Annotated in this window: 47 protein-coding genes (2 of these 47 running past the window's edge); 19 read left to right on the top strand and 28 right to left on the bottom strand. The window is 73.4% G+C overall.

Features of this window, described 5'->3' with window-relative positions:
* On the top strand, nucleotides 1-762 hold the 3' portion of the coding sequence (locus tag ABEB00_RS14460; protein ID WP_345619970.1) for an iron-siderophore ABC transporter substrate-binding protein. It extends 252 nt beyond the left edge of the window; only the last 762 of its 1,014 coding nucleotides appear in the window; its start codon lies beyond the left edge, outside the window; it ends in the stop codon at nucleotides 760-762.
* Between the two features lie 31 nt (nucleotides 763-793).
* On the opposite strand, the gene ABEB00_RS14455 is transcribed toward ABEB00_RS14460, so the two are convergent.
* Entirely contained in the window at nucleotides 794-1,969 is a 1,176-nt protein-coding gene (locus ABEB00_RS14455) for a spore photoproduct lyase family protein (protein WP_345619969.1), read from the bottom strand.
* Between the two features lie 243 nt (nucleotides 1,970-2,212).
* On the opposite strand from ABEB00_RS14455, the gene ABEB00_RS14450 reads away from it, so the two are divergent.
* Nucleotides 2,213-2,389, top strand: coding sequence for a hypothetical protein (locus ABEB00_RS14450; protein ID WP_345619968.1), 177 nt, complete (start codon nucleotides 2,213-2,215; stop codon nucleotides 2,387-2,389).
* A 3-nt stretch (nucleotides 2,390-2,392) separates the two neighbouring features.
* Here the strand turns inward: ABEB00_RS14450 and ABEB00_RS14445 are convergent, their stop codons facing one another.
* The 5 genes from ABEB00_RS14445 to ABEB00_RS14425 form a co-directional block, all read right to left on the bottom strand.
* Complete coding sequence (locus tag ABEB00_RS14445) at nucleotides 2,393-3,184, bottom strand: SAM-dependent methyltransferase (protein WP_345619967.1); 792 nt, start codon at nucleotides 3,182-3,184, stop codon at nucleotides 2,393-2,395.
* 233 nt (nucleotides 3,185-3,417) lie between these two features.
* Nucleotides 3,418-5,472 (bottom strand): beta-galactosidase, encoded by a 2,055-nt coding sequence (locus tag ABEB00_RS14440; RefSeq protein WP_345619966.1) that lies wholly within the window; start codon nucleotides 5,470-5,472, stop codon nucleotides 3,418-3,420.
* A gap of 64 nt (nucleotides 5,473-5,536) precedes the next feature.
* Entirely contained in the window at nucleotides 5,537-6,880 is a 1,344-nt protein-coding gene (locus tag ABEB00_RS14435) for an ABC transporter substrate-binding protein (protein ID WP_345619965.1), read from the bottom strand.
* A 78-nt stretch (nucleotides 6,881-6,958) separates the two neighbouring features.
* Complete coding sequence (locus tag ABEB00_RS14430; RefSeq protein ID WP_345619963.1) at nucleotides 6,959-7,906, bottom strand: carbohydrate ABC transporter permease; 948 nt, start codon at nucleotides 7,904-7,906, stop codon at nucleotides 6,959-6,961.
* Between the two features lie 7 nt (nucleotides 7,907-7,913).
* On the bottom strand, nucleotides 7,914-8,840 hold the full coding sequence (locus ABEB00_RS14425; protein ID WP_345619962.1) for a carbohydrate ABC transporter permease: 927 nt from the start codon (nucleotides 8,838-8,840) through the stop codon (nucleotides 7,914-7,916).
* Nucleotides 8,841-9,247: 407 nt separating this feature from the next.
* Between ABEB00_RS14425 and ABEB00_RS14420 the strand changes: the two genes are divergently transcribed.
* Nucleotides 9,248-10,243: a LacI family DNA-binding transcriptional regulator gene (locus ABEB00_RS14420; protein ID WP_345620053.1), complete on the top strand. Its 996-nt coding sequence runs from the start codon at nucleotides 9,248-9,250 to the stop codon at nucleotides 10,241-10,243.
* Nucleotides 10,244-10,348: 105 nt separating this feature from the next.
* On the opposite strand, the gene ABEB00_RS14415 is transcribed toward ABEB00_RS14420, so the two are convergent.
* The 7 genes from ABEB00_RS14415 to ABEB00_RS14385 form a co-directional block, all read right to left on the bottom strand.
* Nucleotides 10,349-11,176: a ribonuclease BN gene (locus ABEB00_RS14415; RefSeq protein WP_345619961.1), complete on the bottom strand. Its 828-nt coding sequence runs from the start codon at nucleotides 11,174-11,176 to the stop codon at nucleotides 10,349-10,351.
* Nucleotides 11,177-11,361: 185 nt separating this feature from the next.
* On the bottom strand, nucleotides 11,362-12,618 hold the full coding sequence (locus tag ABEB00_RS14410; protein WP_345619960.1) for a cytochrome P450 family protein: 1,257 nt from the start codon (nucleotides 12,616-12,618) through the stop codon (nucleotides 11,362-11,364).
* A complete protein-coding gene (locus ABEB00_RS14405) occupies nucleotides 12,615-13,838 on the bottom strand; it encodes a cytochrome P450 (RefSeq protein WP_345619959.1) in 1,224 nt (407 codons plus the stop codon). The genes ABEB00_RS14410 and ABEB00_RS14405 overlap by 4 nt, the downstream gene beginning before the upstream one ends.
* Nucleotides 13,835-14,452, bottom strand: a complete 618-nt coding sequence (locus tag ABEB00_RS14400) for a GTP-binding protein (RefSeq protein WP_345619958.1) — start codon at nucleotides 14,450-14,452, stop codon at nucleotides 13,835-13,837. The genes ABEB00_RS14405 and ABEB00_RS14400 overlap by 4 nt, the downstream gene beginning before the upstream one ends.
* Nucleotides 14,433-14,780, bottom strand: a complete 348-nt coding sequence (locus ABEB00_RS14395; RefSeq protein ID WP_345619957.1) for a DUF742 domain-containing protein — start codon at nucleotides 14,778-14,780, stop codon at nucleotides 14,433-14,435. The genes ABEB00_RS14400 and ABEB00_RS14395 overlap by 20 nt, the downstream gene beginning before the upstream one ends.
* The gene (locus ABEB00_RS14390) at nucleotides 14,777-15,184 is read right to left on the bottom strand and encodes a roadblock/LC7 domain-containing protein (protein WP_345619956.1); all 408 of its coding nucleotides are present in this window, start codon (nucleotides 15,182-15,184) and stop codon (nucleotides 14,777-14,779) included. Before ABEB00_RS14390 ends, ABEB00_RS14395 begins: the two co-directional genes overlap by 4 nt.
* Nucleotides 15,181-16,992 (bottom strand): sensor histidine kinase, encoded by a 1,812-nt coding sequence (locus ABEB00_RS14385; RefSeq protein ID WP_345619955.1) that lies wholly within the window; start codon nucleotides 16,990-16,992, stop codon nucleotides 15,181-15,183. The genes ABEB00_RS14390 and ABEB00_RS14385 overlap by 4 nt, the downstream gene beginning before the upstream one ends.
* Before the next feature lie 182 nt (nucleotides 16,993-17,174).
* Between ABEB00_RS14385 and ABEB00_RS14380 the strand changes: the two genes are divergently transcribed.
* The gene (locus ABEB00_RS14380; protein ID WP_345619954.1) at nucleotides 17,175-17,552 is read left to right on the top strand and encodes a DUF952 domain-containing protein; all 378 of its coding nucleotides are present in this window, start codon (nucleotides 17,175-17,177) and stop codon (nucleotides 17,550-17,552) included.
* 64 nt (nucleotides 17,553-17,616) lie between these two features.
* Here the strand turns inward: ABEB00_RS14380 and ABEB00_RS14375 are convergent, their stop codons facing one another.
* Together ABEB00_RS14375 and ABEB00_RS14370 are read right to left on the bottom strand one after the other, a co-directional pair.
* Nucleotides 17,617-18,279, bottom strand: coding sequence for a GAF and ANTAR domain-containing protein (locus ABEB00_RS14375; RefSeq protein WP_345620052.1), 663 nt, complete (start codon nucleotides 18,277-18,279; stop codon nucleotides 17,617-17,619).
* Between the two features lie 215 nt (nucleotides 18,280-18,494).
* On the bottom strand, nucleotides 18,495-19,286 hold the full coding sequence (locus ABEB00_RS14370) for a FadR/GntR family transcriptional regulator (protein ID WP_345619953.1): 792 nt from the start codon (nucleotides 19,284-19,286) through the stop codon (nucleotides 18,495-18,497).
* Between the two features lie 234 nt (nucleotides 19,287-19,520).
* Here ABEB00_RS14370 and ABEB00_RS14365 point away from each other — a divergent pair, with 234 nt between their 5' ends.
* The 6 genes from ABEB00_RS14365 to ABEB00_RS14340 are packed head-to-tail and all read left to right on the top strand — an operon-like array spanning nucleotide 19,521 to nucleotide 25,667.
* Nucleotides 19,521-20,888, top strand: a complete 1,368-nt coding sequence (locus tag ABEB00_RS14365; protein ID WP_345619952.1) for an MFS transporter — start codon at nucleotides 19,521-19,523, stop codon at nucleotides 20,886-20,888.
* Nucleotides 20,885-22,639, top strand: a complete 1,755-nt coding sequence (locus ABEB00_RS14360) for a dihydroxyacetone kinase family protein (protein WP_345619951.1) — start codon at nucleotides 20,885-20,887, stop codon at nucleotides 22,637-22,639. Before ABEB00_RS14365 ends, ABEB00_RS14360 begins: the two co-directional genes overlap by 4 nt.
* 13 nt (nucleotides 22,640-22,652) lie before the next feature.
* Nucleotides 22,653-23,207, top strand: coding sequence for a ribose-5-phosphate isomerase (locus tag ABEB00_RS14355; RefSeq protein WP_345619950.1), 555 nt, complete (start codon nucleotides 22,653-22,655; stop codon nucleotides 23,205-23,207).
* Nucleotides 23,207-23,986 (top strand): triose-phosphate isomerase, encoded by a 780-nt coding sequence (locus ABEB00_RS14350; protein WP_345619949.1) that lies wholly within the window; start codon nucleotides 23,207-23,209, stop codon nucleotides 23,984-23,986. The genes ABEB00_RS14355 and ABEB00_RS14350 overlap by 1 nt, the downstream gene beginning before the upstream one ends.
* Entirely contained in the window at nucleotides 23,986-24,792 is an 807-nt protein-coding gene (locus ABEB00_RS14345) for a sugar phosphate isomerase/epimerase family protein (RefSeq protein WP_345619948.1), read from the top strand. Before ABEB00_RS14350 ends, ABEB00_RS14345 begins: the two co-directional genes overlap by 1 nt.
* Complete coding sequence (locus tag ABEB00_RS14340; protein ID WP_345619946.1) at nucleotides 24,792-25,667, top strand: phosphogluconate dehydrogenase C-terminal domain-containing protein; 876 nt, start codon at nucleotides 24,792-24,794, stop codon at nucleotides 25,665-25,667. The genes ABEB00_RS14345 and ABEB00_RS14340 overlap by 1 nt, the downstream gene beginning before the upstream one ends.
* Here ABEB00_RS14340 and ABEB00_RS14335 read toward each other — a convergent pair.
* The 7 genes from ABEB00_RS14335 to ABEB00_RS14305 all read right to left on the bottom strand — a co-directional run bounded on the left by ABEB00_RS14335 (nucleotide 25,657) and on the right by ABEB00_RS14305 (nucleotide 35,562).
* A complete protein-coding gene (locus ABEB00_RS14335) occupies nucleotides 25,657-26,796 on the bottom strand; it encodes an acyltransferase family protein (protein ID WP_345619945.1) in 1,140 nt (379 codons plus the stop codon). The two genes, ABEB00_RS14340 and ABEB00_RS14335, sit on opposite strands and share 11 nt — an antisense overlap.
* Nucleotides 26,797-26,937: 141 nt before the next feature.
* Nucleotides 26,938-29,247 (bottom strand): glycoside hydrolase family 3 N-terminal domain-containing protein, encoded by a 2,310-nt coding sequence (locus ABEB00_RS14330; protein ID WP_345619944.1) that lies wholly within the window; start codon nucleotides 29,245-29,247, stop codon nucleotides 26,938-26,940.
* Complete coding sequence (locus ABEB00_RS14325; RefSeq protein ID WP_345619943.1) at nucleotides 29,244-31,178, bottom strand: cellulase family glycosylhydrolase; 1,935 nt, start codon at nucleotides 31,176-31,178, stop codon at nucleotides 29,244-29,246. Before ABEB00_RS14325 ends, ABEB00_RS14330 begins: the two co-directional genes overlap by 4 nt.
* A 105-nt stretch (nucleotides 31,179-31,283) precedes the next feature.
* Nucleotides 31,284-32,327, bottom strand: coding sequence for a LacI family DNA-binding transcriptional regulator (locus tag ABEB00_RS14320; RefSeq protein WP_345619941.1), 1,044 nt, complete (start codon nucleotides 32,325-32,327; stop codon nucleotides 31,284-31,286).
* A 32-nt stretch (nucleotides 32,328-32,359) separates the two neighbouring features.
* A complete protein-coding gene (locus ABEB00_RS14315; RefSeq protein WP_345619940.1) occupies nucleotides 32,360-33,187 on the bottom strand; it encodes a carbohydrate ABC transporter permease in 828 nt (275 codons plus the stop codon).
* A gap of 52 nt (nucleotides 33,188-33,239) precedes the next feature.
* Entirely contained in the window at nucleotides 33,240-34,181 is a 942-nt protein-coding gene (locus tag ABEB00_RS14310) for a carbohydrate ABC transporter permease (RefSeq protein WP_345619939.1), read from the bottom strand.
* Nucleotides 34,182-34,272: 91 nt separating this feature from the next.
* Nucleotides 34,273-35,562 carry an ABC transporter substrate-binding protein gene (locus ABEB00_RS14305; RefSeq protein WP_345620051.1) on the bottom strand — a complete coding sequence of 430 codons (1,290 nt, stop codon included), beginning with the start codon at nucleotides 35,560-35,562 and terminating at the stop codon, nucleotides 34,273-34,275.
* Nucleotides 35,563-36,050: 488 nt separating this feature from the next.
* On the opposite strand from ABEB00_RS14305, the gene ABEB00_RS14300 reads away from it, so the two are divergent.
* The gene (locus ABEB00_RS14300) at nucleotides 36,051-36,866 is read left to right on the top strand and encodes a hypothetical protein (RefSeq protein WP_345619938.1); all 816 of its coding nucleotides are present in this window, start codon (nucleotides 36,051-36,053) and stop codon (nucleotides 36,864-36,866) included.
* A gap of 61 nt (nucleotides 36,867-36,927) precedes the next feature.
* Here the strand turns inward: ABEB00_RS14300 and ABEB00_RS14295 are convergent, their stop codons facing one another.
* Complete coding sequence (locus ABEB00_RS14295; RefSeq protein ID WP_345619937.1) at nucleotides 36,928-37,782, bottom strand: ABC transporter ATP-binding protein; 855 nt, start codon at nucleotides 37,780-37,782, stop codon at nucleotides 36,928-36,930.
* Nucleotides 37,783-37,986: 204 nt separating this feature from the next.
* On the opposite strand from ABEB00_RS14295, the gene ABEB00_RS14290 reads away from it, so the two are divergent.
* Together ABEB00_RS14290 and ku are read left to right on the top strand one after the other, a co-directional pair.
* The gene (locus tag ABEB00_RS14290) at nucleotides 37,987-38,973 is read left to right on the top strand and encodes a hypothetical protein (protein ID WP_345619935.1); all 987 of its coding nucleotides are present in this window, start codon (nucleotides 37,987-37,989) and stop codon (nucleotides 38,971-38,973) included.
* 150 nt (nucleotides 38,974-39,123) lie between these two features.
* A complete protein-coding gene (ku, locus tag ABEB00_RS14285) occupies nucleotides 39,124-40,260 on the top strand; it encodes a non-homologous end joining protein Ku (protein WP_345619934.1) in 1,137 nt (378 codons plus the stop codon).
* Nucleotides 40,261-40,324: 64 nt separating this feature from the next.
* On the opposite strand, the gene ABEB00_RS14280 is transcribed toward ku, so the two are convergent.
* Complete coding sequence (locus ABEB00_RS14280) at nucleotides 40,325-40,936, bottom strand: hypothetical protein (RefSeq protein WP_345619933.1); 612 nt, start codon at nucleotides 40,934-40,936, stop codon at nucleotides 40,325-40,327.
* Nucleotides 40,937-41,182: 246 nt separating this feature from the next.
* Here ABEB00_RS14280 and ABEB00_RS14275 point away from each other — a divergent pair, with 246 nt between their 5' ends.
* Nucleotides 41,183-41,623, top strand: coding sequence for a hypothetical protein (locus ABEB00_RS14275; protein WP_345619932.1), 441 nt, complete (start codon nucleotides 41,183-41,185; stop codon nucleotides 41,621-41,623).
* A gap of 39 nt (nucleotides 41,624-41,662) precedes the next feature.
* On the opposite strand, the gene ABEB00_RS14270 is transcribed toward ABEB00_RS14275, so the two are convergent.
* Nucleotides 41,663-42,172 carry a molybdenum cofactor biosysynthesis protein gene (locus ABEB00_RS14270; protein ID WP_345619931.1) on the bottom strand — a complete coding sequence of 170 codons (510 nt, stop codon included), beginning with the start codon at nucleotides 42,170-42,172 and terminating at the stop codon, nucleotides 41,663-41,665.
* 122 nt (nucleotides 42,173-42,294) lie between these two features.
* On the opposite strand from ABEB00_RS14270, the gene pgm reads away from it, so the two are divergent.
* The 4 genes from pgm (at nucleotide 42,295) to ABEB00_RS14250 (ending at nucleotide 53,810) form a co-directional block, all read left to right on the top strand.
* Complete coding sequence (gene pgm / locus ABEB00_RS14265; protein WP_345619929.1) at nucleotides 42,295-43,935, top strand: phosphoglucomutase (alpha-D-glucose-1,6-bisphosphate-dependent); 1,641 nt, start codon at nucleotides 42,295-42,297, stop codon at nucleotides 43,933-43,935.
* Nucleotides 43,936-44,214: 279 nt separating this feature from the next.
* Complete coding sequence (locus ABEB00_RS14260; RefSeq protein WP_345619927.1) at nucleotides 44,215-46,806, top strand: glycoside hydrolase family 127 protein; 2,592 nt, start codon at nucleotides 44,215-44,217, stop codon at nucleotides 46,804-46,806.
* 283 nt (nucleotides 46,807-47,089) lie between these two features.
* The gene (locus tag ABEB00_RS14255) at nucleotides 47,090-50,506 is read left to right on the top strand and encodes a glycosyl hydrolase (RefSeq protein WP_345619926.1); all 3,417 of its coding nucleotides are present in this window, start codon (nucleotides 47,090-47,092) and stop codon (nucleotides 50,504-50,506) included.
* Nucleotides 50,507-50,549: 43 nt separating this feature from the next.
* Nucleotides 50,550-53,810, top strand: coding sequence for a family 78 glycoside hydrolase catalytic domain (locus tag ABEB00_RS14250; protein ID WP_345619924.1), 3,261 nt, complete (start codon nucleotides 50,550-50,552; stop codon nucleotides 53,808-53,810).
* A gap of 229 nt (nucleotides 53,811-54,039) precedes the next feature.
* Here the strand turns inward: ABEB00_RS14250 and ABEB00_RS14245 are convergent, their stop codons facing one another.
* Nucleotides 54,040-54,870: a siderophore-interacting protein gene (locus tag ABEB00_RS14245; RefSeq protein ID WP_345619922.1), complete on the bottom strand. Its 831-nt coding sequence runs from the start codon at nucleotides 54,868-54,870 to the stop codon at nucleotides 54,040-54,042.
* A 134-nt stretch (nucleotides 54,871-55,004) separates the two neighbouring features.
* On the opposite strand from ABEB00_RS14245, the gene ABEB00_RS14240 reads away from it, so the two are divergent.
* Entirely contained in the window at nucleotides 55,005-55,946 is a 942-nt protein-coding gene (locus ABEB00_RS14240; RefSeq protein WP_345619920.1) for an AraC family transcriptional regulator, read from the top strand.
* On the opposite strand, the gene ABEB00_RS14235 is transcribed toward ABEB00_RS14240, so the two are convergent.
* The gene (locus tag ABEB00_RS14235; protein ID WP_345619919.1) at nucleotides 55,910-57,097 is read right to left on the bottom strand and encodes a cytochrome P450; all 1,188 of its coding nucleotides are present in this window, start codon (nucleotides 57,095-57,097) and stop codon (nucleotides 55,910-55,912) included. The genes ABEB00_RS14240 and ABEB00_RS14235 overlap by 37 nt on opposite strands.
* An 82-nt stretch (nucleotides 57,098-57,179) precedes the next feature.
* A protein-coding gene (locus ABEB00_RS14230; RefSeq protein WP_425586493.1) for a sulfite exporter TauE/SafE family protein crosses the window boundary here: on the bottom strand, nucleotides 57,180-57,527 show its end. 405 nt of this gene lie beyond the right edge of the window; 348 of the gene's 753 nt are visible here — the last part of the coding sequence; its start codon lies off the right edge, out of view; it ends in the stop codon at nucleotides 57,180-57,182.

Genomic DNA, 57,527 nt, shown 5'->3' with positions numbered 1-57,527 from the left:
GGTGTGCAGCCCGTCGGCCAGAGCGACTGGCTCGCCTTCGGCGGCGACGGCGTCGGCCCCTGGGCCAAGGGCGAGTACGACAAGAGCCCCGAGAAGATCGGCACCCTGGAGCCCGAGTACGAGAAGATCGCCGCGCTCAAGCCGGACCTGATCCTCGACGTCAAGTCCAGCGGCGACCAGACCCGCTACGACACCCTCAGCAAGATCGCCCCGACCGTGGGCGTGCCCAAGGGCGGCGAGCAGTACAAGGTCGGGTGGGAGAAGCAGACCACCATGATCTCCCAGGCGCTCGGCCTCGCCGACGAGGGCAAGGGCCTCATCGACGACACCGACAAGAAGTTCACCGCCGCCGCCGAGGCGCACCCGGAGTTCAAGGGCAAGACGGTCACCGTGGGCTCCCGTACCTCCGAGGGCTGGGGCGCCTATGTCCGGGGCACGGACCGGATCGGCTTCGTCGAGCAGCTCGGCTTCGTCAACAACCCGAAGGTCGAGGCCAAGGCCGGCACCGGCTTCTCCGTGTCGGTCTCGGAGGAGAACCTCCAGATGATCGACGCCGATCTCCTCGTGATGGCACCGATCGGCATCGAGGCGTCGAAGATCTCCTCCGACGCGCTCTACAAGTCGCTCTCCGCGGTGAAGAAGGGCCACGACGTCGTCTTCGAGGACAAGAGCATCAGCTCCGCCTTCGCCACCAACTCGGTGCTCTCCGTGGGCTACGCCCTCGACAAGGTCGTCCCGATGCTGGCCGACGCCCTGAAGTGACGGTCGCGGAAGAGGTGACCGGGGCGCCGGATCAGAAGGCGTAGCGGACGCGCAGCCAGGGCGCGTGGACGCGGACCAGCTCCTGGAGCGCGTCCACCGCCTCCGCCTTGACCCGGTTGCGGTAGCGCACGTTGAGCGCGCCGTTCTCCGAGCGCTTGGCCTGCTGGAGGTCCGGCCGCCACAGCACCTCCTCGGCGCGGGGGTGCCAGCCGAGGTTGACCTCGTGCAGCTCCCGGTTGTGCGTCAGCATGATCACCTCGGCGGCGGCCTGCCTCTTCACCGAAGCGGGCAGGACGTCGTCGAGGTGGGTCAGCAGCTCCGCCCAGGCCTCCTGCCAGCCGGGGCGCACCACCACCGGGGAGAGGTTGAAGTGCACCTCGTAACCGGCGTCCAGGAAGTCCCCGGCGGCGGCGATCCGCTCGGCCACCGGTGAGGTGCGCACGTCCAGCAGCCGGGAGTCGTCCGGCGGCATCACCGAGAACCGGATCCTGGTCCGGCCGCGCGGGTCGAGGGCGAGCAGGTCGGGGTTGACGAACTTGGTCGCGAACGACGCCTTGGCGGTGCGCCACCGCCGGAAGGCGTGCACCAGGTCCGCGGTGTTGTCGCTGATCAGCGCGTCCACCGAGCAGTCGCCGTTCTCGCCGATGTCGTAGACCCAGGCCGTCTCGTCGCACTGGTTCGGCTCGGTCTTGGGACCCTGGCGGGCGATGTGCCGACCGAGGTGCGCGACGATCTTCTCGATGTTGGTGAAGACGGTGATCGGGTTGGCGTACCCCTTGCGGCGCGGTACGTAGCAGTAGGCGCAGGACATCGCGCAGCCGTTGGAGGGGCCCGGGGCGATCCAGTCCGCCGACCGGCCGTTGGGCCGCGTGGTGAGCGTCTTGCGCTCGCCCAGCACCAGGTTCTCGCCCTTCACCCGCACCCAGCGCTCGACATTGCCCTCGTTGCCGTGCAGCCCGGGGATGCGCCAGTGGGAGTCCACCTCGACCACCCGGGCCCCGGGGAAGCGGGCGATGATCTGCCGGCCGCGCGGCGAGGCGGCCGCCGCGGGCTCGGCGTGGATCTCCCGCACCGGCAGCAGCCGCCGGGCCGCCGCCGAGTCCCGGAAGGACGGGCCGTCGGCGGGCGCGGTGGGCGGCGGGTCGAGCGCGTCCAGCCCGAACAGGGTCTCGGAGCCGTCGTCGGAGGCGGCGGACGGGTCGGACATGGTCGCTCCGGGACGCGGGGAAGAGGACACCCCCGGGAACGGACCCCGGGACGCGCGGACGAATCCACACATTCCCACTGTACGCGGACCCGCGCCGCCCGGGACGGTCACTCTCCGTACGCGTCGGATCGCGGTGCCGTTCGAGACCATCCTGACACCCAACAGGCTGTGTCCAGGGATGAGTTGAGGGCATACGCGAGACACCCGCGCCGAACGGCGCGACCCTACGTGAGGAGCCCCACCGTGCTGGCCATCGTTTCGGCGATCTTCTTCTTCATCGCCTTCCTGATCAACGCCGCCGACATCTCGACCAACGATGTCTTCACCTCGACCAACTTCATGCTGCTCGGGCTGACGCTGCTGGCCCTGCACCTGGCGGGCATAGGCAGCGGCTGGTCGGCCCGGGGCCGCCGCAACTGACGCTCAGCGGACGCGCGCCACCGCCGCGTAGATACCGCTCGCCTCGGCCTTGGGCGGCTGCTGCTCCGGGCCGTACCACTCGGTCGCCGTGACCAGCCCCGGCGGGACCAGCTCCAGCCCGTCGAAGAACCGGGTCACCTCCGCCCGGGTGCGGAAGCCCAGCCGGATGCCGCCCTTGGCGTACTGGTCGATGACCTGTCGCGCCAGCTCGGGCATGAGGTCGATCGCGGCGTGCGAGAGCACCAGGTGGCTGCCCGGGGCGAGGGTGGCCACCAGCCGCCGGACGATTCCGTGGGCGTCCTGGTCGTCCGGTACGAAGTGCATCAGCGCGATCAGCGAGAGCGCGATCGGCCGGTCGAAGTCCAGGACGCCCCGGGCGTGCCGCACGATCTCGTCCGGGTCGCGGACATCGGCCTGTATGTAGTCGGTGGCTCCCTCGGGGCGGCTGACGAGCAGCGCCTCGGCGTGCCGCAGCACGATCGGGTCGTTGTCCGCGTAGACGACCCTGGCCGTCGGCACGGTCCGCTGCACGATCTGGTGGAGGTTGGGTTCGGTCGGGATGCCCGTGCCGATGTCGAGGAACTGGTCGATGCCCTGGGCGGCGAGGTGGGCGACGGCGCGGTTCATGAACGCGCGGTTCTGCCGCGCCGCGTCCCGTGCCTCGGGCGGCAGGGTCTCACCCACCGCCTCGTCGACGGGGTAGTTGTCCTTGCCGCCCAGCAGCCAGTCGTAGACCCGCGCCGGGTGGGCCTTGCCGGTGTCGATCTCCAGGGGCCGGGAACCGTCCGTCACCATGGCAGCCTCCGTCGTCCGGGGTACGTCTTCGCCGCACCTCGCGATCATCGTACTGCCCGGCCGCCGGCCCCTGGAGAGCGGGGAGTTGGGAGCGCGCCCGTCGCGGACCCGGCGGTGCCCGCACCTCCGGCCGCGCCGGTCCGCCCGCTCACGTCGGCCACCGTCCGGCGCCGGCCGGCCCCGTGGCCGGCCTGCCACGTCGGGGACGGCCGCACGGTGACCGGGACGGGGTCTCAGCCGGCGGCGGGTCCGGGCTGCCGCAGCACGGCCACCTCCCGGGGGCCGAGGACCAGGCCGCCGTCCTCGCCGGTGGTGCCGGTGAGGATCTCCCCCGTCACGCCGGTGACCGGGACCGTGCCGTCGGTCCGGTTGACCAGGAACAGGAACCGGGCGCCCAGGGAGCGCCGCACGGTCGCCTCGACGCGTCCGCGCAGTTCCCCGGGGAGTTCGCCGGTCACCGCGGCCGGTGCCAGCAGCCGGGGGAGCAGGGCGGTCAGCCCCGTGACCCCGAGCCGGGTGGAGACGTAGGCGGCCGAACCGGCGCCGGCGGGCCGCCGGGTCACGGCCGGGCGGCCCGCGGGGACGCCGGTGCGGTAGCGGGCGAGGACCTCGGTCTCCGGTGCGGTGGCGGTGATCAGGTCGGTCCACAGGCTGCCGGTCGTCGCGTCGTCCAGTTCCACCGTCTCGCCCGCGCGCAGCGGCCCGAACTCCTCGATCCGGATGCCGAGCAGGTCCCGCAGGGCGCCCGGGTGGCCGCCGAGCCAGACGTGGTCGTTCTCGTCGACGACTCCGGAGAAGTACGTCGTCACCAGGTGCCCGCCCTGTTCGGCGAAGCGGGTGAGCCGCCCCGCCAGAGCGGCGGGGACCAGGTGCAGCACGGGTGCGATGAGCACCCGGTGACGGGAGAGGTCGGCGCGGGTGGTGACCACGTCGGCGCGGACACCGAGGGCGAGCAGCGCCGAGTACCAGTCGAGCGCCTCCTGCCGGTAGTCCAGCAGCGAGGTGGGGTGGGAGTCCTGCTCGCAGGCCCACCACGACTCCCAGTCGAAGAGGATGCCGACCTCGGCGGGTTCGCGTTCGCTGCCCGCGAGCGGGGCGAGGCGCTCCAGGGTGCGGCCCAGCGCCGTCACCGCGCGGAACAGCTCACTGTCCGGGCCGGCGTGCGGCACCATCGCCGAGTGGTACTTCTCGGCGCCCGCCGCCGACTGCCGCCACTGGAAGAAGCAGACCGCGTCCGCGCCGTGCGCCACGTGCAGCAGCGAGTCCCGGGCCAGTTCGCCCGGCCGCTTGGCCACGTTGACCGGCTGCCAGTTCACCGCGCCGGTGGAGTGCTCCATCAGGAACCACGGCCGGCCGCCGGCCAGGCCGCTGGTGAGGTTGGCGGAGAAGGACAGCTCGTCGCGGTCCTGTGCGCCCGGGTGGACGTAGTGGTCGTTGGAGACGAAGTCGACCTCCGGCGCCCAGTCCGCGTAGTCCATGCCCTTGGTGCCGCCCATCACCATGAAGTTGGTGGTGACCGGGGTGCCGGGAGTGATCTCCCGCAGGATCTCGCGCTCCGCGCGCAAGTGCTCCTTCAGCGCGTGTGACGAGAACCGCTTGAAGTCGAGCTGCTGGGTCGGGTTGGCATGGGAGGCGGCCAGCCGCGGCGGCAGGATCTCCGCCCAGTCGCCGTAGCGCTGGGACCAGAACGCCGTACCCCAGGCGTGGTTGAGGGCGTCCAGGGTGGTGTACCGGGCGCGCAGCCAGTCCCGGAAGGCACCGGCCGCGTCGTCGGAGAAGTCGTGGATGTTGTGGCAGCCCAGCTCGTTGGAGACGTGCCAGGCGACCAGCGCCGGATGGTCCGCGTACCGGGTCGCCAGCTCGCGCACCAGGCGCAGGGCGTGGCGCCGGAAGACCGGGGAGGTGGGCCGCCAGTGCTGCCGCGCGCCCGGCCACACCGTCTCCCCGCGCTCGGTGACCGGCAGGATCTCCGGGTGGGCGGTGGTCAGCCACGGCGGCGGCGAGGCGGTGGCGGTCGCCAGGTCCGCCCCGATGCCGCCCTGGTGCAGCAGGTCCATGATCTCGTCGAGCCAGCCGAAGTCCCAGGTGTCCGGGCCCGGCTGGAGCCGGGCCCAGGAGAAGATGGCCACGGAGACGACGTTGACGCCGGCCTCGCGCATCAGCCGCACGTCCTCGGCCCACACCTCGCGGGGCCACTGCTCCGGGTTGTAGTCGGCGCCGTAGAGGAGCCGGGGGGCGGGGTCGCCGTCCGGGCCGCGGGCGGGGCGCGGGCGGAGGGTGGAGATCATGGCGTCCTTCCGGTGGGGTTCGCGCGGGGGCGGCGCGGACCGGTGGCCCGCGCCGCCCGGGGTGCTACTTCTCGACGGTGAAACCCTGCTGGGTGCCGTACTTCACCGAGGCGTTCTGCCAGGCCTTCAGGCCGTCCGCCAGTTTGGTGCCGGAGACGTACGCCTTGCCGGCGGTGTCGTTGAAGACCGAGTTGGCGTACACCTGGTAGGGCAGGTACGACCAGTCGTCGGCGACGTTCGCGGCCGACTCGGCGAAGATCTTGTTGGCCTGCTGCCCGCCGAAGTACGGGAACTTCGTCTCCTGGAACTCCGGCGAGTTCAGCTCCTCGGTGGTCGCCGGGAAGGCACCGCCGGCCAGCCGGGTCCTGACGCCCTCGCCGGCGTTGGCGTACTCGGTGAACGCGTAGGCCAGTGCCTCGTTCCCGCCCAGCTCCGGCAGGGCCAGCGAACTGCCGCCGTTCTCGGCGCTCGCCTTGCCGCCCGCGGTCCACTGCGGCAGCGGCGCGACCCGCCAGTCACCCGCCGCGTTCTTCACCCCCGAGGCGAAGTTGGCCGGCATCCACGCCCCGAGCGGCAGGGTCGCGATGGTGCCGTCGCCGAGGCCCTTGTACCACTCGTCGGTCCAGCCGGTGACCGGCGCCAGCAGCTTCTCGTCCAGCAGCTTCTGCCAGGTGTCCGTGTACGTCTTGGCGCCCGCGTCCGAGAAGTCGATCCTCACCTTGGTGCCGTCGACCGTGTACGGGTGCGAACCCGCCTGCCAGAGCAGGCTCGTGGCGAACCCGGCGTCCCCGGTGTCGGCGGCGATGTACGCCTTCGGGTCGGCCTCGTGCAGCTCACGGCCGGCTTCCACGAACTCGTCCCAGGTGGCGGGGACTTCGATGCCGTGCTGGTCGAAGACCTTCTTGTTGTAGAACAGCGCCATCGGGCCGGAGTCCATCGGCAGCGCCCAGACGCTGTCGCCACCGGCCTTGACGGCCGCCCACGGGCCGGGGGAGTAGCGGTCGGCGAGCTTGCCGGCGCCGAAGCCCGTCAGGTCGGTGAGCTGCTTGGTCAGCGCGTACTGGCCCATGGCGTAGTACTCGATCTGGGCGACGTCCGGGACCCCCTTCTTCGCCGATATCGCGTTCTGCAGGGCGGTGTACTGGTCGGTGTTGGTGCCCGCGTTGACCAGGTTCACCTTGACCGCCGGGTGCGCCTTCCGGAAGTCGGCGGCCACCTGCTTCAGCGTGGGCTCCCACGCCCAGACGGTGAGCGTGCCGCCCTTCTTCAGGGCCGCGTCGATGTCCGCCGCGGAGACGGACTTCTGCTCCGGTCCGCCGTCGTCGGAACCGCCGCAGGCGGTCGCTCCCAGGGCGAGGGCACAGACGAGTCCGATACCGCGCAACAGGCGGCGCGAGTGCTTGGGCATGGTCGGGCATCCACTTCTTCGTGGCCGGAACCGGCGGGTACGGGAGGGTGATCGGAGAGGGAAGTGCGGGCGGGGGGACTACTCCTTGACGCTTCCGGCGGCGAGTCCGGACTGCCAGTACCTCTGGAGCAGCAGGAAGGCGGCGATCAGCGGCACGACGGTGAGCAGCGAACCGGTGACGACCAGGTTGAAGACGGCCTCGCCGCCGGCCGTCTGCGCCTGCGAGTTCCAGGCGTTCAGGCCGAGCGTCAGCGGGAACCAGTCCGGGTCCTTGATCATGATCAGCGGCAGGAAGTAGTTGTTCCAGGTCGTGACCATGGAGAAGAGCAGTACGGTGACGATGCCGGGCGCGAGCAGCGGCAGCGCCACGGTGAAGAAGGTGCGCGCCTCGCCCGCCCCGTCGATGCGGGCGGCCTCCATCAGCTCGGCCGGGATCGCCTCGGTGGCGAACACCCACATCAGATACAGGCCGAACGGCGAGATCAGCGACGGGACGATCACCGCCCACGGGGTGTTGGTGAGCCCGATCTCGCTGAACATCAGGAAGGTCGGCACCGCGAGCGCGGTGCCCGGCACGGCGACCGCCCCGATCACCACGGCGAAGACGGCCTTGCGGCCGGGGAACTCGAACTTGGCGAGCGCGTAGCCGCCCAGCACCGCGAGGAAGGTCGCGCCGCCCGCGCCGACGACGACGTAGAGCAGGGTGTTGAGCAGCCAGCGGACGAAGACGCCGTCGTCGTAGGTGAAGGTGTCGGCGATGTTGCCGAACAGGGCGAAGTCGGCGTCGAACCAGAGGCCGAAGGAGTCGGCCAGCCCCTCCTGGGTCTTGGTGGCGCTGAACAGCAGCCACAGCAGCGGCACCAGGCTGTAGAGCAGCACCAGGCCGGTGAGGACGGTCAGCAGGACGCTGCGCCGGGGCTTGCCGGGGGTGTGCCGGCGCCGGGAGGCGCGCAGCTTCGGCGCGGGGCGGGCGGAGCCGTCGGCGGCGGCCGCGGCAGGACCGGCGGTGGTGGCGGGACTGGTCATCGCTGCTTCACGCTCCCTTGCGCATGCCGCGGAGCTGGACGGCATAGGCGATGACCATCGTGATCAGTCCCATGACGATGGCGACCGTCGCGGAGTAGTTGTGCTGCTGTCCGTTGAAGGAGAGCGCGTAGGTGTAGTAGTTCGGCGTGTAGTCGGTGGTGATCGCGTTCGGTGCCAGCGGCTGCATGATGCTCGGCTCGTTGAAGAGCTGGAAGCTGCCGATGACGGAGAAGATCGCCGCGATGACCAGGGCGCCGCGGATCGCCGGGAGCTTGATGGCGGTGATGACGCGGAACTGCCCGGCGCCGTCGATCTCGGCGGCCTCGTACAGCGCGTGCGGGACGACGCGCAGCGCCGAGTAGAAGATCAGCATGTTGTAGCCGACGAACTCCCAGGTGACGATGTTGCCGATGGAGGCCAGCACCAGGTCGGGGGAGAGCGGGTTCGGCAGCGTGACACCGAGCGCGTCGTTGACGTCGCCGACCAGGCCGAAGCGGGAGCCGTACATGAAGGCCCACATCAGGGTGGCGACCACGGCGGGCACGGCGTACGGCAGGAAGATCGAGATGCGGAAGAAGTCCCGGCCGTACAGGCGCCCGCTGTCCAGGGCGAGCGCGACCAGCAGCGCGATGCCGAGCATGACCGGCACCTGCACCGCCAGGAAGAGCGAGACCCGGCCGAGGGCGGCCCAGAACTGCGCGTCCCGCAGGGCCTGCTGGTAGTTGTCCAAGCCGACGAAGGTGGTGCCGCCGATGAGCTGTTCGCGGAAGAGGCTCAGATAGAGCGAGTACGCGATCGGCGCGAGGAAGACCAGGGCGAAGACGGCCACGAACGGGCCGAGGAAGCCCCAGCCGGTCCAGGAGCGGCGGTCCCGCCGTACCGGGGGCGGTGCCGGTCGTGGCCCGGAGGCCGCCGGGGGGTGCAGCGTCGTCATGTCGTTCCTCGCGCTCGTCCGCAGGTCCGCAGGCCGGTGATGTCCGCAGGCCGGAGTTGTCGCAGCGGTGATGTGGTGACAGCGATGATGTGGTGACAGTGGTGGTGTTCGCGCAGACAGCACGCTCCGCGAGCGGGAGACGTGCTGTTATGTTTACGTGAACATTTCGGTGGCGGCATGTCTACACCGCCCCGAGGACGACGGTCAAGGGTCCTGCCGGACCCGGCCCCGGACGGTCAGCGAGAGGCGGCGGACGGCGAGTGGAGACGGCTGAGGGAGCCACGGCGGACCTGCCCGGGCCGGGTGCGGACCGAGGGCAGGAGGACCCGGGGCCGGGCGTGGCGGACACCGAGGTGCCCGGCGCGCCGGTGTCCCGGCGGCGCGGCGGCCGGGCGGCCACCGTGTCCATGGCGGACGTGGCCAAGCTGGCCGGGGTCTCCTCGCAGACCGTCTCCCGCGTCTCCAACGGCCACGCCAGCGTCACCGAGGAGACCCGGCGGCAGGTCCTCGCGGCCATGAAGGAACTGGGCTACCGCCCCAACAGCGCGGCCCGCGCCCTCAGACGGGGAGAGTTCCGCACCATCGGCGTCATCACCTTCACCCTGGCCACCACCGGCAACGTCCGCACCCTGGAGGCGATCGCCACCTCCGCCGCCCGCGAGGGGTACGCGGTGACGCTGCTGCCGGTGGCCGTGCCCACCCAGGACGAGGTGCGGGGCGCCTTCTCCCGGCTGGAGGAGCTGGCCGTCGACGCGGTGATCGTCATCATGGAGGTCCACCTGCTGGACGCGGCGACCGTCACCCTGCCGCCGCACGTCCAGGTGGTGGTCGTGGACTCCGACGCGGGCGACCACTACACGGTCGTCGACACCGACCAGGCGGGCGGCACCCGCGCCGCCGTACGCCACCTGCTCGGCCTCGGGCACGAGACGGTGTGGCACCTGGCCGGGCCGGCCGGCTCCTTCGCCGCCCAGCGCCGCGCCGACGCCTGGCGCGCCACCCTCACCGCGGCCGGCCGGACCGCGCCGCCCCTCGTCCGCGGCGACTGGTCGGCGCAGTCCGGCCACCGGGCCGGCCTGGACCTCGCCGCCCGCGCGGAGTGCACGGCGGTCTTCGTCGCCAACGACCAGATGGCGCTCGGTCTGCTGCGCGCCCTGCACGAGCGCGGCCGGCGCGTCCCCGAGGACGTCAGCGTCATCGGCTTCGACGACATCCCCGAGGCCGGTTCCTTCCTGCCGCCGCTGACCACCGTCCACCAGGACTTCGCCGAGGTGGGCCGGCTGTGCGTGGCGACGGCGCTGCGCAAGATGCGCCAGGAGGGCCCGTCGTGCGGTACGACGCTGGTGCCCACGCGGCTGGTGGAGCGGGCGAGCACGGCGGTGCGGCGCCCGGCGCGGGGGTGATCGCGGTCAGGTGAGCGGGGCGGGAGCGGCCGGGGCGCGGGTGACCGGGGCGCGGGTGACCGGGACGCGGGTGTTCGCAGGCGCCCTGTTCGGCCCCCGGTCGTTTCACCCGGGGGGCGCCGTCCGGTCGAGGTACTCCTCGCCCCGTTCGCCACGCGTCCACCAGTGGTGTTCGAGGAACCAGCGGCCGAACAGGGCGCCCCCGAACACCACGAACCCCACCCCGATGAGCCAGGACTCCACCACCAGCACGATGCCCACCGTGCCGTAGCTGATGGCGTTGTCCAGGATCAGCGGGGTGAAGACGAGGTAGGAGAAGCCGCGCAGCCCGATCAGCCCCACCATCGTGGCCACCGCCCCCGGCAGCAGGTCCCGCCAGCGGATCGAGCTGCCCAGCAGGAAGTGCTGCGCCCACCAGAAGAAGAACACGCCGGTCACCGTGGACAGCACGATGCGGGCCGTGCCGTGCAGCGTGGTCCGGGTCTGCACCTCCAGGTAGAGGTACGTGGACAGCGCCACCACCCAGGTCACCTGGCGCCAGACCCGGTGCCACGGGCCCGAGGGCAGGCTCCAGATCCGTTCGTATCCGTTCTGCACGCTCGCGGCGAAGGACACCCCGAAGACGGCCAGCAGCAGACCACCCCAGACGCTGGTGGTGCCGACGACCTCACGGGGCGGGCTGATGATGTCCGTCAGCACCCGCGCGGACCGCCCGGACAGCCCCATCCCGTCGGCCAGCCACGCCGCGAAGCCACCGCGCCCCAGTGGATCGGCCGCGGCGACCACGATCAGCAGCGGGGCCAGGGTGACCAGCGCCAGGGTGGCGAACCCCATCGACCGGTGCATCAGCTCCAGCTCGCGGCCGTGCCGGACGAGGGCGGTGGCGGCCAGCCGGTCCCACAGGGAGGGGAACGGGAGCAGGAACCGGTGCACGCAGACGCTCCTCGGGGGTTTCCGAAGACGGCTCGTGGTCGCGGCCGTCCCCGACGCGGCCGGGCGCCGACCCAGGGTCTGTCCGACGCATCCCCGCCTGCCGCGCGGATGCCTCAGACCGACCCTAGCCCGGCGCCCGGCAGCGCGCGCCGCGACCGGCGGAGCACCGGGGCGGGTGGCGCCGGTCAGACCTCCGGGGCCGGCGTCAGCCTGACCGGCAGCTCGAAGAGGTCGTTCTGGGTCACCACGGGCTTGTTGCGCAGCTCCGAGAACGGCACCGCGAGGTCCAGGCCGGGGAAGCGCGCGTACAGCGCGGGCAGGGCCACGCCGGCCTCCAGCCGGGACAGGGCCGCGCCGGGGCAGACGTGCGGGCCGTGGCCGAAGGCGAGGTGCCGGTTGGCCGAGGTCCGCAGGACGTCGAACTCGCCCGCCGTCGGGCCGTGCGCCCGCTCGTCCCGGCCCAGCGCGCCGTACGACACGATCAGCGCGTCGCCGGCCGGGATCACCTTGTCGCCCACCGGGACGTCCTCGGTGGCGAAGCGGATCAGTACGTGGGTGGTCGGTGTCGAGTGGCGCAGGGTCTCCTCGATCACCGCCGCCCACTCCGCCTCACCCGCGAGGACCAGGTCGCGCTGGCCGGGGTGGGCGCAGAGGTTGACCACCGCGTTGACGATCAGTGAGATCGTCGTCTCGTGGCCGGCCGCGACCATGAGCTGGAGGGTGGAGACGATCTCCGCGTCGGAGAGGCGGTCCCCGTCCTCGGAGGCCAGGATCAGTGCGCTGGTCAGGTCGTCGCCGGGCGCGGCCCGCTTCGCGGCGACCGTCTCGGCCATGATCCCGGCCAGCTCGGTGAGGGTGGCGACGACCTCCCCGGGCGGCGTCTGCGTCGAGAAGAACTTCTCGAACAGCACCTTCAGCCGCGGCAGCCGCTCCTCCTCGATCCCCATCAGGTCGGCGACGACGTACATCGGCAGCGGGTAGGCGAAGGCGGCCTTGAGGTCGACCGGGCCGGTCGCGGGCAGTTCGTCCAGGAGCCGCTCGGTCAGCTCGCCGATCCGCTCCCGCAGGTGCTCCACCCGGCGCGCGGTGAGCGCCTGCGCCACCAGCGCGCGCAGCCGCCGGTGCTCGGCGCCGTCCACGGTCAGCATGGAGCGGCCCGGGTTGACCAGCCCGATCAGCGGCCAGTCGGCCGCTATCTCGCCGCGCCGCCAGGCGCCCCACACCTCGATGTCCTTGACCAGGCGCGGGTCGGTCAGCAGGGCCTTGGCCTCGGCGTGGTGGGTGACGGCCCAGACGGGTACGCCGCCCGGCAGCTCCACGGCGGCCAGCGGACCCGCGGCCCGTAATCGGGCGCTCTCGCCGTCCAGGTCGGTGACGAACGGGTCCAGCGGGATCCGCGCCTCCCCGGCGGGGACGCGGGCTTCATCGGTGCCGGTCGTCATGCTGACGTGCCTCCCAGGGCAGGGGTCGGGGTGAACCGCACGGGCAACTCGGTCAGCCCTCGCAGCCACGGCGAGGGGCGACGGGCCAGGGACGCGGCGGGCGCCGCCAGGTCGATGTCGGGCAGCCGGTCGAGGACCACCTCGATACCGGTGCGCGCGACCACCTCGGCGATCTCCTGCGCCGGGAAGGGGCAGCGGTGCTCACCGTGCCCGAAGGAGAAGTGCGCGCCGTTGCCGCCGGTCAGTGTGGCGCCGTCGGTGCGCACCTGCGGGTCGGAGTTGGCGCCCTGCAGACAGAGCAGCACCAGGTCGCCGGCGCGGATGCGGTGGCCGCCCAGCCGGGTGTCGCGCGCGGCCCAGCGGCCGGCCACGTTCTGGGTCGGCGTCTGCTCCCACAGCACCTCGTTCATCGCCTCGGCGACGCTGTTGCGCCCGCCGAACAGGGAGGCGGCGAACCGGTCGTCGGTCAGCATCAGGTGCAGCGAGTTGCCGATCCAGTCCGCGGTCGGCTGGTGACCGGCGGCCAGCATCACCATCAGGTCCTGGGTGATCTCCTCGTCCGAGAAACCGCCCGGGTCGGCGAGCATCCGGGAGACGACGTCGTCGGCGGGTTCCCGCCGGCGCTCGGCGAGCAGTTCCGCCACCGACGTCCCCAGGTGGGTCTGGCCCGCCAGCGCCCCCTCCTGGCCGTCGATCATGTCGTTCAACGCGGTGACCAGGGCGGGGCCCTGCTCGTCGGCGAACCCGAACAGCCGGGTCATGACCCGCACCGGCAGCAGCATCGCGTAGTCGCCGACGAGGTCCGCCTCGCCCTTCAGGCAGAACCGGTCGATGAGTTCGTCGGCGAAGCGTTCGGCGTGGCCGCGCAGTCCGGCGGCGTCCACCGCCTCCAGCGCGTCGCTGATCATGGTGGCGCGGGCGCGGTGCTGCTCGCCGACGGTGTAGAGGACCGAGGGCTGGTTGTGGCCGATCATCGGCAGCAGCGGCCAGTCGTCGGGGATCTCCGGCCACCGGTTCCACAGCCCCGAGTCGCGGCTGAACAGCGCCGGGTCCCCGGTGACCTGGTGCAGCTCGCGATAGCCGAGCACCAGCCAGGCCGGTACGTCCCCGTCGAGCAGGACCGGCGTGACGGGACCGTGGTCGCGCCGCATCTCGCGGTACAGCCCGGCGGGGTCGGTCTGGAAGCGCGGGCCGCCGAGCGGCACGGCGTCGGTGGTCACACGTACTCCTGTCGGGGCCGGGCGGCCAGGCCGGCGTAGTGGGCCCGGAGGTGCTCGACCAGCGCGATCAGCACCTCCTTGCTGGACTCGCGCGACCGGGCGTCGCAGTGGACCAGCGGCACGTGCGGGTCGAGGTCGAGGGCGTCGCGGACGTCCTCGGGGGAGTGCCGGGAACCGCCGAAGTCGTTGACGGCGACGATGAACGGCGTGCCGTGGCGCTCCAGGCGGTCGATGGCGTACCAGGAGTCGTCGATCCGGCGGATGTCGACCAGGACCACCGCGCCGAGCGTGCCGTCGAACAACCGGTCCCACAGGAACCAGAACCGCTGCTGGCCGGGGGCGCCGAACAGGTACAGCACGTTGCGGGCGTCGAGGGTGATGCGGCCGAAGTCGAAGGCGACGGTCGTGGCGGTCTTGTCGCTCACGTCACTGGTGTCGTCGACCGTCTCGCCGGCCCGGGTCATCGTCTCCTCGGTGTTGAGGGGACGGATCTCGCTGACCGAGCGGACCATGGTCGTCTTGCCGACGCCGAAACCGCCCACCACGACGATCTTCAGACCGTTGTCGGCGGAGGCACCCAGCGGGGTGCGGGCGTCAGAGATTGCGGAGGCCAACGAGCACCTGCTCCAGGATGTCGGGATCGGGGACGGCCGACCTGCGCGGATGGCGGGCGCTGACGCGGCCGGCGGCGTGCAGATCGGCGAGAAGGATCTTGGTGATGCCGACCGGCAGCCGCAGCTCGGCGGCGATCTCCACCACCGCCGTCGGGTACCGGGTCATCCGCAGGATCGCCGTGTGCTCCGACTGCATGCCCGGCACCGGATCGCACTCGGCGACGACGAGGGTGACCAGGTCGAAGGGGTTGCCCGGGCCCGAGCTGCTGCGTCCCTGGGTGACGGTGTAGAGACGGTCCGGCGCGTCGTCCCTGCCGGGACGGCTCATGACGCGCGCGGCGGCGCGGTCAGATGCTCGCCGAGCTGTTCGACCAGCTCGCTCATGTTGTGCCCGACCAGTCCGGCGTCCGCCTCCTCGGCGGTCACCACGGCGAGGTGCGCGCCCGCGCCGGCCTCCACGATGAACAGGATGCCGCCGTAGAACTCGGCCATCGCCGAGCGGACGCCGCCGCTGCCGTCGCCGAACTCCATGGAGGCGCCGTGGGACAGCGACTGGATGCCCGCGGCGATCGCGGCGAGCTGGTCGGCCTGGTCGACGGTGAGTTCCGGGGTGCGGCAGAGCTTGAGGCCGTCGCGGGAGAGGACGAGCGCGTGCCGCGCACCCGGCGTGCGCTCCAGGAGGCCCTCGATGAGCCAGGTGAGCTTCTCGTCGGCGGTGGTGGTGCCGGTCATGAGGTGGTGTCGCCTTCCGGGTGCGCGTGCGAGGAGGAGGGGGAGGGGTGGTCGGTGGCGGGCGCGGGCACGGCTGCGGGGGCCGGTGCGGGTGCCGCCGCGCCGGTGTCCCGCGGGGTGGCCCGCACGGCCTCGCGGAAACTGCCGAAGCGGGCCGTGCGCGCCCGGGTGTCCTCGGCGGAGGGCGCCGGGCGGTCCCCGGTGTCCCGCTCGGCGCTCCGGGCGTGCTCGGCGGCGGCGAGAGTACGTCCCCGGCGGCGCTTGGGCAGCTCCGCGGGCGGCTCACCGCCGCCGTGCCCCCCGGGGTGCCGGGGCCGGCCGGGGTCCGAGCCGGTGGCCTGCTCGGAGGGGGAACCGGCCGGTGCGTGGGTGTGTTCGGGTGGCGTACCGGTCCCGCCGGTCGGGTTCTGGGGATACGTGCCCGCGGTGCCGGTCCGTTCCCGGGCGGGCCCGGTCGCGGTGGCCGGCGGCTCCTGCGCCGGTCCGCCCGCGGGGACGGCAGGGACCCCGGACGGGACCGGCGGGAAGTCCCCCGGCAGCGCCGCACCGCCGGTGGGGACGGGAGTCTCGGTGCCGGCGCCGGTCAGGAGGTCCTGGGGGATGAGCATCAGCACCCCCGTGCCGCCGCGCGCGGAGGGCCGGAAGGACACCTTCAGGCCGTACTTGCGCGAGAGCCGGCCCACCACGGCGAGCCCCAGCCGGGTGCCGGCCAGCCCGCCGAGCCCCGAGGTCTCGCCGGCGACCGCCTGCTGCGCCCGCCGCAACTGGACGTCGCCCATCACCAGCCCGCTGTCCTCCACGGACACGATGACGCCGGCCGGCACCTGCTCGACGTAGACGTGCACCTCGGCGGTCGGCGGTGAGAAGTTCGCCGCGTTGTCGAGGAGTTCGGCCAGTGCGTGCATCACGCCCTCGGCGGCGTGACCGGCGACGGCGGCCGCACTGGTCGAGTGCACGCGCACCCGCTGGTAGCCGGCGATCCGCCCCATCGCCCCGCGCAGGATCGACTCCATGCCGATGGGCCGCGCCCAGCGCCGCCCGGACCGGGCGCCCGCGAGAACGGCGACGGAGTCGGCGAGCCGGCCCGCCTGCGCGGTGCGGTGGTCGAGGTGGAGCAGGTCGGCGAGGACGTCCTCGCCGCTGTGCCGTTCCTCCATCGCGCGCAGGTCGGCGAGCATGCCGGTGGCCAGCGCCTGCATCCGGCCGGCCGCGTTGCCGGTCGCGGAGAGGGCGGCTTTGCGCTCACCGGCGGCCCTGTCGAGCCGCGCCCGCAGCCGGGCGGTCTCGGCGCCGAGCCGGGTGACCTCCTCGGCCCGCTGCTCCAGCAGCCGCTCCCGCTCCCGCTCCCATGCCGCGACCGATGCGTCCCGTTCGCGCGCCGACTCCTCCAGGAGCAGCGTCCGCTCCCGCTCGAACCCGGCCAGGAGCCGCGCCCGTTCCCGCTCGGACTCCGCGGCGAGCCGGGCCTGTTCGCCGGCGGCCTCGCCGCGCAGCCGCTGCTGTTCCCGGCGCAGCGCCTCGGTCAGCCGTACCTGTTCCTGGCCGAGCCGGCCCGTCTCCGCGGTGGCCGCGTCCAGTCGGCGGCGCAGCAGCCGGGCGGAGCGCAGGCCGTGGACGGCGGCGGTCACCGCCGCGCAGAGCACGAGGGCCGCGGCGCTGGCCCCCAGGCCCAGGGACAGCCGTACCGAGGAAGGGGCCGCCGCCACGGCTCCGCCCACGGCCAGGGCGCACACCACCGAGCACGGCAGGGTCACGGCGGCGAACGTACGCGGGGCGGTCCGGTCGCCGGAGCGGGCGGGGGCGGTCATCAATCGGGTCCTCGCCAGGCCGCCGCGGCGGCCCTCGTGTCGGCTTACGGGGGAGCGGCGAGCGGGCACTTGTCACGCAGCGCTCAACCGGCGATCACTATACGAGACTTGACGATTGGTCTGGGAAGGGTCTCGCCCAAAGATTGTCTTCGTCTTCCGCTGCAAAGCGGTATAACCGGGGCATGATTTACCACGCTGTGACGTCCGTGGAGTGGAACGCCCGCCCCGACCGTCCGTACGCCCCCGCTTCCCTCCCGGACGACGGTTTCGTCCACTGCTCTCCCGACGAGGAGACGACGCTGGCCGTCATCGACGCCTTCTACCGGACCGCACCGCGACCGCTGCTGGTACTGGTCCTCGACGAGAAGCGGCTCACCGCCCGGGTGGAGTGGGAGGCGGCGGTCCCCGCCGCGCCGCCCGGGGTCGCCGCGGACACCCTCTTCCCCCACGTGTTCGGACCCCTCGACCGCGACGCCGTCGAGCGCGTCCTGACGGTCCGGTGGGACGCGGACGGCCGGGCGGCGGGCTTGGCGCAGGCGGGCCCGGGACAGCCGGACTGAGCCCCCGGCCGGGCGGAGCACCGGCGCCCGGCAGCCGGCCGAAGGGTCCGGCGGGCCGGCCGTCTCACGGCAGCCCGCCCTTCTCGCAGACGAGCCGGGCGACGTCCCGGAGCTTGATGTTGTGGTCCTGGGAGTAGCGGCGCAGGACCTCGAAGGCTCGTTCCTCGCTCACCCGGTGTCTGCCCATGAGGATGCCCATCGCCTCACCGATGGTGTGCCGGGTGCCGATGGCCTGCTGCAACTGGGCGTGGGTGCGCGCGCTGGAGAAGGCCACCGCCGCGTGCGAGGCGAGCAGCCAGCCCGCGGTCTCGCTCGCCTCGGTGAAGACGCCGGGGCGCCGGGAGTAGAAGTTCAGCGCGCCCAGGTCCTCGTCCTCCGTGTAGAGGAGGATGCCCATCATGCTGCCGAGGCCCAGCTCGCGCGCCTCGGGGACGTAGGCGGGCCAGCGCACCGCCTCGTCGGTGAAGTCGAAGATCCGGAACATCCGCTCCCCGGTGGAGGTGCGGGCCGCGTCGAAGCAGGGCCCCTCCCCGAGGCGGCCCTGCAGCCGGTCGCTGTCGACGACCAGTTGCTCGGTCGGCGCGAGCGACTGGATGCCCTTGTCGCGCAGCAAGAGGATGCCGGCCGCGTCGCAGCCCTCGACCAGCTCGACGGCCGCGTCCGTGATCCGCTGGAGGGTGCCGTTCACCGTCTCCTGCGCCAGCAGGTCCCGGGACAGCCCTGCCATCCGCTCCGCGAACGTCCGCCAGTCCACGTGATGCTCCTCGCTGCCGCTAGCGATGGACGCGGGGCCTGCCGTCCGGACGGGCCCCAGGCCCCCAGCATGCCGGGGCCGGTCCCCCTGCGCCTGCCCAGAACCCGGCGCGGCAGGCTCGGCGGAGGGGGCGACCCCCTGCCCGGCCCACGAGGCGGCGCAGCACGGCGCGACGCGGCGCGGGAGGCTCAGCCGTCCCCGGCCGCGTCACCGTCCACGGCCGCGTCACCGTCCACGGACTCGCGCAGCCGGGCGCTGGCCATCCGCATGTGCTCGGCCATCGCCCGGTCGGCGGCCTCCGGGTCGCGGGCCCGGATCGCCTCCAGTACGGCGTCGTGCTCGCAGAGCGTGCCGCCGACCGTGCCCTCGATGTCGCTGACCCGCTCCATCCACACCTGGAGCAGCGCGCGGATGCTGTGCAGGATGTCGGTGAGGACGCTGTTGCGGGCGATCCGGGCGCACTCCAGGTGGAAGGCGATGTCCGCGTCGATGAAGGCGGTGACGTCGCCGCCCGCCTCCCGCATGTGCCCCAGATGCGCCTCCAGGCGGGCCACGTCGGCGTCGGTGGCTCGTTCGGCGGCCAGCCGGGCCGAGACCGCCTCCAGGTAGGTGCGCACCTCCACCAGGTCCTGGGTGCGGCGCTGGCCCAGCATCAGCCCCCAGTTGATCGCCCGGGGCAGGAACTCGGAGGTGCCCTCGCGCACGTAGGAGCCGGAGCCGGGGCGGATCTCGATGATGCCGAGGACGTCCAGCGCGGACAGCGCGCCGCGGACGCTGGAGCGGGCCACCCCGAGCGCTTCGGCGAGCTGGCGTTCGGCGGGCAGCCGGGTGCCGGGCTTGATGTCCCCGGCCGAGAGGTGGTCGAGGAGCCGCTTGGCGACCTCGCTCACGGAGGACTCGCGCACCACGGGACGGAGCAGCCGCGCCAGGTCGGGGGCGGCGTCCGAGGACTGCTGAGCAGGCTGACTGGTCACGGTCACCAGTCAACCAGATGGGCTCGCACGCGACTGACCAGGCAGTTCATCGTCCACATGGGTGCGGTTTGTCAAGAGTTGGGGGGCGCCAGAAGCTATGATCGTCGCCACACTGGTAAATTGGTGACCAATTTGCCGAGGCGGCATAGCGTGAAGGCGATCCGGTGGGCCGCCCCTCGTGGCGGACCGCCGGCGTGACCGACCCCGGACGGAGCTGTCCGGGCGAGCCGAGGAGTCGCCATGGGTGCCGACGCGCCATCCGCGGCAGTCGAGAGAACTGCCATCAAGAAGGTCTCAGTCCGCCTCGTGCCGTTCGTGGCACTGATGTTCTTCGTGAACTATCTGGACCGTACGGCCGTCTCGTTCGCCGAACCGAACGGAATGGGCCAGGACCTGGCCCTGACGGCCGCCCAGTTCGGGTTCGCCTCCGGGATCTTCTTCCTCGGTTACATCGTGCTCGAGGTTCCCAGCAACATGGCCCTGCACCGCTTCGGAGCCCGCCGCTGGCTGGCCCGGATCATGGTGACCTGGGGCATCGTCTCCCTGCTGTTCACCTGGGTGAGCAGCAGCGGGCAGCTCTACGGACTGCGCTTCCTGCTCGGCGTCGCCGAGGCCGGCTTCTTCCCCGGCGCGATCCTGTTCCTGAGCCAGTGGGTGCCCTCCCGGCACCGCACCAAGATCCTCGGGCTGTTCTACCTGGCCCAGCCGCTGACCACGGTCTTCGGCGCCCCGCTCGCGGGCTGGCTGATCGGCCGCCACGGCCTGTTCGGCCTGGAGGGCTGGCGGGTGATGTTCCTCTTCGTCTCGATCCCCGCGATCGTCCTCGGCGTCGTCGCCTGGTTCTACCTGATCGACAAGCCCGCCGACGCCAAGTGGCTGACCGCCGCCGAGCGCGACTGGCTGACGAGGGAACTCGCCGCCGAGAACGCCCGGAAGACCGGCCACGAGAGCAAGCACGCCAAGGGCGACCTCAGGACCGCGTTCACCAGCGGCCGGGTGTGGGTCCTCGCCATGGTCTACTTCGGCTTCGTCTACGGGCTCTACGCCCTCGCGTTCTTCCTGCCGACGATCATCAACGGCTTCCAGGAGCAGTACGACACCACGTTCACCGTGATGGACAAGGCGTGGATCACCGCGATCCCGTACCTGCCCGCCGCGATCGTGCTGTTCTTCTGGAGCCGGCACGCCACCCGGCACGGCACCCGCACCTGGCACGTGGCCGGCCCGGCCGTCGTCGGCGGACTCTCCATCCCGCTCGCCCTCTACATGGGCTCGCCGACCGCCACCGTCGCCGTGATCACCGTGACCGCCTGCGCGATCTTCGCCGCCCTGCCGGTCTTCTGGTCGGTGCCCTCGCGCTTCCTGACCGGAGCCGCCGCAGCGGCCGGCATCGCCCTGATCAACACGGCCGGCAACATCGCCGGCTTCGCCTCCAGCTACATCACCGGCTGGCTGAAGGACTGGACCGGCGCCTACTACGTACCGCTCTACCTGGTCGGCTTCTTCATGCTGCTCTCCGCCGCCCTGATGGTCTGGATCTCCGCCCGCCACCGCACCGACGACCCGGCCTCCGACGCCACGCACAAGCCCATGGAGGCCCTGCGATGACCCGCCTGTTCAACGACCCCGCCGCCTTCGCCGACGAAGCGCTGGAAGGCTTCGCCGCCGCCCACCGGCGCTGGGTGCGCCCGGTCACCGGCGGCGTGGTCCGGGCCGCCGCCACCCCCGCCGGGCAGGTCGCGGTCGTCATCGGCGGCGGTTCCGGCCACTACCCGGCCTTCTCCGGACTGGTCGGCCGGGGCCTCGCGCACGGCGCGGCGGTCGGCAACGTCTTCGCCTCGCCCTCCGCCCAGCAGATCCGCTCGGTGGCCCGCGCCGCGGACGGCGGCGCCGGTGTGCTGCTGATGTACGGCAACTACGCGGGCGATGTCCTGCACTTCGGCCAAGCCGCCGAGCGCCTCACCGCCGACGGCGTCGAGACGGTGACGTACGCCGTCGCCGACGACATCTCCAGCGCCGCGCCCGGCGAGGCGGCGAAGCGTCGCGGCATCGCCGGTGACCTGCCCGTCTTCAAGGCGGCCGCGGTCGCGGCCGAACAGGGTCTGCCGCTGGCCCAGGTGGCGTCCGTGGCCCGGCGCGCGGGCGAGCGCACCCGCTCCTTCGGCATCGCCTTCTCCGGCTGCACGCTCCCCGGCGCCGACCACCCCCTGTTCACCGTTCCCGAGGCCCGGATGGCCGTCGGTCTCGGCATCCACGGCGAACCGGGTATCGGGGAGCAGTCCCTGCCCACCGCCGACGAGGCCGCCCGCCTGCTGGTCGACACCCTCCTGAAGGAACTCCCGGTCGACGTCCCGGCCCCCGGCGGGCAGCGCGCCGCCGTCATCCTCAACGGCCTGGGCTCGGTCAAGTACGAGGAGCTGTTCGTCGTCTACCGCAAGGTCGCGGCCCTCCTGGAGGAGGCCGGGGTCACCGTCGTCGACCCCGAGGTCGGCGAACTCGTCACCAGCTTCGACATGGCCGGTGTCTCGCTCACCCTGACCTGGCTGGACGAGCGCCTCGAAGAACTGTGGCGGGCCCCCGCCGACACCCCCGCCTACCGCAAGGGCGCCCTCGGCGAGCCCGGCCCCGCGTCCGAGCCCGCCGCCCCGGTCCGCGCCGCCGAGGAGACGGAGCAGCCGGCCGTCCCCGAAGCCTCCGAGGCGTCCCGGCAGGCCGCCACCACCGTCCTCGCCGCGCTGGCCGCGCTGGCCGCCACCGTCGACGCCCACGAGGACGAACTCGGCCGTATCGACGCGGTGGCCGGCGACGGCGACCACGGCATCGGCATGCGGCGCGGCTCCACCGCCGCCCTCCGGGCCGCCCGGGCCGCCCAGGAACGGGGCGCCGGCGCGGGCACCGTCCTCATTCACGCCGCGGACGCCTGGGCGGACCGGGCGGGCGGCACCTCCGGCGCCCTGTGGGGCACCGTCCTGCGTGCGGTCGGCGCCGCCCTGGGCGACCGGGACGCCCCCACCGCCGGCCGGGTCGCCGAGGGCGTGGCGGAAGCCTCCGCCGCGGTACGGCGGCTGGGCGGCGCCGAGGTCGGTGACAAGACCATGGTCGACGTCCTCGTGCCCTTCGCCGACACCCTCACCGCGGCCGTCGCCGCCGGCGCCGGTCTCACCGGTGCCTGGGACCGGGCGGCCGGCGCCGCCACCGAGGCCGCCGCCGCCACCGCAGCCCTGCTGCCCCGCAAGGGCCGGGCCCGGCCGCACGCCGAGAAGTCCCTCGGCACCCCGGACGCGGGCGCCCACTCCCTCGCCCTGATCACCCGCGCCGTCCACGGCGCCCTCCTCGACCACCCCCACGACCAGTACTGAGGAAAAGCGCACGATGACTCAGAAAACCGAGCACACCGGAAACACCGGAAACACCGACAAGCTGCGTATCGTCGTCGGCTGCGACGACGCCGGTCACCAGTACAAGGAAGCCCTCAAGCGGGATCTGCTCGACAGCCCCCTGGTCGCCGAGGTCACCGACGTCGGCGTCGACGCCGACGGGCACACCGCCTACCCCAAGGTCGCCATCGCCGCCGCCGAGCTGGTCGCCCGCGGCGAAGCGGACCGCGCCCTGCTGGTCTGCGGCACCGGCCTCGGTGTCGCCATCGCCGCCAACAAGGTCAAGGGCGTCCGCGCCGTCACCGCCCACGACTCCTTCTCCGTGGAGCGGGCGGTCCTCTCCAACAACGCGCAGGTCCTCACCTTCGGGCAGCGCGTCATCGGCCTCGAACTCGCCCGCCGCCTCGCCGCCGAATGGCTGACCTACCGCTTCGACGCGACCTCCGCGTCCGCCGCCAAGGTCCAGCTCATGTCCGACTACGAAGACAGCTCCGACAGCTCCGAAAGCTCCGACAGTTCCGACCCCTCCGGCGCCGAGGCCGCCGCCTGATGTCCCGCCCCATCACCGCACCCGTCCTGCTGGGGGTGAGCCTGAAGATGTACTTCGGCCACCACCAGACCCTCAACTGGGCCCGCCGGATCGCGGCCCTGGCCGAGCGCCACCCGGCCGTCACCTCGGGCGCCGCCCGCCTGTTCGTCCTCCCGGCCTTCCCCGCCCTGGTCCCGGCGGCCGGCCTCCTCACCCCCTACGGCGTGGAGATCGGCGCCCAGGACCTCGCCACCGAGGACAGCGGCCCGTACACCGGCGAGGTCGGCGGCCCGACCCTGAAGGAGATCGGCTGCCGCTACGCCGAGGTCGGCCACGCCGAGCGCCGCCGGCTGTACGGCGAGGGCGACACGGTCGTCGCCGCCAAGACCGCCGCCGCCCTGCGCAACGGCCTCACCCCGGTGCTCTGCGTCGGCGAACGCGACGCGGCCGGCCCGGCGGTGGCCGCCGAGCGCACCGTCGCCGAGGCCGCCCGCCTGCTGCACGGCCTGGCCGGCGCGGTCGTCCTCGCCTATGAGCCGCAGTGGGCGATCGGCGCCCCCGAACCGGCCGGTGCCGACCACATCGCGACGGTCTGCACCGCCCTGCGAAGCTGGCTCGACACCCGTCCGGAGCACGCCGGTTCCACCGTCGTCTACGGCGGCAGCGCCGGCCCCGGTCTGCTGACCCGGCTCGGCGGCACGGCCGAGGGCCTCTTCCTCGGCCGGTTCGCCCACGACCCGGCCGGCGTCGAGGCCATCCTCGACGAGATCCGCACCCCGGCCCCCGCGGCGGTGGCGTGATGGCCCACGGCATCAGCACCTACGCCTACTTCTGGCGGATCTCCGCCCGCGCGCCGCGGCCGATGACGCTGACCGCGATGCTGGAGGACACCGCCGCGCTCGGCGGCCGGGTCTTCCAGATCTGCGACTACGCGCCCGTCGAGTCCTACGACCGGGCCCAGCTCGCCGACGTCCGCGCCACCGCGCACGGCCTCGGCCTCACCCTGGAACTGGGCACCCGCGGCGTACGCACCGCACACCTGCGCAAGTACCTCGACATGGCGGCCGAACTGGACGTCACCCTGGTCCGCTCGATGCTCCACACCGCCGACCACCGGCCGGACGTCACCGAGGCGGTGACCCTGCTGGAGGAGTCCGTGCCCCGGTACGCCGACGCCGGTGTCACCCTCGGCCTGGAGACCTACGAACAGGTCGCCACCGACGACCTGCTGACCGTCGTACGCGACGTCGGCAGCGAGCACCTCGGCATCGTCCTCGACCCGGGCAACAGCGTCGCCCGGCTGGAACGCCCCGTCGACGTGGTGGCCGCCGCCGCGCCGTACACGGTCAACATCCACGTCAAGGACTTCGCGTTCACCCGCCGGGACGGCTGGGTCGGCTTCACCTACGCCGGCTGCCCGCTGGGCGAGGGCCTCCTGGACCACGGCGGCATGATCGCCGCCGTCCGCGAGGCCCGGGGGGACCGTGCCGTCAATCAGATCGTGGAGCACTGGCTCCCGTGGCAGGACGACGGCTTCGACGCCACCGCCCGGCTCGAACACCAGTGGACGCGACACAGCATCAACACCCTTCTGAGGAGCGAGTAATGGCCACCGAGATCCAGACCCAGGCCGGCGTCACGACCGTCGCCGTCATCGGGGCCGCCGGCAAGATGGGCCAGCGTGTCTCCGACAACCTGGTGAAGAGCGACTTCCGGGTGCTCTTCAGCGAGGCGTCCCCCAAGGGGCAGGAGCTGATCCGCGGTCTCGGCCGGGAACTGACCGAGTCCGCCGACGCCGTCGCCGAGGCCGACGTGGTCATCCTCGCCGTGCCGGACGTCGTCCTCGGCAAGGTCTCCGAGGACCTGGTGCCGCGGATGCGGCCGGGCACGGTCGTCCTCACCCTGGACCCGGCCGCCGCCTACGCCGGCCTGCTCCTCGCCCGCGAGGACATCCACTACGCCTGCGCCCACCCCTGCCACCCGTCGGTGTTCCTGGAGCGCACCACCAAGGAGGAGTGGCAGGACACCTTCGGCGGCATCGCCGCCCCGCAGGAGGTCGTCGCCGCCTACGAGGGCGGGGACGCCGCCAAGCAGGAGCTGGCCGACTCCGTCATCCGCGTGATGTACGCCCCCGTGGTCGATGTCCACTGGGTCACCGTCAAGCAGCTCGCGGTGCTGGAGCCGACCCTGGTGGAGACCATCGCCTGCATGGTCGGCGCCCTGCTGACGGAGGCGCTGCACGAGACGGTGCACACCGTCGGTGTCCCGGAGGAGGCGGCCCGCGCCATGCTCCTCGGCCACACCCAGGTCGCCCTCGCCAACACCCTCAAGGGCTCCAACCCGTTCTCCGACGCCTGCCTGATCGCCATGGACTACGGCCGTGAGTCCATCGTGCGCGACGACTGGAAGAAGGTCTTCGAGGACGACGAGCTGGACAAGGTCATCACGCGCATGCTGAAGATCAAGGAGATCAAGCGCTGATCCCGTACCGGTCCTGACACCGAAGGGCCCGGTCCAGCCGCGGCTCCATCACACAACGGAAGACGCGCCGCACCGGAGCGGTGCACAGCGCGGTGACGACCGCGGCGGCCACCACGGTGACCGCGACCTCGCCGAGCGGCCGGCCGGCCCAGTCGGCGTGGCTCCAGTGGTACTTGTTGGCGAGCTGCACGAGGAAGCCGTGCAGCAGATAGCCGTACAGCGTCCCCGCGCCCAGGGTGGTGAACCACATCCTGCGGCCCGGTACCCAGGACAGGAAGCAGGCGACCAGGACCAGCGAGCAGCCGAAGACGGCCAGCGTCATCGGCGGGCCGTACCAGCCGGGCACGCCGAGCTGCTCGGCGGCGGCGCGGTGCATGAACCACGAGTACCGGAACCAGGGCGCGATCCAGTAGGCGAACGCGAGGGCGCCGAGGAACACCGGCACGGCCGCGAGGCGCACCGCGCGGCGGCGCACCAGCCGGAAGTGCTCGGGCTTCAGGCACAGTCCCAGCACGAAGTACGGCAGGAACTGCAGGGCCCGCTGGAGGTCGAGGTCGTCGCCGATGTCCGGCGAGAGCGTGGCCAGCATGGCGACGGCCAGCGCGACCGGCAGCGGCCACCGCACGCTCTTCCAGATCGGCGTGGTCAGCCGCCAGACGAACAGCGCGGCCAGGAACCAGGTGAGGTAGAGCGGGTCCAGCAGACTGACCGGGCGGTCCGGCTCGCCGTCGGTCCACCGGGTGAAGAAGGTGTACGCCGTCTCGAAGACGACGTAGGGGATCACGACACCGGTGACCAGCCGCTTGATCCGGGCGGGGCTCGCGTCGAAGTTCCGGGAGAAGTAGCCGGAGATGACGATGAACGCGGGCATGTGGAACGCGTAGACGAGGGTGTAGAGGGCGGTGACGGCGCGGCTGCCGTCGCGCAGCGGCTCCCACGCGTGGCCCACCGCCACCAGCACGATCGCCAGGTACTTGGCGTTGTCGAAGAAGGAGTCCCGCTGCCCGGCCCGTACGGTACCGGCGCTCGCGGCGGAGGTCCGCGCGGCCGCGCGGACCTCCGCGGCCCGGGTGGTTTCCCTGGTCCGGGTGGCCTCCGTGGTCTGAGTGGTGCGCGCGGCCTCCGTCACACCGCCCCCTCCGCGTCAACTGCGGAACGCGTACTGCTGTTGACGCGTCTTACGGAAGGTGCGGATGCGATGAGGGCGGTAGGCATCTCCGGCGCCTCACCACTTTCCCGAAAAGTAAACCTCCCTCATTCCGCTTCCGGGCTACGGCACGGGCGCGGCGCCCTCCGGGGTGATCACCAGCCGCGCACCCCGGGTCCGGGCGGAGGACGGCCCGGTCTCCAGCTCCACCTCGCCCGGCTCGACGGCCGTCAGCAGCGCGCGGGTCACCGAGGCCAGGGTCCGCGCGTCCACCTCGAACACGGCCTCCCTCTCCTCGCCCGGCGCCAGGTCGAGGCGGGTGAAGCCGCGCAGCTCGCGCACCCGGGGCCAGGACGAGCCGCCGGACAGCCGCCGCAGATAGAGCTGCACGGTCTCGCGCACCGCCCGCTCCCCGGTGTTGCGCACCCGGACCCGGCAGGTCAGCGCGGGATCGCCGGGGGTGACCCGGGTCCGGGACAGCCGGGGAGCCGCGTACTCCACCGTCGTGTAGGACAGGCCGTGCCCGAAGGGGTACCGGGCGGTGGCGGGCTGGTCGGCATAGCCGCGGTAGCGGTGGTCCTTGGCGTTGTAGAACACCGGCAGGTGGGCGCCGGACCTCGGCACCGACACCGGCAGCCGCCCCTCCGGCTCCGCCCGGCCGAACAGTACGTCGGCGACGGCCCGGCCGCCCCACGGGCCCGGGTACCAGGCGCTCAGCACGGCGAGACCGGCGGCCCTGGACGTGAGGTCGGGCAGCGCGTGCGGCCGGCCCTGGAGGAGGACGACCACCATCGGCACGCCGGTCGCCCCGACCGCCTCGACCAGCGCCAGTTGCCCGTCCGGCAGCGTCAGGTCCGCGAGGTCGACGCCCTCGCCGCAGGTCATCGAGGCGGGGACACCGCTGCGGACGACGGCCGCGCCGTTGCCGTCGAAGTCGGTGTCGACGTCCCGGGCGCTGGAGCCGCCGAGGACCACCACGGCCACGTCGGCACGGGCCGCCTCGGCCGCCGCCCCGGCGATCCGCGAACGGTCGCCGCCCACCAGATCACAGCCCGGCACGTATTCCACCTCGGTGCCCGCCGGGGCGCCCTCGCGCAGACCGGCCACCACCGTGACGCCGGTCCCGGGCCGCTGCGGCGCCGTGTAGTCGCCGAGCTGCCGGACCAGCGAGTCCGCCTCGGGACCGAGGACGGCGATCCGCCGTACCGAGGCGGACAGGGGCAGCACCCCGCCCTCGTGCTCCAGCAGCGTCACCGAGGCGCGGGCGAGCCGTTCGCTCAGCTCGGGCAGGCGCGTGGGCGCCTCGCGGGGCGGCGGCCCGGCCGGCTGTTCGAAGAGCCCCAGCCGGAACTTCAGCGTCAGCACCCGCGCCACCGCCGCGTCCAGCGTGTCCTCCTTCACCAGCCCCCTGGACACCGCCTCGGCCAGCCGCGGGAAGCAGTCGTCCCACAGCCCGAGGTCGCACCCGGCGTTCAGCGCGAGGGCGCCCGCGGCCACCGGGTCCGCCGTCAGCCGGGTCAGCCGGTCCACCGCCTGCCCGTCCGCCATGACGATCCCGTCGTAGCCCCACCGCTCCCGCAGCAACTCCGTGAGCAGGCCGGCGTGGGCGACGCAGGGCAGGCCGTCGAACTCGTTGTAGGCGGCCATCACCCCCGCCGCACCGGCGCGCACTCCGGCACGGACGGCGTGCAGATGGATCTCGTGGAGTTCGCGCGCCCCCAGCTCCGTCGCCGGACTGTTGCGGCCGCCCACCGTCGCGCCCTGTCCGGCGAAGTGCTTCAGCACCACCCCGACACCCTCCCGGCCCATCCCGCGCACCAGCGCCTCGGTGAACCGGCCGGCGAGGTAGGGGTCCTCGCCGAAGCACTCCTCGGCCCGGCCCCAGCGCGCGTCGCGCAGCAGGTCGAGGGCGGAGACCAGGGCGAGATGCGCGCCCCGCGCCCGCAGACCGGCCGCGACACCGGCCGCGGCGGCCTCGTACAGCTCGGGGTCCCAGGTCGCGCCCACCGCCAGATTGACCGGCAGCACGGGGGCGTCGAGCGCCTGGTGCCCGTGCGGGGCCTCCTCCGCCAGCAGCACCGGAATGCCCAGCCGGGTGTGGTGCCGTACGTACTCCTGCACCTCGCCCGCGATCCGGGCCGCGTCCGTTCCCGTCAGGCCGTCCGCGAACCCGACGCCCGACCACGGGTCGGCGCGGTGCAGTCCGTACAGGGCGCCCATGCCGTCGAAGGCGGCCACCTCGGCGCGGAAGGCGTCGGTGAGCCGGTGCGTCCCGCCGGGACCGGCGACGCGCTCGTGGGCCTCCCAGCCGAACATGCGCTGGTTGACCTGCCCGACCTTCTCCATGAGGGTCATGCGGCCCAGCAGGTCGCGGACGCGCGCGGCCACGGGGACGTCCGGGTCCCGGTACCCGGGCCGGCCGTTCCCGGTCATATCAGCTCCAGGACGCGCACGCCGAAGGGGGCGAGCGTGATCTCACCGGCCGCCGCACCCGAGCCCGTCTCGCGCAACTCGCCGTCCGCCACCGGCCGGACCGTCACCTCCTCCTCCGCCTGACTCACCAGCCACACGAAACGCCGCCCGTCCTCGTGGACCAGTACGTCGGCGGCGACCGACGGCGTGTCCACGGACACCGGCCGCCGTACCCCCGCGACCTCGGCGAGCGCCGCGTACAGCCGGTGGGTCTCCTCCGGATTGACGCGGGCGGTGCGCGCGGCCATGTGCTCCAGCGGATAGGTGGCCAGCACCGTACGGCCCCGGCCGGTCTCCCTGACCAGCAGCGCGGGCCGGCCGTGCGCGTCCCGGGCGACCACCCGGGCCCCGCGCGGCACGACCGGCAGGTACGCCCTGCTGTCCTCGTTGCCCGCGACCGGGAAGCGCAGCACGTCCCCGGCGGCGAGCCCCCCGAAGTCCTCGGTGAACGTCATCTCCAGCACCTCGTCCCCGATCGGCTCGGCGACCCCGTACGACAGGCGCAGTTCCACCCCGAACAGTCCGTCCAGGTCGTCGAACCAGGGGCCGCGCGTCCCCGGGTGCTCGCCGGAGCAGAACGACAGGTAGACGGTGGCCCCGGCCTCGGCGCGGCGGGCGAGTTCCCGGCGGGTGCGCGTCGTGAGCTGCCGGGTGGCCGGCAGCAGGTACAGGTTCACCTCACCGGGGAGGCGGTCGGCCTCCCGGAGGAAGCCCACCGGCAGGTCGGCGGCGCGCGCGGCCACGTAGCCCTGGTGCAGGGAGGTGAAGATGAGCGGCCGGTCGGCGGGCCTGCTGTAGGGGTAGCCGCGTTCCAGGAAGGCGGGCACGACGAACGCGGCGTCGGCGTCGGTACGCCGGCAGCGGGAGAAGTCGACCGCCCGCAACGCCTCGGCGAAGTCGGCGAGTTCCCGCAGCGGGGCCTTGGGGGCGCCGGTGGAGTCGGTGATGCCGAAGTGCATCTCGAAGGGGTGGTGGTCGTAGGGCGAACGGTCCCACAGATCGTCGTAGTCCGTGTTGTTCCAGGCGATCCAGCCGGTGGCGCCGCCCAGGAGGGAGTTGTGCAGGGTCTGGCGGTAGTACACGGCCGCGTTCTCCTCGGACACGGTGTCGGTGGAGAGGCCGAACTCCTCCAGTACCACGGGCTGTCCGGTGACCGCCGCCAGTTCGCACTCGAAGGCCGCCCGGTAGTGCTGGCGGACCCGGTCGGTGTCGGAGCGGTAGACGTGCGGGCCGACGAAGTCGACGTACTCGGCGGTGTCGCGCAGCGAGAACCCGTTGTCGCGGCCGGTGACCTCGATGCCCCAGGCCCCGTCACCGAGGGAGACGGGCTGGGTGGCGCCGGCCGCGCGCACGGCGTTGCACATCGCCTGCGCCCAGGCGGTCACCACGTCGGAGGAGGGCGGGTCGACCTGGTACACGCGCCCGTATCCGGGCATCTCGTTGGTGATCAGCCAGCCGGTGACGGCCGGGTGGTCCTTGAAGCGCCGGGTCATCCGCGAGGCGAACCACGCCTGCCGGCCCACCATCCACACGTCCTCGTACAGGTCCCGGCCGCCGCGCCAGACCGGGTCCCAGTTCTCGCCGGACATGTGGCCGACGATGAACGTCGGCACCGTGCCCATGCCCAGTTCCTCGTGCGCGTCGAGGAAGTCGGCGAAGCGCTCGCAGAGCGTCTCGTCGATCCGGTGCGGCTCGGGGTGGAAGTCGGGCCAGTAGAAGAACGAGCGGGTCATCGTCAGTCCGTGCTCGCGCAGGGTCCCGAGTTCCTCGCGGACCGTCTTCGGGTCGTAGTCGCGCCACATCAGCGGACCGCCGGTACGGGACCAGAAGTTGGCGCCGAGCCAGGGCAGGACGGCGGGGTGGTGGGCGAGCTGGGCGCTGTGGCGTCGCATGGTCCCTCTCGGGTGCGGGTGCGGGTGCGGGTGCGGGTGTCTCGGGGTACGGCGGTCAGTGGGATACGGGGGGCGTGGGGTACGGGGGGGCGTGGGGTACGGGGGTCAGTGGGGTACGGGCCCGGTGGAGTCCCGGGCCACCAGGCGGGGCCGGGCGTCGAGCGGCGCCGGCTCGACCTGCTCGCCGCAGCGGGCGAGCAGCAGCCGGGCGGCGGCCGCGCCGACCCGCTGTACCTGCTGGTCGACCGTGGTCAGCCGCGGGTGCAGCCAGCGGCCGAGCGGCAGGTCGTCGTAACCGACCACGGACAGGTCGACGGGAACCCGCAGGCCGCGGCGCTGGGCGGTGCCCATGCCGCACACGGCCATGGAGTCGTTGGCGTAGACGATCGCGGTGGGCGGCTCGGCCGCGTCCAGCAGCGCCTCGGTCGCGCCCACGGCCGACGCCTCGGCGAAGTCGGTGTGCAGCACGGCGAAGGGGCGCAGGCCCCTCGCGCGCAGGGCGTCCTCGAACGCGGCCTGCCGCAGCCGGGTGTGCTGGAGGTCGGCGGGCCCGGCGACGTAGGCGATCCGCCGGTGCCCGAGGCGCAGGAGGTGGGCGGCGACCTCCCGTACACCCGCGTCCTGGTGGCCCAGGCCCACGCTCGGCACGGCCGCCGTCCGGTCGGGCGCGCCGAGCAGCACGGCGGGCAGACCCAGCCGGGCGAGGAGGGCGGGCCGGGTGTCGTCGAGCCGCGCGTCGGTCAGCACGGCGCCGTCGACCCGGCCCTCCGCCGCGAACCGCTCGTACAGGATGTTCTCCTCCGGTACGCCCGCCACCAGATGCAGTACGAGGCCGTAGCCGCGGGGCGCGAGTTCGCCCTCGATACCGGTGATCAGCTCGCTGAAGTGCGGGTCCGCGCCGAGCACGTCGGTGGGGCGGCGGACCACCAGGGCCAGGGTGCGGGTGCGGGCGCTGCGCAGGGCGGCGGCCGGCGCGTTGGGCGACCAGCCCAGCTCCGTCGCGGCGCCGAGGATGCGGCGCCTGGTCTCCTCGGAGAGCCGCCCCTTCTGGTTGAACGCCTGGGACACGGCGGCGGTCGACACCCCGGCCGCCGCCGCCACCTCCTTGATGGTGGGCCGGCGCCCCGGCCGGCGTCCCTGCCGGGGCACGGGGGCGGGCTCTCCTCCGCTGTGGAGCGCGGTCACATCTTCACCGCCCCGCTGATCAGCGCCTGCTGCATCCGCCGCTGGAGCACGGTGTACACGACCCACACCGGTACGAGGGTGAGCACCGTGCCCGCGGTGAGGACGCCGTAGTCGGTGCCCGTGATCGCCTTCAGGGTGGGCAGCGCCACCTGCACGGTCCGCTGCGCCGGGTCGGGGCCGATGATGACCAGCGAGTACAGGTACTCGTTCCAGAAGGTGAGGAAGTTCAGCAGCAGCACGGTGGCGATGCCGGGCAGGCACATCGGCGCGTACACGTGCCGCAGCACGGCGTACGTCGACGCCCCGTCCAGCCGGGCCGCCTCCTCCATCTCCCGCGGCACGGTCCGCATGAACTGCACCAGGATCACCACCGACAGCGGCATCGCGGTGGCCGGCAGGAACAGCACCATGAACGTCCGGGTGTGGAACAGCCCGGTCGCCGCGGCGAGCAGGAAGGTCGGGAACAGCGCCGCGAAGGTCGGGATCAGGAACCCCAGCGAGAAGACCTGCTCCACGACCGCGGCCGCGCGGCCGGTGGAGCGGGCCAGCGCGAACGCGGCCGGCACCGCCAGCACCAGCGTCAGCAGCAGCGCCACGCCCGTCACCAGCGCCGAGTTGACCACGGCCAGACCGAGATCGGCGCTGGTGAACGCGGTGCTGAAGTTGCCGAGGCCGAGGGAGGCCGGCAGCGCGAAAGGATGCGCGAAGATCTCGTCGTTGGACTTGAAGGCCGAGGCGAGGAAGTAGTACAGCGGCACGAGCAACAGCACCGCGTAGAGCCATGCCAGCAGGTGCGCGGGCAGCCAGCGTTTGCCGAGCTTCATGGACGGCCGCTCCGATCAGTAGGTCCAGTCATGGTCGTTTTGCCGGGGTGTCTCAGTAGTTCTGGCGGAACACCCGGCGGATGGCGAGGAGTCCGGCCAGGCCCGCCAGGAACAGCACCACCCCGACGCTCTGGCTGTAGCCGAGGTCGGCCGCGATGAACGCCTTCTGGTACACGAGGAAGGACAGGGTGGTGGACGAGGTGCCCGGACCGCCCTGCGTCAGCAGCAGCACATGCTGCGCGGAGCCGAACAGCGTCCACAGGAACTGGAGCATGGTGACCACGCCGACGTAGTCGCGGATCACCGGGAAGTGGACGCGCCACATCGTGCTCCAGTGCCCGGCCCCGTCGAGCTGCGCGGCCTCGCCGAGTTCGGCCGGGACGGAGCCGAGCCGGGCGGCGAACAGTACGGCGGTGAAGCCGATGCCGCTCCACACGTCCAGCGCGATCAGACAGGCCAGCGCGGTCGACGGCGACGCCAGCCAGGCGTCGGTGAGCGAGCCGAGCCCCACGGACTCCAGGGCCCCGTTGACCAGACCGTCCGGCGACAGCGCCGCGTAGAACACCATGGCCTTCGCCGGGGTGGAGATCAGCCCCGGGATGAACAGCAGATAGCGCAGGACGCGGTGACCGGGCGGCCGTTGGGCGACGTAGTAACCCAGCATGTACGCGCACACGATCATGATCGGCAGCGCCACCGCCAACTGCACGGCGGTGTTGCGCACCGCGTCCCAGAAGGCCGGGTCGCCGAAGACGGTGCGGAAGTTGTCCGGTCCGGCGTAGGAGACCGGCTGGAGCATGCCCGGCCAGCGCAGGGCCGCGATGACGAAGATGGCCAGCAGCGGGCCGACCATGAAGACGAGGTACCACACCAGCGCGGGTACGGCGAGGATCGTGCCGCCCTGCCGGGGCGAGGTCCGCGCGGCCGGGGCGGGTGAGGGCGGAGCGGGGCGGCGGGACGCGGTTCCGCCCGGTGTCGACGTGAGCGTCGTCATGGGTGACTCCCGTGGACTGGGTCTCGGCGGGCGAGGGGAGGGGCGGGGGGAGGGGGATGAGGTGAGGGGGCGAGGTGGGCGAGGGGGCGCGTCACACCGAGCGGTAGGCCGCCTCCAGGGTGGCCCGGACCTTCGCGGCGCTCGTGCCGCGCGTGAAGGACGTGCTGGTGGCGGTGATCAGCGGCTGGCTCGCGGCGGGCGGCACGTACACGTCGGGCAGCAGCACCTGGCTCACGTCGTCGCCCAGTCGCTGGGCGGCGGCGACCAGCGGGAAACCGGTGCTGACGGTGTCGGAGCGCAGCGCCATGTCCCGGCCGCTCTCCTCGATGAACCGCGACACGGTCTCCGGCCGGTACATGAACCGCAGGAACCGCTCGACGTGCTCGATCTTCTTCCTGCCGTTCGGACTGATCCAGAAACCGATCAGGGTGTACGTGCGCAGGATGGTCGGCTTGTCGTGGGCGGCGCCGGGGGCGAGCGGCCAGCCGCCCACCTCGGTGTGCCGGGCCACCTCCTCGGGCACCTTGGCGAGCCCCGAGGACATCTGGGAGACGATGGCGGCGGACCGGGTGTTGAACTGCGTGGTCATGGAGTCCGAGATCAGGCCCTGCGCCTTGTCGGCGAAGACCCCCGCGTCGCGCAGGGCGACGAAGTAGTCGATGCCTTCCTTGGCGCCCCGGCCGCCGAAGTCGCCGGTCGTGTAGACGTGGCGGGCCTCGTCCTCGCTCAGGAAGGTCTGGATGATCTGGGCGAGGAGCTTCTGGCCCGTCCAGTCGTTGCCGCCGACGGTGACGGGCGCGATGCCCTTCGCGCGCAGCCTCCGGGCGGCGGCGATCAGCTCGTCGCCCGTCGTGGGGATCGTGTCGACGCCCGCCCGGTCGAGCAGTTCCCGGTTGTAGGCGACCGGCCAGTTGGTGGCGAAGTACGGGAAGGCGCGGACCCGTCCCTCGCCGTCCGTCCAGGCGGTGAGCGCCTCGGGCCGTACCCGTGCGCGCAGCCCCCAGCCGTCCAGGTACTCCTTGACGTCGACGGTGGCGCCGACGTCCGTCCAGGCCAGCGTCTTGTCGTACAGGTTGACCATCACGACGTCGGCTTCCTTGCGGGCCAGCCGCGAGGTCTCGTAGACCTGCGCGAGGTCGTCGCCGTTGACCAGGTTCCTGACCTCCAGACCGGGGTTCTCCTCGCGGAACCGCTTCAGCGCGGCCAGGTAGGTGGGCGATCCCGGGGCCGTGGTGCCGAGTTGGCTGTGCACGACGAGGGTGTCGGGATCGGAGTCCGCCGCGGCCAGGGCGGAGCAGCCCGACAGGGCGGGCAGGGCGGTCGCGGCGGCGAGGCCGGAACCGGCGGCGAGAAAGCCGCGCCGAGTCAGCGGTGAGCGCACAGCGGTGGTCTCCAACCAGGCGGTTAACGAGTGGTTAATCGATGTACCAGCGAGGGTGCGAGGAATTTAGAAGGGACTTCCGCCGGGGTCAATACCTGCCGGCCATTTTCTGTGCGGCCGAGAGCGCGTCGCGCCGTGCGACAGCCAGGACAGCGTGCCGGTGGGCAACGGGCTCGGGCCGTCGGCCGTGAGGTCGCAGAGCGGCCGGGGGAGGGGCGCGGGGGGCGCCGGGGAGGCGCCCTCGGGTTCGGTCAGCTCCGGGGCCGCCGGGTCGCCGCGGTCGTCCGTCGCCATCCGCCCGTACCCTCCCGGAGCCGGCCCGCCCCGCGTGACGTACTCCACAGGATCGAACGCGACGCCGTCCCGCCCCGCCCCATCTCGCCCTCTCCCTCCCCGTCCCGCCCGTCTCGCCCTCTCCCTCCCCGTCCCGCGCCCAGGAATACAGGAATACGAAGACCGTCCCATCGGTCCGCCACTGAGGAGTCGCCGTGCTCTCCGAACAGTCCGTCCCCGTCGTCCGGGCCACCCTCCCCGCGGTCGGTGCCGCCATCGACGACAAAGCCCGGCTCTTCTACCGCAAGCTGTTCGATGCCCACCCGGAGCTGCTGAGCGACCTGTTCCTGCTCCGCCCCGCCGACGGCAGCGCCGTGCGCCCCTACCGCCCCGGCCAGTACGTCAGTGTCCAGGCCGAACTCCCGGACGGCTCCCGGCAGATACGCCAGTACAGCCTGTCCGCCGCCCCCGGCCGCCCCGAGTGGCGCATCACGGTCAAGCGGGTACGGGACGCGGACCGGCCCGAGGGCGAGGTCTCCTCCTGGCTGCACACCCACGCCCGAGTGGGCGACGTGCTCGCGGTGTCCGTGCCCTTCGGCGACCTGGCCCTGGAGGAGGGGAACGGCCCGCTGCTGCTGATCTCCGCCGGCATCGGCGTGACCCCCATGGTGGCCATGCTGGACCACCTCGTCGACGCGGGCGTGACCCGGCCGGTGACCGTCGTCCACGCCGACCGCACCCCCGCCGACCACGCCCACCGCGACGAGCAGACCCGGCTTCTCGCGGCCCTGCCGGACGCCCGGTTCCACCTCTGGTACGAGGAACCGGGCGACCTGGCGCCCCACGGCGCTTCCGCCGGGCGGGCCGACCTGACCGCCGTGGAACTGCCCGCGGACGTCACGGTCTACCTCTGCGGACCGCTGCCGTTCATGCGCGCCGTCCGCGGCGACCTGCTGCGCCGGGGAGTGCCGGCCGAGGCCGTGCACTACGAGGTCTTCGGCCCCGACCTCTGGCTCGGACGCGCGCAATAGCGGACTCGCGGACCAGCGGACCAGCGGACCCGCGGACACCCGGTGGCGGCCGGCCTTTTCCTCACGCCCGGTAACTGTCGCGCGGACGGCTCGACCAGGCGGCCCAGCGGCCCTCGCGGCGGGCGACCGCGATGTGCCGGCCGAAGCAGGCGGTGAGCCGGTCCTCGGTCAGCACCTCATCCACGGGGCCCCGGGCGAGGACCCGGCCCTCGCGCAGCAGCAGGGCGTGGCCGACGGCCGGGGACAGTTCCTCCAGGTGGTGGGTCACCGTCACCGTGGCCAGCCGCGGGCGCCCCTCGGAGAGGTGGTGCAGGGCCTCGATGAGATCCTCCCGGGAGGGTAGGTCCAGGGCGTTGAACGGCTCGTCCAGGAGGAGCAGGGCGGGATCGGCCATCAGTGCCCGGGCGATCAGGACGCGGGCCCGCTGCCCGCCCGAGCACACCCCGTACGGCCGGTCGGCCAGCTCCTTGACGCCCAGTTCGGCCAGCAGCTCGTGAGCGCGCTGCCGGACCTCGTCGTCGTACCTCCGCCACAGTGGCTGCACGGTGCCGGTGTGCCCGGTCAGGACGACGGTGTGGGCGCCGAGGTCGTCGGGCACCCGCTGGGCGGAGGTGACGTGTCCGATGCGGGTGCGCAGCTCACGGACGTCCACCCGGCCCAGCCTGCTGCCCAGCACCTCGACGGTGCCGGTCGTGGGGTGCATGAGGGCGCCGAGCAGCCGCAGCAGGGTGGTCTTGCCCGCGCCGTTCGCGCCCAGCAGGGCCCAGTGCTCCCCGGGGCGCACGGTCCAGTCGATCGCGTCCAGGATGACCTGGTCCGTGGTGTAGCGGCGGACGCCCACCTCCCTGAGCAGCACGACGGCCGCCGCCCCGCCGTCCGCCGCGTGCTCCGCGCTCTCCCCGGCCCTGGCCGCCATGGCTGCACTCCCTTCGGCTCCGGACGTCCTCGTCCACCGGAAACGGTAGGTGCATCAGCCACGTTGTTGCCGGGGTGTCCGAGTCGTGGACGGACGGTGACGGGGCCGCGCGGGAGGCCGCGCACGGCCGGGCGGCCGGGCGGGCGGGGTGCCGGACCGTCGTACGGCGTGCGCGGCCGCCCGGCCCGGTGGAGGCTGGTCACCGTGCAGCGCAGGAGTGCGCGCCGCGCGGACGGCGCAGACAGGGACGTGGAGACGGCGCTCGACGCGCTCTACACCACCCCGCCGCCGGGCTTCGTCACCTGCCGTACGGAACTCGCCGCCGAGGCCAGGAGCGCGGGCCGCGGCGACGACGCCCGGCGGCTCCGCGCCGCCCGCCGCCCCACCCTGGCGGCCTGGGCGGCCAACCTGCTGCTGCGCTCCCGGCCGCGCGAGGCGGCGGAGCTGCTGGAGCTGGGGCGGGCCCTGCGCGAGGCGTACCGCACCCTGGACGCCGTCGAGCTGAAGTCCCTGAACGCGCGGCGCAACCTCGTCACCGCGCTGTCCCGGCAGGCCGCCGAACTCGCCGACGAACGGGGACAGCGGCTCTCGGCGGCGGTCCGGCAGGAGGTCGAGTCGACCTTGAGCGCGGTACTGGCCGACCAGGAGGCCGCCGACCGGTGGGCGACGGGCCGCCTGCACGTCGCCCTCACCCCGCCGTCCGTGTTCCCCGCGGGCGACCTCACCGCGCCGCACCCGGCACGGCCCCGGAAGCCACGGGCCGCGCAAACCCCGGAACCCCGGGACGAGCGGACCGGCCCCGCGCCCCGTGCCGGGGACGAGCGGACCGGCCCCGCGCCCCGTGCCGGGGACGAGTTGGCCGAGCGGCGCCGGGCACGGCAGGAGCGACTCTCCCGGGCCCGGGAGAGTGCCGAGACGGCCACTCGGCGGCTGACCACCGCCCGTACGGAGGAATCCGCGTCGGACACCGTCCTGCGCCGGGCGCGCGAGCGCCGGGAGGCGGCCGAGGAGCGGGTCGCCGCCGCGGCACGGGAACTGCGCGAGGCCCGCGAGGAGGCCCGGCAGGCCCGCCGTGAGCAGCGGCGGGCCGAGGAGAGCCGGCACACCGCCGAACAGGAGCGGACCGCGGCCGAGCAGGAGACGCGCGAGGCCGAGCGAACGGTACGGCGCCTGGAGCCCCGCGGGCGGTGACCGTCCCCGGCTGACACCCGCCCCGCGGTGCCGGTGCCGGTGCCCGGCGCGCGCTCCGGCCCCCGTGGTGCCAGCGTGGTCGGTGCGGCACCCGGGGGCCCGGCACACGGCGGGTCCGGGAGCGGGGCCGACGGAGAGGAGCGGACGGCCATGGCACGCGCGATCTGGACCGGCGTCATCGGCTTCGGGCTGGTGAGCGTGCCGGTGGGCCTGTTCACCGCGACCGAGGACCACACGGTCCACTTCCACCAGTTGCAACGCGACACCGCCGACCGGATCCGCAACCGGCGGGTCAACGAACGCACCGGCGAGGAAGTCTCCCCCAAGGACATCGTGAAGGGCTACGAGCTGGGCGAGGGCGAGTACGTCGTGGTGGAACCCGACGAACTGGACGCGATCGCGCCCGGCCGCTCCCGCACCATCGACATCACCGACTTCGTCGACCTCGCCGCCATCGAGCCGGTGTACTTCGGCCGCACCTACTACGTGGCTCCGCGCGGCCAGGAGTACCAGAAGGTGTACGAGCTGCTGCGCGCGGCGCTGGCGGACACCGGCAAGGCCGGTGTCGCCACGGTCGTGATGCGCGCCAAGCAGTACCTGACGGTGTTGCGCGCCGAGGAGGAACTGCTCGTCCTGCAGACCCTGCACTGGGCGGACGAGGTGCGCGACCCCGGCGGCGAACTGCCGGATCTCCCCGAACAGCGGGCCGGGCGCGGCAAGGAACTCGACATGGCGGTGCGGCTGATCGACACCATGAGCGGGCCCTGGGAGCCGGACCGGTATCACGACACCTACCAGGAGAAAGTACGCGACCTGGTGCGGGACAAGGCGGCCGGCCGGGAGATCGCGGCGGCCGAGGAGGCACCCCGGGCCACCGACGTCGTCGACCTGATGGCCGTCCTGGAGGGCAGCCTCGACCAGGCGGCCCACGCCACCGGACGCGGGCCGGCGAAGAAGACCGCCGGGAAGGCCGAGGCCAGGACCAAGGCCAAGACCAAGACCAAGGGTGAGGCCAAGGGGGAGGCCGGGGCCGGCGCCGACGCGCGGCCCTCGGGACCGGCCCGTGAGCCGTCCTCCGCCCGTGAGCCGTCCTCCGCGCGGCGCCGGGCGCGGGGACGGGAGAAGCCGAGGACCGAGGGCAAGGCGGAACTCCGCCGGATGAACAAGACGGAGCTGTACCAGCGGGCCACCGAGCGGGAGGTCGCAGGCCGCTCCCGGATGAGCCGCGAAGAGCTGATCGAAGCGCTGACCGGCAAGGGCGGCGGGAGGAAGAAGAGCGCCGCCTGACACCCACGCCGACGCGTCGGTGCGACCCGCGAACGTGCCGCGGACCCGCTCACCGCAGACCCCCTCACCCGCACCGCAGGTCGATCACCCGCTCCAAGGGCTCTCCCTCCGCCCAACGACGCAGCAGCACCCCGTCGATCAGCCGGGTGCCGCTCCGCGTCCGCGCCCACCGCACGTCCCGGCCGCCGAACGTGCCGCGGTGCACGACCAGGCGTACCGGTGGTTCGTCGCCCGGCCGGCGGGCCGGGGGCGGGTCCTCGTCGGGCAGTGGCTCGGCGACGGGACGGAACGCCACCTCCAGCGACCGCCCCCGGCCGTCCCGGGCCCGCAGATGGGGCCGGACCCGTCCGCCGGACGGGGGCCGGACCGACCAGCCGTCCCGGCGCAGCATGCGGGCGACCGCCAGCGCGAGCCCTTCCGCGTCGAGCCCGGCGATCTCCTCGGCGGTGTAGCGGCCCCGGCGGCGCCGCGCCCCCGGACGGCCCTGCCGGACGCCGACCGCGACGGCCCCGGCGACCACCGCCAGCGCGGCGGACGGCACACCGGCACCGAGGACGCGGTAGCCCGCCGCGAGCCCCGCCACCGCGGCGCACACCACGAGAACCAGTCCGGTCAGTGCCGGCAACACCTCGCGCAACTCCGGCCCGTGGCGCCCCTGCGCACGCAACCGCCGCACCGCCCGCCGCCGTCGGGCCCGCCGCGACTCACGCGGTCCGGTCGTACTGCGCCACGATGTCACCGGAGCCGCCCCCCCCCGCTCCTCGCCCGTACGGAAGTACGAAGCACAACTACCCGTCTGGTGCGGGCACTTCGCAGTCCAGCCGACTTCTGGTCAGGTTTCGGCCGAACAGCGGTCGATCAGCGGCCGAAACAGTCGGCCGGGCGGGCGTTTGTCCGCGCGGTGAGGGGCAAACCGGTGTCCATGACTGATTCGAACAACGACACGGACAAGAAGACCGGCGCGGCGGCCACGGCCGCGGCCAAGGCCCGTCAGGGCGCCGACAAGGCGACCGCTCCCGCGTCGAACGCCGCGAAGAGCGCGGCCGGTGCGGCCGCGAGCAAGGCCGGTGACACGGCGTCAGCGGCGCGGTCCGGTACGGAGCGCGCGGCCGGGGCGGCCGCGGGTGCGGCGCAGAGCGCGGCCAAGGGCGTCGAGGTCGGCCGGCAGGCCATCATCACCACCTCGGGACAGGTCGCCGGCGCCGCCAGGACGGCCTGGACGGTCATCGCCAACCGCAAGCTCATCGCCGCCGGCGTGGGCGCGGGCGTGACCGCGCTGACCGCCGCGTCCTACGCGGTCGGCCGTCGCTCGGGCCGCCAGCCCCAGGGTCCCCTGACCAAGCTCACCGGCGGGCGGATCTGAGCCGGGCGACGGATCTGCGCCGGGCGACGGTATCGACGCTCAGGTCCCGGCGGCCTTCCCGCGCAGCACGCGGAACGTCGCCGGGCCGAGCGCGAGCACCCCGTCACTGAGGGGCGTGCACCGCACCCCTCCCTTGCCGCGCAGCGCGCGCTGCGCGCCGGGGCCGATGGTGACGTCCATCCAGGCGCAGGGACGCGCGGGCCGGTTCACGGCGAACTCCACCGGACCGCTACCGCAGTCCAGGGCGATCGTCGCGCCGACGAGGGAGTCGATGTCGACGCCTTCGAGCAGGACATTGCGCCGGGTGTGCCGCAGATCGGCCGCCGGGTCGATCTCCACGGGCAGGTTCGCCGCGGCCATCAAGGTCACCGCCGCGTCACGATGGGCCGGCCGCGCGTAGTAGCGGTCGCCGACCAGTCCGAGGCCGCGCCGCACCTCCACCCGCTCCACGCGTTCGTCCGGCGGACCGGGGGCGGGCCCGTCCGAGGGGCGCCCCGCCAGCCGGTGCGCGGACGACACCAGCAGTTGCCGTACCTCCACCTCGCTCACCCGGCTCACCCTACGCCGTGGCTCCCGGAAAGCCCGGCCCCGGCCGAAGGGCAGGTCACCGCCGGTCCGGGGGAAGATGGGACCGCGAGCCAGACACGATTTCGACGCGGAGGAGTGGGCGCATGCAGCACGACCGAGCCGGTGAGCCGGCCGGACCCGAGGACCTGATCGACGTCGCCCGGCTGGTGACGTCGTACTACGCGCTCCACCCGGACCCGGCCGAGCCGGACCAGCGGGTGGCGTTCGGCACGTCCGGGCACCGCGGTTCGTCGCTCAACGCGGCGTTCAACGAGGACCACATCGCCGCGACCAGCCAGGCCATCTGCGAGTACCGCAAGGCCGAGGGCACCACCGGGCCGCTCTTCCTGGGCGCCGACACCCACGCGCTGTCGGAGCCGGCCCGGGTGACCGCCCTGGAGGTGTTCGCCGCCAACGACGTCACCGTACTGATCGACGAGGGCGACGGTTACACGCCGACCCCGGCGGTCTCGCACGCCATCCTCACCCACAACCGGGGCCGCGGCTCCGGCCTCGCCGACGGCGTGGTGGTCACCCCGTCGCACAATCCGCCCGCCGACGGCGGGTTCAAGTACAACCCGCCCAGCGGCGGCCCGGCGGGCTCGGCGGCCACCTCCTGGATCCAGGACCGCGCCAACGAGATCATCGCGGCCGGGCTGAAGGACGTCCGGCGCGTGCCGTACCGCAAGGCGCTCGCCGCGCCCGGCACCGGCCGCTACGACTTCCTCGGCACCTACGTCGCCGACCTGCCGGCCGTGCTCGACCTGGACGCGATCCGGTCCGCCGGCGTGCGCATCGGCGCCGACCCGCTGGGCGGCGCGTCGGTGGCCTACTGGGGCCGGATCGCCGAGCGGCACCGCCTCGACCTGACGGTGGTCAATCCGCTGGCCGACCCCACCTGGCGGTTCATGACGCTGGACTGGGACGGCAAGATCCGGATGGACTGCTCCTCGCCGTACGCGATGGCCTCGCTCATCGCGCAGCGGGACCGGTTCGACATCGCGACCGGCAACGACGCCGACGCCGACCGGCACGGCATCGTCACCCCGGACGCCGGGCTGATGAACCCCAACCACTACCTCGCCACCGCCATCTCCTACCTGTACGCCCACCGCGACCGGTGGCCCGCCGGTGCGGGGGTGGGCAAGACACTGGTCTCCTCCGGCATGATCGACCGGGTCGCCGCCGACCTGGGCCGCCCGCTGGTCGAAGTACCCGTGGGATTCAAGTGGTTCGTGGACGGGCTGGTCGACGGCTCGCTCGGGTTCGGCGGCGAGGAGAGCGCCGGGGCGTCCTTCCTGCGGCGGGACGGTTCGGTGTGGACCACCGACAAGGACGGCATCATCCTGGCGCTGCTCGCCTCCGAGATCACCGCCGTCACCGGCAAAACCCCCTCCGAGCACTACGCGGCGCTCGTCGAGCGGTTCGGCGCCCCCGCCTACGCCCGCATCGACGCCCCGGCCACCCGCGAGGAGAAGGCCCGCCTCGCCAAGCTGTCCCCGGCGCAGGTCACCGCCGACACCCTGGCGGGGGAGCCGGTGACACAGGTGCTCACCGAGGCGCCCGGCAACGGCGCGGCCATCGGCGGGATCAAGGTGGCCACCGAGAACGCCTGGTTCGCGGCCCGCCCCTCGGGCACCGAGGACGTCTACAAGATCTACGGCGAGTCCTTCCGGGGGCCGGACCACCTCAAGCAGGTGCAGGACGAGGCGAAGGACGTCGTCCTCGCCGCCCTGACCGGCTGACCCCGCCCGCGTCGAACGGCGCCGCCGACCGTGCCCAGGCACCGTCGGCGGCGCCTTTTCACGTGCGTTCATTGAACGATTCAATCCGCCTCGCATTCCCCGAGGCCGGAATTGTGGCATCGTCAGCACCGCCCTGACCAGCTATGAAATGCTCCCACTTGATCTTTCTCTGTGCGAACTCTTGACGCTTCTTGTGCCCCCACTTACCGTCTCCGGCGACGAACTTAAACGTTTCAACGTTTCGAAGATTGCGCTGTCCGTTCGAAGGAGCACGGCACGTTGTCCGCACACCGCGAACCCCTCGGACCCTCCCGCCGGGGCGTCCTCACCGCCGCGTCCGCCGCGGCGGCCGTCACCGTCCTGCCGTCCCCCGCCGGGGCGTCGGCCGCCGCCGGGCCCGCCGCGGACCCGGCCGACGCCCCGGCCGCCGGGTCCGCGGCGGAGCGCCGCCCGGTCCTCGCCCCCTTCGGCCTGTCCGAGGTGCGCCTCCTCGACGGCCCGTTCCTCGCCAACATGCGCCGCACCTGCGCCTACCTGCTCTTCGTGGACGCCGACCGGCTGCTGCACACCTTCCGCCGCAACGCCGGCCTGCCGTCCGCGGCGGAGCCCTGCGGCGGCTGGGAGGCGCCGGACGTCCAACTGCGCGGACACACCACCGGCCACCTGCTCAGCGCGCTGGCCCAGGCGCACGCGGCCACCGGCGACACCGCCTACGCCGACAAGGGCCGCGCGCTGGTCGCCGCGCTCGCCGAGTGCCAGCGGGCCGCGCCCGCCGCCGGTTTCTCCCCGGGCTACCTCTCCGCCTTCCCCGAGTCCGTCTTCGACCAGTTGGAGGCGGGCGGCAAGCCCTGGGCGCCGTACTACACCCTGCACAAGATCATGGCGGGGCTGCTCGACCAGTACCGGCTCGGCGGGAACGAGGAAGCGCTGACGGTCCTGCTGGGGATGGCCGCCTGGACCGAGGCGCGCACCGCGCCGCTGTCCCGCGAGCGGATGCAGACGGTCCTGAAGGTGGAGTTCGGCGGCATGAACGACGTGCTGAGCCGCCTCTACCTGGAGACCGGCGACCCCGCCCACCTGCGCACCGCGCTCCGCTTCGACCACGACGAGCTGTACGCCCCGCTGGCCGCCGGACGCGACGAACTGGCCGGCCGGCACGCCAACACCGAGATCGCCAAGATCGTCGGTACCGTGCCGAGCTACGAGGCGACCGGGCAGCGGCGGTACCTCACCATCGCCGACACCTTCTGGACGACCGTCGCGCGCCACCACTCGTACGCCATCGGCGGCAACTCCAACCAGGAACTCTTCGGTCCGCCCGGCGAGATCGTCAGCAGGCTCTCCGAGGTCACCTGCGAGAACTGCAACAGCTACAACATGCTCAAGCTGGGCCGGGAGCTGTTCCTGCACCGGCCCGAGCGCGCCGAGTACATGGACCACTACGAGTGGACCCTGTACAACCAGATGCTCGCCGAGCAGGACCCCGACTCCGCACACGGCTTCGTCACCTACTACACGGGGCTGTGGGCCGGTTCGCGGCGCGAGCCCAAGGGCGGACTCGGCGCGGCGCCGGGCAGTTACAGCGGCGACTACGACAACTTCTCCTGCGACCACGGCACCGGCCTGGAGACCCACACCAAGTTCGCCGACTCCGTCTACTTCCGCTCCCGCGCCCCGCACGCGCCCGCCCTGTACGTCAACCTCTTCCTCCCCTCCGAAGTGCGCTGGGCGGAGCAGGGTGTGACGATCCGTCAGGAGACCGGGTACCCGGCCACCGACCGGACCCGGCTCACGGTCACCCGCGGCCGGGCGCGCTTCGCGCTGAAGATCCGCGTCCCGGCATGGGCGGCGGACTCCGGCGGGAACGCCGTCCTCAAGGTCAACGGCGCGAAGGTCACCACCCGTCCGCGGCCGGGCAGGTACGCCACGGTGGACCGTCTCTGGCACACCGGGGACACCGTGGAACTCGTGCTGCCACGCGAGCCGGTCTGGCGGCCCGCCCCCGACAATCCGCAGGTGACATCGTTGTCCTACGGTCCGCTGGTCCTGGCGGGGGAGTACGGCGACACCGAACTGGCCACCCTGCCGGCGATCCGCCCCGCCACCCTGCGCCCGGCCGCCGGCGGCCCCGCGGTCTTCACCGCCCTCACCGGCGAACACCGCGTCACCCTGCGGCCGTTCCACGAGGTGCACCACCAGCGCTACAACGTCTACTGGGCGGTGACCCCGCGCCGCACCCGCGAACGGGAGGTGGTCCGCTACCCGCTGGGAGAGGGGACCGGCACCGCGGCCGCCGACACCACCGGCGCCTTCCCCGACGCCGGCCTGAGCGCCGGCGCCGTCTGGACCCGGGACGCCGGGAGATCCGCCGTGGCGCTGGACGGGCAGGGCGGCCACCTCGTCCTCCCGGCCGGACTGCCGAGCGGGCTGGCCGAGCTGACGGTCTCCGTATGGGTACGGGTCGACACCCTGGCCGCCTCGGCCCGCGTCTTCGATCTCGGCTACCACAAGGACACCTACCTCTTCCTCGCCGCCACCACCGGCGCGAAGCGGGCCCGTGCCGCGCTGAAGATCGCCGGCATGGAGACGGAGGACCACATCGACGCCGCCGGTCCGCTGGAGGCCGGCCGCTGGACACATGTGGCCCTCACCCTGGGCGGCGGCACCGGTGTGCTGTACCTCGACGGCGCCGAGTCCGGCCGCAACCCCGCCATGGTCTCCGGCCCCCTGCTGCTCGGCGCCACCAGCCGCAACTACCTGGGCCGCTCGCAGAACGCCACCCACCCCTACCTGCACGGCGCCGTGCGCGACTTCCGGTTGCACAACCGGGCGCTCTCCGCCGCCGAGGTGGCCCGACTGGCCGCCGGCTGACCGCCGGCCACCGCCGTACCCACCGCCCCGCTCCCGCGCCCCGCCCTGCCCGCGCACCGGATTCCACCGGTGCGCGGCACCCGGTCCCGCGCCCGCACCGGGGCCCCGGGCCGGGGAGGGGCCGCCCCGCACGGGACTCACGCGTGACACGTCGGGCCCGCCCTACCCGCTGTCCGTCACGCACGCCATACACCTCACACACGTCACGCCCGCCATACCCGTCACCGCAGCCTCACCGGCCCCCGGGCCGGGAACAGCCACGCACACAGAAGAAGGACCAGCCATGCCCGAGCCGCTGCCCGCCTCCCCGTCCGAGAGCGCCCTGTCCAGACGCCGCTTCGTGGTCGCCGCCGGTGCCGCGGGCACCGTCGCCGTGACGGGACTGCCCGCGACCGCCGCCCACGCCGCCGCCCCGGCCACCGGCTCCCGCGCGGCCACCACCGCCGCCTTCTCGGCCCGCGCCTTCACCGACCCGCCCCGGGACAGCCGCCCCACCGTCTACTGGTACTGGAACGGCCCCGTCACCCCCGAACTGGTCGACAGCCAGATGGCCGACCTGCGCTCCAAGGGCATGTACGAGGTCATCCTCTTCTCCTTCGACAACGAGGCGATGCGGCCCGCCTTCTTCACCGAGGGCTGGTTCGAGATCGTCGGGCACGTCCTGCGCACCGCCGAGCGCACCGGCATGCGGGTGTGGCTCTTCAACGACGACCACTTCCCCAGCGGCCGTGCGGGGGAGTACATCGTCCAGGGCGGCACGGTCGGCTCCCGCACCTACCGGCCCCGCCCCGACCTGCGCCTGAAGGCGCTGTGGCGGTCCACCACCGTCGTCGAGGGCCCGGCCGTGCTCGATCTGCGCCGCAGCACCGGCGTCGGCGTGCAGTCCGGTGCCCTGGTCGCCGACGCCGCGGTGCTCGCCGGCGCCGCCGTCCTGCGCGGCGGCGAGGAGTGGGCCGACTACACCGTCACCGGCAGCGCCAAGGCCGACCACACCGGCGCCGGCCTGGTCGTCCGCGCCGCCGCCGACGGCCTCGACGGCTACGCGGTCACCTTCGACCAGAGCGGTGTCGTCACCGTGCTCCGCCTCGCCCGCGACGCCGACCCGGTCCAACTGGCCCGCAGCACCCGCACCGACGGCTTCAACAAGACCAAGTTCCACACCGTGGCCGTCACCGTCCGCGGCGGCTCCCTCTCGGTCACCCTGGACGGCAAGGACAAGGGCACCGTCACCGACGACCGGTACCCGACCGGCGGCGCCGGTGTGCGGGCGGTCGGCGACGAGCGGGGCCTGTGGGACACCCTCACCGTCACCGCGGCGGACGGCACGGCGCTCCACACCTCGGCCTTCGACGACTCCGCCGCCGCCGGTGACTTCCCCGACCGCGCCTCCCTCCCCGTCCCGGCCGCCGCCGCTGCCGCCCGCCCCGCCGGTTCCACCGACGCGGCCGACGTCACCGACCTGACCAAGCGGCTCGCCGGCGGCCACACCTGGCAGGTCCCCGCCGGACGCTGGCAGGTCGACCTCTTCGGCGGCGCCCCCCTGATCGACGACACCCAGGGCTACAGCCGCTCCTACGTCGACCTGCTGGACGACGAGCCGGTGGAGCTGTTCCTCGACATCGTCCCCGGCGAGTACCACCGCCGCTTCAAGCGGTACTTCGGCAACGTCATACCCGGTTTCTGGGACGACGAGCCGTTCTTCGCCTCCGCCGAGGCCCACTTCAAGCGGCTGCCCTGGTCGCCCACCCTGGACAAGGCGCTGCGGGACGTCGGCGTGGCACCGGGTGTCGCCTACGCGGGCGCCTTCGACGACCTCGGACGCGAGGGCCGGATCGCCCGGGGCCGCTACTGGCAGGCGGTCTCCAACCGCTTCGCCCAGTACTTCCAAAAGCAGGCCCGCTGGTACGAGCAGCGCGACGTGGCCCTGATCACCAACCCGCTCTACGACGAGACCTCCCCCGCCAAGCGCGTCCCCACCACCGGCGACCTGCACAAGGTCAACCAGTGGGCGCACGTCCCCGGCGGCGACATCATCACCGCCGAGTACGTGGCCGGGGAGCAGACCATGCTGCCCCGCAACCCGGTCTCCGTCGCCCACCAGATGGGCCGCGAGCGGGCGTTGATGGAGATGTTCGGCAACATGGGCTGGCAGGTGACGCCGTCCTTCGTGCACGCCACCGTCGGCGCGCAGGCCGCCCGCGGCGTCAACCTGACCGTGCTGCACGCCCTGTGGACCGACGAGAAGGTCGTCTACTTCCCGCCGCCCTTCGGACCCCGCGCCCCCTGGTGGTGGGGGATGAAGCCGCTCGCGGAGTGGATCGGCCGGGTCATGGAGGCCGCCCGCGGCACCTCCGCCGCGCGCACCGCGCTGCTCCAGCCGCAGCGGGCCGCCGAGCAGTGGTCCGGCACCGACCGGCAGGGCGAGGTGGACGGCGCGCTCTCCGACGCCGCCTACGCCCTGGAGCGCGCCCAGGTCGACTTCGACCTCCTGCACGAGGGCGCCCTCACCGGCGACGAGGACCTGCTCGCCCAGGCCTCGGTGCGCGGCGGCCGGCTCGTCGTCGGCGAGGCCCGCTACGACCTCGTCGTCCTGCCCCTGACGCCCACCCTGGACGCGGCCGGCGTCCGCGCCCTCGGCTCCTTCGTCCGGGCCGGCGGCACCGTCGTCGCCGTCGGCCCGCTGCCCGCCGACGACGCCGACGGCAACGACCGCTCCCTGGCCCGCGCGCTGTCCGACCTGTTCGGCGACAAGGTCCCCGGCAGCCGCCGGCTCGGCACCGGCCACACGGTCCGCGTCGCCGACGTGGCGGCGCTCGGCGCGGCGGCGCACGAGGCCGGCGCGGCCGCCGCCGTCCTCGAACCCGCGCGGGAGGCCGTCCGCGTCCTGCGCGTGACCCGCGGCACCGACACCGCGTTCCTGCTCAACAACGAGAGCGCCGAGGCCTTCGCGACCACCGCCGTCCTCCCCGCCACCGGCGCCCCCGAACTCTGGGACCCGGCGACCGGCGAGACCGCGCCCGCCCCCGTGCACCGGAGCACCAGGCGCGGCCTGCACGTGCCGCTGACCTTCGCACCGTACGAGACCCGGATCGTCGTGGTCCGCCGCTCGGGGCGCACCGCCCCGCACCTGACCGACGCGCCGCTGCCCGTCCTCGGCGTCGAACAGCGCGGCCGGGAGCTGCGCGCCACCGTCGAGGCCGGCGCGCCCGGCGTCCACCGCCTCACCGGCACCGACGGCACCCGCACCTACCGCGGCACGGTCCGGGTCACCGACGACCTGGCGGCCCTGCCCGTCACCGGCGACTGGACCCTCACCCTGGAGCACGCGGGCGCCACCCCCGTCACCGGCCCGCTCGGCAGTTGGACCGCGCACGAGCCCCTGTTCTCCGGCAGCGGCACCTACACCACCACCGTCGACGTCGACCGCTCCCGGCTCACCGGGCGACGCGTCCTGCTCGACCTCGGCGAGGTGCGCGACATCGCGTCCGTGACGGTCAACGGCACCGCGCTGGAGCCGCTGCTGTGGGCGCCGTTCGTCGTCGACGTGACCGGCGTCCTCACCCCCGGCCGCAACGAGCTGGAGGTCCGCGTCGCCAACACGCTCTCCAACGAACGCAACAAACCCCTCCCCTCCGGCCTGCTCGGCCCGGTGACGTTCCGCTTCAAGCGCCGGGTCACCGCCGGACTCACCCGTGTCTGACCACTCCGCCACCGCCACCCGCACCCGCGTTCCGAGGAGCCCCATGCCCAGACCCCGCCCGCTCCGGGGCGGCCGCCGGCCCGCCCTGGGTCCGGCCGCCGCCGTGACCGCGCTCGCCACCGTGCTGGCCGGCGCGGTCACCGCCGACGCCTCCGCCGGCACCGCCATCACCCCGGCCGGGTTGCGCACCCAGCACCTGACCGAGGCGCTCGGCATCGACGACACCACCCCCGTCCTCAGTTGGGGCGCCACCGCCCGCACCGCGAACGCCGTCCAGTCCGCCTACCGCGTCCAGGCCGCCACCTCGAAGGCGCGGCTGCGCTCCGGCCGCCCCGACCTGTGGGACTCCGGCAAGGTCGCCTCCGGCGTTCCGGAGACGACGTACGCGGGCCGCGCGCTCGGCTCCCGCACCCGGGTGTACTGGCGGGTCACACTCTGGCCGCGGGGCGGCCGCGAGCAGTCCGCCTGGAGCGGCCCCGCGGTCTTCGAGACCGGCCTGACCCGGCGGTCCGACTGGGGCGAGGCCGACTGGATCACCAACTCCGACTGGCGGCTCAGCGAGCGCACCGTCGAGCCGGTCGTCGTCAAGGTGCCCCGCACCACCGCCCGTTACGTCCGTCTGGACGTCACGAAGCTGGGCCTGCCGCTCGCGGAGAACTTCCCCGGCCTCACCCACCGGCTGCAACTGGGCGAGATCGACGTCCGGGACACCGAGACCTCCGCCACCGGCCTCGCCCGGGGCGCCGCGGTCACCGCCTCCGAGACCAACACCCTCCGCAAGACCTGGGAACCCGCCCTCGCGGTCGACGGCCTGCCCAACAGCGCCCTGCAGACCGCCGCGGGCTACTCCAGCGCCGCCCACCCGAACGCGGACGTCTCCGGCACGCCCGTCACCCTCACCCTCGACCTGAAGGCCGCCAAGACCTTCGACGAGGTGGCGCTCCACCCCCGCGCCGACGTCCTCACCGACGACGGCCGCGTCCCGCACTTCCCGGTCGACTACGCGGTGTCCGCCGGCGACGCGGCGACCGGCCCGTTCACCACCCTGCGCGAAGTGACCGGGCAGCGGCCGCCGAAGCCGTACCTGCCCTCCGGACTTCCGCTGCTCGCCGACGACTTCACGCTGCCGCGCGGGGTGCGCGGCGCCCGCCTGTACCTGGCCGGGCTCGGGGTCTACGACGCCACCGTCAACGGCGAACGGCTCGGTGACGCGGTGCTGGAACCCGCCAACACCGACTACACCGAACGCGTCCAGTACGCCACCTACGACGTCACCGACCGGCTGCGCCGCGGCGCCAACACCCTCGGTGTCGCCCTCGGCAACGGCATGGCCAACGTGGTCAGCACCGCCGACCGCTACCGCAAGCTGTACGGCAACATCAGCGACCCCAAGCTGATCGCCCGCCTGGAGGTCACCCTCGCGGACGGCAGTGTCCGCAACCTGACCAGCGGCGACGACTGGCGCACCACGCTCGGCCCGACCACGTCCTCCAACTGGTACGGCGGCGAGGACTACGACGCCCGCCGGGAGATCCCGCACTGGGACGAGCCCCGGGGCGACCGGCGCGGCTGGGACCGGGCCGTCACGGCGGCGGCGCCCGGTACCGCCGCCGACCCCGCCGAGCTGAGCGCCCGGGAGACCGAGCCCGTCGAGGTCGTCGAGACCCTCAAGAGCACGGAGGTCGACGGCGCCGAGGGCAGCCGCGTCTTCGACCTGGGCCGCAACATCGCCGGCTGGCCCGAGATCACCGTCAGCGCCCCGGCCGGCACCGCGATCCGCGTCTACCCGGCCGAGAGCCTCAAAGACGGGCACGCCTTCCAGTCCATCAGCAACGTCGGCGGCCCGCTGTGGGACAGCTACACCACCGCGGGCAGGCGGACCGCCACCTGGCACCCGTCCTTCAGCTACCACGGGTTCCGCTACCTGGAGCTGCGCGGCGTCCCCGAGGGGGCGAAGGTCTCCGTGCGCGGCAAGGTCCTGCGCACCGCCAACGCCTCCGCCGGCGAGTTCACCAGCTCCGATCCGCTCATCAACGACATCCACGGGCTGATCCGCCGGTCCATCGAGGGCAACATGATGAGCGTCCTCACCGACTGCCCCAGCCGGGAGAAGCTCGGCTGGCTGGAGCAGAACCAGTTGGTCTTCCCCGCGCTCGCCGGCAACTTCGACATGGAGGCGTACCTCCGCAAGATCGTCCGTGACATGGCGGACGCGCAGGACGCCGACGGGCTGATCCCGAGCACGGTGCCGGAGTACACCAGCCTGCCCGGCTCCTACCGCAACGAATCCAACTGGGGCGGCGCCTTCGTCCTGGTCCCCTGGCAGCTCTACACCACCTACGGCGACAAGGACACGCTGGAGACGTACTACCCGCGCATGAAGGAGTACGCGGCCTTCCTGCGCACCCAGGTCTCGGGCGGCGTCCTCGACTACGGCCTGGGCGACTGGTTCACCCCGGACCGCACCTTCCCGCGCGCGGTGGCCGGCACCTACGGCTACTGGCGGGTCGTGGACGCGCTCGCCCGTATCGCCGGCCTGCTCGGCGACGACGCCGCGGCCGACGACTACCGGGCGAAGGCCGACGAGAGCGCGAAGGCCCTGGCCGCGAAGTACTACGACACCGCCACCGGCACCTTCGGCGGCGGCGGACAGGGCGCCGAGGCGCTCGCCCTCGACATGGGCGCCTACCCGGCGGGGGAGCGGGACCGCCTGCTCGCCCACTTCACCGGAGCGGTCGAGAGCGCCGGGTACCACCTGCTGCTGGGTGAGATCTCCCTGCCGTCCGCCTTCCGCGTGCTCTCCGCCGCGGGCCGGGACGACATCGTCCACGAGATCGCCACCCAGACCACCAGCCCCAGCTACGGCTACCAGGTCGAGGCCGGCAACACCACGCTCGGCGAGTCCTGGGACGGCGGTCCCGGTCAGTCGCAGAACCACTTCATGCTCGGCGCCATCGACTCCTGGTTCACCACCCGGGTCGCCGGCCTCGACCAGACCGCCGACTCGATCGGCTACTCCGAGCTGCTCGTCGATCCCGCCGTCGAGGGCGACCTGACCTCGGCGTCCGGCTCGTACCGGACCCCGTTCGGCACCGCCCGTACCTCCTGGGAACGCGACGGCGGACGGTTCCGGCTGACCGTCGACGTCCCGGCGGGCTCCACGGCGGAGATCCACGTCCCCACCGACGGGAGCCGGCCCACCGCCGCCTCCGGAGCCGAGCTGCTGCGGGTGCGGGGCTCCGAAGCGGTCTACGAGGTCGGCTCCGGCCGGTGGAGCTTCCGCTCCACGATGCCCGGCGCCTGAGCCGCGCGCACGCGCTCTCGTGCCGGCCGGCAATCCGGGGAGTCCGGCGCGAGAGGGGTGTGTACGGGCGGGCCCGGGGCACCCGCACCCGGCGGGAAGGTACAGGGACGTGGCGGCGCGGCAAGGGACGGCCGCGCCGCCACCTGCGCCCCGGGACGCCGACCCGCACCGCCGGGCCATCCCGGACGGCCAGAAGGCCAGAGGGCCAGAGGGCCAGCGGGCCAGAAGGTCAGGCCGTCCTGACCCGGTCGTGGGCCCGGTCGTGCTTCCAGAAGCCGGAGAAGGTGATGCGGTCCTTCGGCAGTCCCGCCCGGTGCAGATGGCGGCGGCCCTCCGTGGCCAGCGTCGACTCGCCCACCACGAAGGCGTAGCCGGACGCGTCGACCGTGTCCCGGCGGCGGAGTTCCTCCAGTGCGGCGGCGCCCGGCACCGCGGTGGCGTCGTCCCGGACCACCCAGGTCACCCGGACGCCGTCCGGGGCGTCGAGGTCACGACGGTCGCCCGCCACCGGGACCTCCTGGATGACGTGTCCCACCGTGTCGCGCGGCAGCGAGCGCAGGATGCCCGCGGTCGCCGGCAGACCGGTCTCCTCGGCGATCACCAGCACCTCGGAGGCGTCACCGGGGCAGTCGAAGATGAGCCCCTGGTCGAGCAGGGCCATGGGGTCGCCGGGGCGGGCGGCACACGCCCAGATCGCCGCGTCGCCCTCGGGCTCGCCGGTCGGGCCGCAGTGCACGACGAAGTCGATGTCCAGCTCGGCCGTGTCCGCGCGGAAGTCGGCCACCGTGTAGTTGGCGCAGTGCGGCCGCACGTCCTCGGGGAGGGCGAAGTACGGCTCCCACCACTTCGAGCCCGCGAGCCGGGGCAGCTCGAACCCGTCCTGGTGCGGCAGTTGATGGAACAGCCGGAACCAGTGGTCGTAGCCCTGCCACGAGAAGTCCGCGAACTCGGCCCCGGTCACGGTCACGCGCCGCATCGAGGGGGAGAGGCGCACGCTCCTGACCACCTCGCCGCGGAACAGGGTGGGGTGCTTCGGCATCAGTCTGAGGATCTTCGCCACAGGGGAAGGTTAGCCTAACCAAACCCGGCGTTCCATCGGGTGTACGCCACGACCCGGACCGGTGGAGAATGCCGCATCCGCCCCCTCGGGGTCCCGCCCGGCGCGGCGAACCGTGCACAGGAAGGAGACGGGGTGTGCTGAACCGGCTCAACCAGGCTCTGGAACACCTTGAGGAACGGCTCGACCAGCAGGTGGACCCGGCCGAACTGGCCCGCGTCGCGGCCACCTCGGAGTACCACCTGCGCCGGCTGTTCTCCGCGCTGGCGGGCATGCCGCTCTCCGAGTACGTCCGGCGCCGCCGCCTCACCGTGGCGGGCGCGGAGGTGCTCGCGGGGGAGCGGACGCTCCTGGAGATCGCGGTGCGCTACGGCTACGGCTCGGGGGAGGCGTTCGCACGGGCGTTCCGCGCCATGCACGGCGTCGGCCCCGGCGCCGCCCGCCGTACCGGCGCCACGCTCGCCTCCCAGCCCCGGATGGCCTTCCGCCTGACCGTCGAGGGGGCCGGCAGCATGCGCTACCGCGTGGTGGACCGGCCGGCCTTCACCGTGGCCGGCCCCAGGGCCCGCGTACCCCTGGTGCACCTGGGACCCAACCAGGCGCTCGTCGACTTCGTCCGGAGCATCGAACCGGCCACCCTGGAACGCCTGGCGGAACTCTCCGACCAGGAGCCGCGCGGGACCGTCGCGGTCTGCGACGGCCTGGACCCGAGCCGGGCGGAGGGCACCGAACTCGACTACTACCACGGGGTGATCACCTCCCAGGAGCCGCCCGAGGGCACGGACACCCTGGCCGTCCCGGCCGGCACCTGGGCGGTCTTCACCACCTCGGGGCCGGCGCCGCAGGCCATCCAGGCGCTCTGGAGCGACGTGTACACGCTGTGGTTCCCGTCGAACCCCTACCGCAGCCGCCCCGGCCCCGAGATCCTGCGCACCACACTCTCGCCGGACGGGACCGGGGCCGACGCCGAACTGTGGCTCCCCGTCGAGCGGGAGCAGCCGGGGCCGGCCCCGTGCCCGGGCGGCCCCGCGGGCGCGGCGGCTCAGCCCACCGCGACCGTCAGCCCCCGGATCTCGTAACCGCCGATGGCGTCCTTGAAGGTGACGCGGGGCGCCGTGGTCATCCGGATGCCGTCGAGCGCCATGAGGCGGCTCAGGAAGACATCGGTCTCCAGGACGGCGATGTGCGCGCCGGGACACCGGTGGGGCCCGTCGCCGAACGACAGGCCCGCCCCGCTCGGTCCCGTCTCCAGCGTGCGCCGCGGCCGGACGAGAAGCGGGTCGGGGCCCACGGTCGCCGGGTCGGTGTTGGTGTCGTCGAGGAGCAGTTCGACGCACTCGCCGGGCCGTACGGCCACCGGTCCGCCGCGGGTGGGCAGTTCCAGCGCGGCCGTGGCCCGCCGGCGCAGCCGCACGACCACGGGTTCCAGCCGCAGCAGCTCCTGGAGGAGGGCGAGCCGTTCCTCCTCGTCGGCCGCGCGGTAGTGGGCCAGCAGCGCGTCGTCGGTGAACAGGTGCCACGCGGCGAGGGAGATGAACTCCCGCGTGGTGATCATGCCGGCCGCCGCGAACGTCAGGCACTCGCCCAGGATCTCCGCGTCCGAGCAGCCCTCGTCGAGGAGGTGGGAGATCAGGTCGTCGTGCGGGCGCCGCCGGTGCGCGCGGACGGCGGGCCGGACGTCGGCCAGATAGATGCGGAGCCAGTTCGTGTTCAGCCGCAGCAGCCAGTACAGGCCGCGTGCGCTGGTCAGGCCGGGTTCGCCGAACTTCTCCGGGAAGAAGCGCTCCAGCCTGCGGCGGATGTCGGGCCTGCCGTACCGCAGGCCGACGACCTCACCGACGACACCGATGGCCATGTCGAACGCCAGGTCGCCGAGGGGCGCCGCACCGGCCGCGCACAGGTGGGCCATCCGCTCCTCGGCGATGCGCACCATCAGCGCGCGGTAGCGCTCGTCCACCCGGCGGGGCGTGAAGAGGCGCGCGGTCTGCCGGCGGTGTTCGCGGTGTTCGGGGCCGTCCCGGTAGAGCACGGGCCGCCGCACGCGCGGCGGAAGTTTCTCCACCGTCTCGATGCCGAGTCCGGCCTGTACGGTGCCGGGGCCGCGCAGCAGCGCCCGCGCGACCTCGTAGTCGTGCACCTGCCAGGTGCCGTCGGCCGCTCGGCTGACCGGGCACCCCGGCCGCTCGCGTCCCCTGTCGACCTTGCGCGCGCATCCTTGACCGTCGTGCACCGGGACCTCCCCGTCCTCGACCGTGTGGCACCGAACGTAGCGGAGGTGCGGCGGCGCCGAAGGGGTGTTGCCGCGACGCGGGTCAGCGGGCCAGGAGCAGGACCAGGGCGACCGTTCCCCAGCCGAGGACGACGCCCCGCAGCACCGCGGGGCTCAGGCGGCGGCCCAGCCCGGCCCCCGTCCGGCCGCCGACCGCCGAGCCGGCCGCGACCAGCAGCACGGCGGTCCAGTCGAACTCCGCGGCGAACAGGAAGAACCCGGCGGCGACCGTGTTCACGCCGCCCACCAGCAGGGTCTTGACCGCGTTCAGGCGCTGCAGCGGCTCGTCGAGGAACGCGCCCAGCAGGGACAGGTAGACGGTGCCCTGGGAGGCGGAGAAGTAGCCGCCGTAGACGCTGGCGAGCGCCAGGCCGGCGCGGAGGGCCGGGCC

Origin of the sequence: Streptomyces ziwulingensis (assembly GCF_039542605.1) — a bacterium.
Lineage (GTDB): Bacteria > Actinomycetota > Actinomycetes > Streptomycetales > Streptomycetaceae > Streptomyces > Streptomyces ziwulingensis.
Note: the sequence above shows the minus strand (reverse complement) of the source record. Positions and strands in the feature narration are given on the sequence as shown.

Bases quoted from the DNA above. Each gene is read 5' to 3' on its own strand.
- ABEB00_RS14455 (WP_345619969.1), bottom strand. From the start codon at position 1,969: ATGTCCGACCCGTCCGCCGCCTCCGACGACGGCTCCGAGACCCTGTTC.
- ABEB00_RS14445 (WP_345619967.1), bottom strand. From the start codon at position 3,184: ATGGTGACGGACGGTTCCCGGCCCCTGGAGATCGACACCGGCAAGGCC.
- ABEB00_RS14440 (WP_345619966.1), bottom strand. From the start codon at position 5,472: ATGATCTCCACCCTCCGCCCGCGCCCCGCCCGCGGCCCGGACGGCGAC.
- ABEB00_RS14435 (WP_345619965.1), bottom strand. From the start codon at position 6,880: ATGCCCAAGCACTCGCGCCGCCTGTTGCGCGGTATCGGACTCGTCTGT.
- ABEB00_RS14430 (WP_345619963.1), bottom strand. From the start codon at position 7,906: ATGACCAGTCCCGCCACCACCGCCGGTCCTGCCGCGGCCGCCGCCGAC.
- ABEB00_RS14425 (WP_345619962.1), bottom strand. From the start codon at position 8,840: ATGACGACGCTGCACCCCCCGGCGGCCTCCGGGCCACGACCGGCACCG.
- ABEB00_RS14420 (WP_345620053.1), top strand. From the start codon at position 9,248: ATGGCGGACGTGGCCAAGCTGGCCGGGGTCTCCTCGCAGACCGTCTCC.
- ABEB00_RS14410 (WP_345619960.1), bottom strand. From the start codon at position 12,618: ATGACGACCGGCACCGATGAAGCCCGCGTCCCCGCCGGGGAGGCGCGG.
- ABEB00_RS14395 (WP_345619957.1), bottom strand. From the start codon at position 14,780: ATGAGCCGTCCCGGCAGGGACGACGCGCCGGACCGTCTCTACACCGTC.
- ABEB00_RS14390 (WP_345619956.1), bottom strand. From the start codon at position 15,184: ATGACCGGCACCACCACCGCCGACGAGAAGCTCACCTGGCTCATCGAG.
- ABEB00_RS14385 (WP_345619955.1), bottom strand. From the start codon at position 16,992: ATGACCGCCCCCGCCCGCTCCGGCGACCGGACCGCCCCGCGTACGTTC.
- ABEB00_RS14380 (WP_345619954.1), top strand. From the start codon at position 17,175: ATGATTTACCACGCTGTGACGTCCGTGGAGTGGAACGCCCGCCCCGAC.
- ABEB00_RS14375 (WP_345620052.1), bottom strand. From the start codon at position 18,279: ATGGCAGGGCTGTCCCGGGACCTGCTGGCGCAGGAGACGGTGAACGGC.
- ABEB00_RS14365 (WP_345619952.1), top strand. From the start codon at position 19,521: ATGGGTGCCGACGCGCCATCCGCGGCAGTCGAGAGAACTGCCATCAAG.
- ABEB00_RS14360 (WP_345619951.1), top strand. From the start codon at position 20,885: ATGACCCGCCTGTTCAACGACCCCGCCGCCTTCGCCGACGAAGCGCTG.
- ABEB00_RS14355 (WP_345619950.1), top strand. From the start codon at position 22,653: ATGACTCAGAAAACCGAGCACACCGGAAACACCGGAAACACCGACAAG.
- ABEB00_RS14350 (WP_345619949.1), top strand. From the start codon at position 23,207: ATGTCCCGCCCCATCACCGCACCCGTCCTGCTGGGGGTGAGCCTGAAG.
- ABEB00_RS14345 (WP_345619948.1), top strand. From the start codon at position 23,986: ATGGCCCACGGCATCAGCACCTACGCCTACTTCTGGCGGATCTCCGCC.
- ABEB00_RS14340 (WP_345619946.1), top strand. From the start codon at position 24,792: ATGGCCACCGAGATCCAGACCCAGGCCGGCGTCACGACCGTCGCCGTC.
- ABEB00_RS14330 (WP_345619944.1), bottom strand. From the start codon at position 29,247: ATGACCGGGAACGGCCGGCCCGGGTACCGGGACCCGGACGTCCCCGTG.
- ABEB00_RS14325 (WP_345619943.1), bottom strand. From the start codon at position 31,178: ATGCGACGCCACAGCGCCCAGCTCGCCCACCACCCCGCCGTCCTGCCC.
- ABEB00_RS14315 (WP_345619940.1), bottom strand. From the start codon at position 33,187: ATGAAGCTCGGCAAACGCTGGCTGCCCGCGCACCTGCTGGCATGGCTC.
- ABEB00_RS14310 (WP_345619939.1), bottom strand. From the start codon at position 34,181: ATGACGACGCTCACGTCGACACCGGGCGGAACCGCGTCCCGCCGCCCC.
- ABEB00_RS14295 (WP_345619937.1), bottom strand. From the start codon at position 37,782: ATGGCGGCCAGGGCCGGGGAGAGCGCGGAGCACGCGGCGGACGGCGGG.
- ku (WP_345619934.1), top strand. From the start codon at position 39,124: ATGGCACGCGCGATCTGGACCGGCGTCATCGGCTTCGGGCTGGTGAGC.
- ABEB00_RS14275 (WP_345619932.1), top strand. From the start codon at position 41,183: ATGACTGATTCGAACAACGACACGGACAAGAAGACCGGCGCGGCGGCC.
- pgm (WP_345619929.1), top strand. From the start codon at position 42,295: ATGCAGCACGACCGAGCCGGTGAGCCGGCCGGACCCGAGGACCTGATC.
- ABEB00_RS14255 (WP_345619926.1), top strand. From the start codon at position 47,090: ATGCCCGAGCCGCTGCCCGCCTCCCCGTCCGAGAGCGCCCTGTCCAGA.
- ABEB00_RS14250 (WP_345619924.1), top strand. From the start codon at position 50,550: ATGCCCAGACCCCGCCCGCTCCGGGGCGGCCGCCGGCCCGCCCTGGGT.